General features: G+C 64.1%; 48 protein-coding genes and 1 pseudogene. 15 read left to right on the top strand and 34 right to left on the bottom strand.

Annotated elements, in window-relative coordinates:
* Nucleotides 1-181 precede the first annotated feature (181 nt).
* From Q0D44_RS16190 to Q0D44_RS16090, 21 genes are all read right to left on the bottom strand, one after another.
* A complete protein-coding gene (locus Q0D44_RS16190; RefSeq protein ID WP_294137991.1) occupies nt 182-877 on the bottom strand; it encodes an HAD family hydrolase in 696 nt (231 codons plus the stop codon).
* Nucleotides 878-915: 38 nt separating this feature from the next.
* Complete coding sequence (locus Q0D44_RS16185) at nt 916-2,013, bottom strand: nucleoside hydrolase (RefSeq protein WP_294137990.1); 1,098 nt, start codon at nt 2,011-2,013, stop codon at nt 916-918.
* A complete protein-coding gene (locus Q0D44_RS16180) occupies nt 2,010-3,014 on the bottom strand; it encodes an adenosine deaminase (RefSeq protein ID WP_294137989.1) in 1,005 nt (334 codons plus the stop codon). The genes Q0D44_RS16185 and Q0D44_RS16180 overlap by 4 nt, the downstream gene beginning before the upstream one ends.
* Entirely contained in the window at nt 3,011-4,306 is a 1,296-nt protein-coding gene (gene guaD, locus Q0D44_RS16175) for a guanine deaminase (protein ID WP_294137988.1), read from the bottom strand. The genes Q0D44_RS16180 and guaD overlap by 4 nt, the downstream gene beginning before the upstream one ends.
* Nucleotides 4,303-5,223 carry a xanthine dehydrogenase accessory protein XdhC gene (xdhC, locus tag Q0D44_RS16170; RefSeq protein ID WP_294137987.1) on the bottom strand — a complete coding sequence of 307 codons (921 nt, stop codon included), beginning with the start codon at nt 5,221-5,223 and terminating at the stop codon, nt 4,303-4,305. Before xdhC ends, guaD begins: the two co-directional genes overlap by 4 nt.
* The gene (gene xdhB, locus Q0D44_RS16165) at nt 5,220-7,529 is read right to left on the bottom strand and encodes a xanthine dehydrogenase molybdopterin binding subunit (RefSeq protein WP_294137986.1); all 2,310 of its coding nucleotides are present in this window, start codon (nt 7,527-7,529) and stop codon (nt 5,220-5,222) included. The genes xdhC and xdhB overlap by 4 nt, the downstream gene beginning before the upstream one ends.
* Nucleotides 7,522-8,949: a xanthine dehydrogenase small subunit gene (gene xdhA, locus Q0D44_RS16160; protein WP_294137985.1), complete on the bottom strand. Its 1,428-nt coding sequence runs from the start codon at nt 8,947-8,949 to the stop codon at nt 7,522-7,524. The genes xdhB and xdhA overlap by 8 nt, the downstream gene beginning before the upstream one ends.
* Before the next feature lies 1 nt (nt 8,950).
* Nucleotides 8,951-9,283 carry a hydroxyisourate hydrolase gene (gene uraH / locus Q0D44_RS16155; RefSeq protein WP_294137984.1) on the bottom strand — a complete coding sequence of 111 codons (333 nt, stop codon included), beginning with the start codon at nt 9,281-9,283 and terminating at the stop codon, nt 8,951-8,953.
* Entirely contained in the window at nt 9,280-10,698 is a 1,419-nt protein-coding gene (locus Q0D44_RS16150; protein ID WP_294137983.1) for an NAD(P)/FAD-dependent oxidoreductase, read from the bottom strand. Before Q0D44_RS16150 ends, uraH begins: the two co-directional genes overlap by 4 nt.
* A gap of 145 nt (nt 10,699-10,843) precedes the next feature.
* Nucleotides 10,844-11,284 (bottom strand): 2-oxo-4-hydroxy-4-carboxy-5-ureidoimidazoline decarboxylase, encoded by a 441-nt coding sequence (gene uraD, locus Q0D44_RS16145; protein WP_294137982.1) that lies wholly within the window; start codon nt 11,282-11,284, stop codon nt 10,844-10,846.
* Nucleotides 11,281-11,661: an oxalurate catabolism protein HpxZ gene (gene hpxZ, locus Q0D44_RS16140; protein WP_294137981.1), complete on the bottom strand. Its 381-nt coding sequence runs from the start codon at nt 11,659-11,661 to the stop codon at nt 11,281-11,283. The genes uraD and hpxZ overlap by 4 nt, the downstream gene beginning before the upstream one ends.
* Complete coding sequence (gene puuE / locus Q0D44_RS16135) at nt 11,658-12,533, bottom strand: allantoinase PuuE (protein WP_294137980.1); 876 nt, start codon at nt 12,531-12,533, stop codon at nt 11,658-11,660. Before puuE ends, hpxZ begins: the two co-directional genes overlap by 4 nt.
* 127 nt (nt 12,534-12,660) lie before the next feature.
* Nucleotides 12,661-13,899, bottom strand: coding sequence for an alanine--glyoxylate aminotransferase family protein (locus Q0D44_RS16130; protein WP_294137979.1), 1,239 nt, complete (start codon nt 13,897-13,899; stop codon nt 12,661-12,663).
* Complete coding sequence (locus Q0D44_RS16125) at nt 13,886-15,121, bottom strand: allantoate amidohydrolase (protein ID WP_294137978.1); 1,236 nt, start codon at nt 15,119-15,121, stop codon at nt 13,886-13,888. Before Q0D44_RS16125 ends, Q0D44_RS16130 begins: the two co-directional genes overlap by 14 nt.
* Nucleotides 15,115-16,698 carry a gamma-glutamyltransferase family protein gene (locus Q0D44_RS16120; protein WP_294137994.1) on the bottom strand — a complete coding sequence of 528 codons (1,584 nt, stop codon included), beginning with the start codon at nt 16,696-16,698 and terminating at the stop codon, nt 15,115-15,117. Before Q0D44_RS16120 ends, Q0D44_RS16125 begins: the two co-directional genes overlap by 7 nt.
* 4 nt (nt 16,699-16,702) lie before the next feature.
* The gene (locus tag Q0D44_RS16115) at nt 16,703-17,620 is read right to left on the bottom strand and encodes a 5'-methylthioadenosine/S-adenosylhomocysteine nucleosidase (RefSeq protein WP_294137977.1); all 918 of its coding nucleotides are present in this window, start codon (nt 17,618-17,620) and stop codon (nt 16,703-16,705) included.
* Nucleotides 17,617-18,978 (bottom strand): NCS2 family permease, encoded by a 1,362-nt coding sequence (locus Q0D44_RS16110; RefSeq protein ID WP_294137976.1) that lies wholly within the window; start codon nt 18,976-18,978, stop codon nt 17,617-17,619. Before Q0D44_RS16110 ends, Q0D44_RS16115 begins: the two co-directional genes overlap by 4 nt.
* Entirely contained in the window at nt 18,975-20,306 is a 1,332-nt protein-coding gene (locus tag Q0D44_RS16105; protein ID WP_294137975.1) for an AtzE family amidohydrolase, read from the bottom strand. The genes Q0D44_RS16110 and Q0D44_RS16105 overlap by 4 nt, the downstream gene beginning before the upstream one ends.
* A complete protein-coding gene (locus tag Q0D44_RS16100) occupies nt 20,303-21,439 on the bottom strand; it encodes a bile acid:sodium symporter family protein (RefSeq protein WP_294137974.1) in 1,137 nt (378 codons plus the stop codon). Before Q0D44_RS16100 ends, Q0D44_RS16105 begins: the two co-directional genes overlap by 4 nt.
* 88 nt (nt 21,440-21,527) lie before the next feature.
* Nucleotides 21,528-22,853, bottom strand: coding sequence for a sigma-54 dependent transcriptional regulator (locus Q0D44_RS16095; protein ID WP_294137973.1), 1,326 nt, complete (start codon nt 22,851-22,853; stop codon nt 21,528-21,530).
* Nucleotides 22,850-24,619, bottom strand: coding sequence for an ATP-binding protein (locus Q0D44_RS16090; protein WP_294137972.1), 1,770 nt, complete (start codon nt 24,617-24,619; stop codon nt 22,850-22,852). The genes Q0D44_RS16095 and Q0D44_RS16090 overlap by 4 nt, the downstream gene beginning before the upstream one ends.
* A 212-nt stretch (nt 24,620-24,831) precedes the next feature.
* On the opposite strand from Q0D44_RS16090, the gene Q0D44_RS16085 reads away from it, so the two are divergent.
* Together Q0D44_RS16085 and Q0D44_RS16080 are read left to right on the top strand one after the other, a co-directional pair.
* On the top strand, nt 24,832-26,178 hold the full coding sequence (locus tag Q0D44_RS16085; RefSeq protein ID WP_294137971.1) for a dicarboxylate/amino acid:cation symporter: 1,347 nt from the start codon (nt 24,832-24,834) through the stop codon (nt 26,176-26,178).
* A 64-nt stretch (nt 26,179-26,242) separates the two neighbouring features.
* A complete protein-coding gene (locus tag Q0D44_RS16080; RefSeq protein ID WP_294137970.1) occupies nt 26,243-27,685 on the top strand; it encodes an alginate export family protein in 1,443 nt (480 codons plus the stop codon).
* Between the two features lie 8 nt (nt 27,686-27,693).
* Here Q0D44_RS16080 and Q0D44_RS16075 read toward each other — a convergent pair whose 3' ends face one another.
* Nucleotides 27,694-31,011: a glycosyl hydrolase gene (locus tag Q0D44_RS16075; protein ID WP_294137969.1), complete on the bottom strand. Its 3,318-nt coding sequence runs from the start codon at nt 31,009-31,011 to the stop codon at nt 27,694-27,696.
* 296 nt (nt 31,012-31,307) lie between these two features.
* Between Q0D44_RS16075 and Q0D44_RS16070 the strand changes: the two genes are divergently transcribed.
* The 5 genes from Q0D44_RS16070 to Q0D44_RS16050 all read left to right on the top strand — a co-directional run bounded on the left by Q0D44_RS16070 (nt 31,308) and on the right by Q0D44_RS16050 (nt 39,046).
* Complete coding sequence (locus Q0D44_RS16070) at nt 31,308-33,746, top strand: TonB-dependent receptor (protein ID WP_294137968.1); 2,439 nt, start codon at nt 31,308-31,310, stop codon at nt 33,744-33,746.
* 131 nt (nt 33,747-33,877) lie between these two features.
* Complete coding sequence (locus Q0D44_RS16065) at nt 33,878-36,547, top strand: glycoside hydrolase family 2 TIM barrel-domain containing protein (RefSeq protein ID WP_294137993.1); 2,670 nt, start codon at nt 33,878-33,880, stop codon at nt 36,545-36,547.
* Nucleotides 36,548-36,560: 13 nt separating this feature from the next.
* The gene (locus Q0D44_RS16060; protein ID WP_294137967.1) at nt 36,561-38,099 is read left to right on the top strand and encodes a glycosyl hydrolase; all 1,539 of its coding nucleotides are present in this window, start codon (nt 36,561-36,563) and stop codon (nt 38,097-38,099) included.
* Nucleotides 38,100-38,232: 133 nt separating this feature from the next.
* Nucleotides 38,233-38,550 (top strand): hypothetical protein, encoded by a 318-nt coding sequence (locus Q0D44_RS16055; protein ID WP_294137966.1) that lies wholly within the window; start codon nt 38,233-38,235, stop codon nt 38,548-38,550.
* A 205-nt stretch (nt 38,551-38,755) separates the two neighbouring features.
* The gene (locus tag Q0D44_RS16050; RefSeq protein ID WP_294137965.1) at nt 38,756-39,046 is read left to right on the top strand and encodes a hypothetical protein; all 291 of its coding nucleotides are present in this window, start codon (nt 38,756-38,758) and stop codon (nt 39,044-39,046) included.
* 15 nt (nt 39,047-39,061) lie between these two features.
* Here Q0D44_RS16050 and Q0D44_RS16045 read toward each other — a convergent pair whose 3' ends face one another.
* The gene (locus Q0D44_RS16045; protein ID WP_294137992.1) at nt 39,062-39,379 is read right to left on the bottom strand and encodes a 2Fe-2S iron-sulfur cluster-binding protein; all 318 of its coding nucleotides are present in this window, start codon (nt 39,377-39,379) and stop codon (nt 39,062-39,064) included.
* 247 nt (nt 39,380-39,626) lie between these two features.
* Here Q0D44_RS16045 and Q0D44_RS16040 point away from each other — a divergent pair, with 247 nt between their 5' ends.
* The 3 genes from Q0D44_RS16040 (at nt 39,627) to Q0D44_RS16030 (ending at nt 42,877) form a co-directional block, all read left to right on the top strand.
* Nucleotides 39,627-40,163, top strand: coding sequence for a TetR/AcrR family transcriptional regulator (locus tag Q0D44_RS16040; RefSeq protein ID WP_294137964.1), 537 nt, complete (start codon nt 39,627-39,629; stop codon nt 40,161-40,163).
* A 362-nt stretch (nt 40,164-40,525) separates the two neighbouring features.
* Nucleotides 40,526-42,088 (top strand): cytochrome P450, encoded by a 1,563-nt coding sequence (locus Q0D44_RS16035; RefSeq protein ID WP_294137963.1) that lies wholly within the window; start codon nt 40,526-40,528, stop codon nt 42,086-42,088.
* A 36-nt stretch (nt 42,089-42,124) separates the two neighbouring features.
* Nucleotides 42,125-42,877: an SDR family NAD(P)-dependent oxidoreductase gene (locus tag Q0D44_RS16030; RefSeq protein ID WP_294137962.1), complete on the top strand. Its 753-nt coding sequence runs from the start codon at nt 42,125-42,127 to the stop codon at nt 42,875-42,877.
* Between the two features lie 47 nt (nt 42,878-42,924).
* Here Q0D44_RS16030 and Q0D44_RS16025 read toward each other — a convergent pair whose 3' ends face one another.
* From Q0D44_RS16025 to Q0D44_RS15990, 8 genes are all read right to left on the bottom strand, one after another.
* A complete protein-coding gene (locus tag Q0D44_RS16025) occupies nt 42,925-43,707 on the bottom strand; it encodes an SDR family oxidoreductase (RefSeq protein WP_294137961.1) in 783 nt (260 codons plus the stop codon).
* 204 nt (nt 43,708-43,911) lie between these two features.
* Nucleotides 43,912-45,405, bottom strand: coding sequence for a phospholipid carrier-dependent glycosyltransferase (locus Q0D44_RS16020; protein WP_294137960.1), 1,494 nt, complete (start codon nt 45,403-45,405; stop codon nt 43,912-43,914).
* A gap of 15 nt (nt 45,406-45,420) precedes the next feature.
* The gene (locus Q0D44_RS16015) at nt 45,421-46,593 is read right to left on the bottom strand and encodes a TonB-dependent receptor (protein WP_294137959.1); all 1,173 of its coding nucleotides are present in this window, start codon (nt 46,591-46,593) and stop codon (nt 45,421-45,423) included.
* Nucleotides 46,593-47,690 carry an endonuclease/exonuclease/phosphatase family protein gene (locus Q0D44_RS16010; RefSeq protein WP_294137958.1) on the bottom strand — a complete coding sequence of 366 codons (1,098 nt, stop codon included), beginning with the start codon at nt 47,688-47,690 and terminating at the stop codon, nt 46,593-46,595. Before Q0D44_RS16010 ends, Q0D44_RS16015 begins: the two co-directional genes overlap by 1 nt.
* Nucleotides 47,691-47,811: 121 nt before the next feature.
* Nucleotides 47,812-48,987, bottom strand: a complete 1,176-nt coding sequence (locus tag Q0D44_RS16005; protein WP_294137957.1) for a glycosyltransferase — start codon at nt 48,985-48,987, stop codon at nt 47,812-47,814.
* A 3-nt stretch (nt 48,988-48,990) separates the two neighbouring features.
* Nucleotides 48,991-49,536: a DUF2141 domain-containing protein gene (locus Q0D44_RS16000; RefSeq protein WP_294137956.1), complete on the bottom strand. Its 546-nt coding sequence runs from the start codon at nt 49,534-49,536 to the stop codon at nt 48,991-48,993.
* Nucleotides 49,533-50,471, bottom strand: a complete 939-nt coding sequence (locus Q0D44_RS15995; protein WP_294137955.1) for a hypothetical protein — start codon at nt 50,469-50,471, stop codon at nt 49,533-49,535. The genes Q0D44_RS16000 and Q0D44_RS15995 overlap by 4 nt, the downstream gene beginning before the upstream one ends.
* On the bottom strand, nt 50,468-51,724 hold the full coding sequence (locus Q0D44_RS15990) for a glycosyltransferase (protein ID WP_294137954.1): 1,257 nt from the start codon (nt 51,722-51,724) through the stop codon (nt 50,468-50,470). The genes Q0D44_RS15995 and Q0D44_RS15990 overlap by 4 nt, the downstream gene beginning before the upstream one ends.
* Before the next feature lie 131 nt (nt 51,725-51,855).
* Here Q0D44_RS15990 and Q0D44_RS15985 point away from each other — a divergent pair, with 131 nt between their 5' ends.
* The gene (locus tag Q0D44_RS15985; protein WP_294137953.1) at nt 51,856-52,650 is read left to right on the top strand and encodes a hypothetical protein; all 795 of its coding nucleotides are present in this window, start codon (nt 51,856-51,858) and stop codon (nt 52,648-52,650) included.
* 59 nt (nt 52,651-52,709) lie between these two features.
* On the opposite strand, the gene Q0D44_RS15980 is transcribed toward Q0D44_RS15985, so the two are convergent.
* Both Q0D44_RS15980 and Q0D44_RS15975 read right to left on the bottom strand, forming a co-directional pair.
* Entirely contained in the window at nt 52,710-53,093 is a 384-nt protein-coding gene (locus Q0D44_RS15980; protein WP_294137952.1) for a metalloregulator ArsR/SmtB family transcription factor, read from the bottom strand.
* Nucleotides 53,090-53,713, bottom strand: coding sequence for a peroxiredoxin (locus Q0D44_RS15975; protein ID WP_294137951.1), 624 nt, complete (start codon nt 53,711-53,713; stop codon nt 53,090-53,092). The genes Q0D44_RS15980 and Q0D44_RS15975 overlap by 4 nt, the downstream gene beginning before the upstream one ends.
* A 101-nt stretch (nt 53,714-53,814) precedes the next feature.
* Here Q0D44_RS15975 and Q0D44_RS15970 point away from each other — a divergent pair, with 101 nt between their 5' ends.
* The 4 genes from Q0D44_RS15970 to Q0D44_RS15955 are packed head-to-tail and all read left to right on the top strand — an operon-like array spanning nt 53,815 to nt 56,385.
* Nucleotides 53,815-54,732, top strand: coding sequence for an MBL fold metallo-hydrolase (locus Q0D44_RS15970; protein ID WP_294137950.1), 918 nt, complete (start codon nt 53,815-53,817; stop codon nt 54,730-54,732).
* Complete coding sequence (locus tag Q0D44_RS15965; RefSeq protein ID WP_294137949.1) at nt 54,729-55,166, top strand: YeeE/YedE thiosulfate transporter family protein; 438 nt, start codon at nt 54,729-54,731, stop codon at nt 55,164-55,166. Before Q0D44_RS15970 ends, Q0D44_RS15965 begins: the two co-directional genes overlap by 4 nt.
* Nucleotides 55,166-55,573 carry a DUF6691 family protein gene (locus Q0D44_RS15960; protein WP_294137948.1) on the top strand — a complete coding sequence of 136 codons (408 nt, stop codon included), beginning with the start codon at nt 55,166-55,168 and terminating at the stop codon, nt 55,571-55,573. Before Q0D44_RS15965 ends, Q0D44_RS15960 begins: the two co-directional genes overlap by 1 nt.
* Nucleotides 55,570-56,385 (top strand): sulfite exporter TauE/SafE family protein, encoded by an 816-nt coding sequence (locus tag Q0D44_RS15955; RefSeq protein ID WP_294137947.1) that lies wholly within the window; start codon nt 55,570-55,572, stop codon nt 56,383-56,385. Before Q0D44_RS15960 ends, Q0D44_RS15955 begins: the two co-directional genes overlap by 4 nt.
* Before the next feature lie 189 nt (nt 56,386-56,574).
* Here the strand turns inward: Q0D44_RS15955 and Q0D44_RS15950 are convergent.
* Nucleotides 56,575-56,658 (bottom strand): annotated as a pseudogene (locus Q0D44_RS15950) (integrase catalytic subunit); the annotation flags it as partial.

Below are 56,658 nucleotides of genomic sequence, written 5' to 3'. Positions count from 1 at the left end.
CTCGACTTCGGCTCTAACCCAGAAACCCACGGTCCCATCCGTCAGACCGTCTGGGGTGGCCACCCCAGACGGTCAACCCGAATGCAACTGCTCTCAGGTCAACCGCAAGATGCAAGAAACCCGTGAGCGACGTTTCTCGACTTCGCTCGAAACGAACGGATCGAGGTAAAGTCATCGCGTTCTAACTGATCGCGTCGATGAGGTCCGGCAACTCGGCCAAGCGATCGATCTGGCGGAAGCGGACATGGTCAGCCGGGGTGTCCGCGATTTCATGGACCCAGGCGCCTTCCTGCGGGATATAGGCGGCCCAGGCCCCGGCCTCCAGCGCGGGGCGGATGTCCGATCGCATTGAGTCGCCGGCCATGATCGCTTCGTGCGGCGCGACGCCATATTGGCCGAATACGCGGCGGAAGGTGTTTTCTGTCTTGTCGCTGACGATTTCGATTCCGCTGAACAGGTCGCCGAGGCCGGAGGCGGCAAGTTTCGATTCCTGGTGCAGCAGGTCGCCCTTGGTCACCAGCACAAGCCTGCCCCTATGGGCCAGCGCATCGAGCGTTTCGGCGACATCGTCGAACAGGTCGACCGGATGCGCCAGCAGCGCACGTCCGGCGGCCAAAATCTCCTCGATCATCGTTTTGGAGATTTGATCCCCGGCCAGTTCCGCCGCGGTCTCGATCATCGAGAGGGTGAACCCCTTAGCCCCATAGCCGTAGAGTTTGAGGTTGCGTCCTTCGCAGGCGTTGAGCGTGTCGCGGGCGATGTGGGCGTCGGCAAAGGGCTGGAGCATGGCCACCAGCGCCTCTTCGGTCGCATTGAAATGCCGCATATTGTGCCAAAGCGTGTCGTCGGCATCGAGGCAGATGAGCTTGATCGTCATGCGCTTATCCTAGCGTTTGGCGGTCGGGCTGGCGATTGTCATTTTTTCACACTGTGCGCCATCAGGCGAACCATCAGCGTCTCCAGCCGGGCGGCGTCGATCATGCGGATGACGGTGGCGGGCTGTTCGCCAAGGCCGGGGCGATAGGGCGCGAACCAGGAGAGCATGTCGCCATAGCCGGGGCCGAACTGGCTGTTATAATCGACATAAAGCGTCTGCTGGTCGGTCACGAGCGTCGGGTCGAGCCAGACGCCCGCCGCAATCTCGTCCCACAGCGGGAAGCCGGGTTCCATCGCGGCAATGAAGCGGGCGAGGTCGGGGCTGGCGGATTTTGCCATGCGGTCGAGCAGCGACCGGCGGCGCTGGGTGCCCGTGGAGGGATCGACCGGCACCACGGTAATCGCCTTCCACGGGCTGCGCGCGACGATGCTGGCGGCTTCGGGATCGAAGCGAATGTTGAATTCGCGCCGGGGCGTGTTAACGAATTCGCGCGCAAAATCGGCAGCAGCGCGATTGTCGAGCGCTTGCCGGGGATTGAGCGAGCCGCCCATATAGACAAGCTCCTTCGCCAGGCTGGCGAAGGCCGGGTCGAGCCGCTGCGCGAGAGCGAGGTTGGTGAGCGGCCCGGCGGCGATGATCGTCACTTCGCCAGGATATTGGCGAACCATGCGGATCAGGAAATTGGCGGCAATCTCGTCGCGCGCCCTGGTCGTTGGATTGCCTTCGGGCAGGTTGACCGAATCATCGGGCCCGAAATAGGGCGGCGTAGTTTGCTGGGTGGGCTCGACCCATTGCTTCATCCAAGCGCCCTTCCATGTCAGCTTGCCATAGAGGGCTTCCCAGCGGTCGGTCAGGCTTTCCGAATTGAGCAGCGGATAGGTCGCACCCTGCACGACCGGCACGTCGGTGCGGTGGGCGATTTCCAGCCCGCGCAGCGCCATGGCGGTGGCGCGATTGGCCCATGTGTTGCCCGACACGGTGGTGATGCCCAGCACATCGACGTCGGGCGCCTCCAGCAGCATGAGGTGCATCAGCGCAAAGCCCTCATCGTCGATAATGACCTTGCGTTTGGGCGTGTCGGCAAGGGCGAGGCCGATGGTCAGGAGCAGCGCGACGAAAGTGGCAAGCAGCCTCATAGACAGGCGTCCAGTCGTTCAAGATGGGCGGCGATGGCGTCGGGCGGCAGGAAGGAGCCGGTGAAGCTGTTGCGGGCAAGCTGGACGAGTTGCGCTCTGGTGAGGCCGCGCGCCGCCGCCGCCGCGCTATAATTGTCGGCGATATAGCCGCCGAAATAGGCGGGATCGTCCGAATTGATCGTGGCGCGCAAGCCAAGGTCCAGCATCCGGTCGATCGGATGATCGGCCAGATCATGGATGACGCAAAGTTTGAGGTTGGAGAGCGGGCAGACGGTGAGCGTCATCTCCTCACGCACCAGCCGATCGACCAGCGCATCATCCTCCAGCGCGCGGTTGCCATGGTCGATTCGGTCGACATGGAGCAGGTCGAGCGCCTGATAGACATAGGCGGGCGGGCCTTCCTCCCCGGCATGGGCGGTCAGACGCAGACCCTTGGCGGCGGCGGCGGCGAACACGCGGGCGAATTTTTCGGGCGGATGGCCGTTTTCGGAGGAATCGAGGCCAACCGCGGCGATCCGGTCGAGCCAGGGGTCTGCGGCGGCCAGTGTCGCAAACGCCGCCTCTTCGCTCAGATGGCGGAGGAAAGAGAGGATGAGCGCGCTGCTGATGCCATGGCGCACCTGCGCGTCTCCACAAGCGGAGAGCAGCCCCTCGATGACCGTGGCAAAGGGGATGCCGCGATCGGTATGGGTCTGCGGGTCGAACATGAGTTCGGCATGGACGACGCCATCCGCCGCCGCGCGATCAAAATAGGCGGCGGCTAGATCATGGAAATCTTGGCTCGTCCGCAGCACGTCCGCCCCGGCATAATAAATGTCGAGAAAATCCTGTAAGTTACCGAAAGCATAGGCGGCGCGGACATTTTCCACACTGGCATAGGGGATGGCGACGCCGTTGCGCTTGGCAAGCGCGAACATCAGTTCCGGCTCCAGACTGCCCTCTATATGCAGATGAAGTTCGGCCTTGGGCAGGGCGCGGATGAAGCTGTCGAGATCGGTCATGATGCTATGCCTTGTCGGTCCCAGGCGCATTGGCCCATGATGTGGGTCCGCGCGATGACGCGGTCATCGCCCAGGATTTGCAGCGCGAAGAGGCGGTCTGCAAGCGTGGCATTGGCCGTGCGGCGCGCCAGCAGCGGGGTGGCCGCACAGTCGAGCAGGACGAAATCAGCCTCCTGCCCCGGCTCCAGACCGCCGACCCGGTCGTCAATGTGGAGCAGCGCCGCGCTGCCCACTGTTGCGAGATAAAGCGCGCGAAAGGGATCGAGCGGATAATGGCGCGACAGGGCAGCCTGATAGGCCAGACCCGCCGTATGGAGCAGCGAGAAGGAGGTGCCTGCGCCGACATCGGTGCCCAGACCGATCCGCACGCCATGGGCATCCGCCTGCCCGAAGTCGAAGAAGCCCGACCCCAGAAACAGGTTGGAACTGGGGCAGACGGCAATCCCCGCGCCGCTCTGCGCCAGACGGGTGCAGGCGCGGTCGGACAGATGAACGCCATGGGCGAAAACCGACCGGTCGCCGACCAGACCGAAGCGGTCATAGACGTCGAGATAGTCCTGCGCAGTTGTAAAGCGATCGGCCACGGCGGCACATTCGCGCAGATTTTCGGCCAGATGGGTGTGCAGCAATATGTCGGGATGGTCGGCCAGCAAACTGCCCGCGACCTGCAACTGTGCATCCGACGATGTCAGCGCAAAGCGTGGCGTCACTGCATAGCCCAGCCGCCCGCGCCCGCGCCAACGGCGGATCAGGGCTTCGCTCTCGTCGCGCCCGCTATCGACCGTGTCCGCCAGTCCGTCGGGGCCAAGGTCCATCAATATCTTGCCTGACAGGATGCGCATGTTGCGGCCCAGCGCTGCATCGAACAGCGCGTCGACCGAATGGGCATGGACGGTGGGAAAGACGAGCGCGCTGGTCGTGCCGTTGCGGAGCAATTCATCCAGAAACAGGTTCGCCGTCCGGTCGGCATGGGCGCGGTCGGCAAAGGCCTTTTCAGCCGGGAAAATATGGCGATCCAGCCAGTCGAGCAATTGTTCGCCGTGCGAGGCGATATGGTCCATCTGCGCATAATGGATATGGGCGTCGATGAAGCCGGGGACGATGAGGCCGGATAGTTGCTCGACTGACAGATCGGGATAATGGCCCGCCAGCGCGGTATAGTCACCGCGCGCGACCACGATGCCGTCCTCCACCACCAGCAACCCGTCGGGTTCGTGGCGAATGGCGTCGGGATGATGATGCGGATCGCGCGATACGGACAGGAGTTCGCCGCGAAAGCCACGGATGGTCATGCGTTCCTCAATTGCAGCAATTGGGCCAGCACGGCGATGGCGATGACATCGGGTTCCTTACCCGTGACACCCGGCACGCCGATCGGCGAGGTCAGGCGACCGCGCGCGTGCGTGTCGATGCCGTCGCGCGTCAGCCGCGCATGGAAACGCGCGCCCTTGGTGGCGGAGCCAATCAGGCCGATATAAGCGCAAGGGGAGCGGTTGAGCGCCGCGTGAGTCAGGCGATAGTCGAGGCCATGGTCATGGGTCAGGATGAGAATGGCAGCGTCATCGGGCGCGTCGGCGACGCATTGCTCGATCGCGGCTTCCGGCACGACCGCAACGCCCTCGATCGTCTCGAACACCGGGCGGGTATCGAACCAGGACAGGCGAAAGGGCAGATTGACGGCGTGACGGGCGATCGCCTGCCCGACATGGCCAGCGCCAAACAGATAGAGCGGCCTGCGGTGCTGGCCGATAATTTCCGCCAGACTGTCACCGGCACGGGGACGATCGCCGCGCGCCGACAGGCTGGATGGCAGGGCATGGTCGCTCACATGCCGGTCCACCCGGTCTGGTAGGAAGGTTGAGACAAGGATGCGCTCATCCGCCGCATCCGCCAGCCAGTCCATGGCTGTGGGATCGCAATGTTCAATCAGCAGCCGCACTCGTCCGCCGCAACATTGGCCCAGCAATGGTCCCAGCGGATAATCCTGCACCCGCCAATGGCCGGGCGGCAGCGCGAGGATGGCGCGGGCCTGCTCGACCGCGCGATACTCAAGCTGACCGCCGCCAATCGTGCCGTGCAACGCCTCGCCGGTGACGAGCATCCGCGTCCCCGCCCCGCGCGGCGCTGAGCCTTCGCTCGCCAAGATGCTGATCAAGGCGCTTGGTGTCTTGCCTGCGACGCGCCGCAGCCAGCCCAGCCACTCGCTCATCGCGCGCGGTGCTCGCTCACCGCGCGCAATATGCGTTCGGGGGTGGCGGGGGCGTCGAGGCGGGGCAGCGCCCGGACGTCCGGCGCAACCGCAGCGACGGCGCGGGTCAGGGCGGAAAAGACCGAGATGGCGAGCATGAAGGGCGGTTCACCCACCGCCTTGGACCGGTTGATGGTCGGTTCGACATTCTCGCCATCCCACAGGCTGATCGTCATATGGGCCGGACGATCCGACGCGGTCGGGATTTTATAGGTCGCGGGCGAATGGGTGAGCAAGCGGCCCTGATCGTCGAAGATCAGTTCCTCGGTCGTCAGCCAGCCCTGCCCCTGGATGAAGCCGCCCTCGATCTGGCCGATGTCGATCTGGCGATTGAGCGAACGACCGACATCGTGGAGGATGTCGACGGCCAGCACCTTATGCTCGCCGGTCAGCGTGTCGATCGCCACTTCCGTTATCGCCGCGCCATAGGCGAAATAATAGAAAGGGCGGCCCTGATGCGCGTCCCGGTCATAAGCGATGCCCGGCGTCGCATAATAGCCGGTGGCGGCGAGCGAGATGCGACCGATATGCGCCTTACGGCACAGCTGGGCGAAGCTCAGGCGCTCGCTCCCGGCGATGACGCCTTCAGGCGTGAAATGCACATCACTATCGGTGCAACCGAAGGTGCGGGCGAGAAAGCCCGTCAGCCGGCCGCGGATCGTCATCGCGGCATTATAGGCGGCCATGCCGTTGAGGTCCGCGCCGGATGAGGCGGCAGTAGCCGACGTATTGGGCACTTTGTCGGTGCGCGTCGCGGTGATCCGCACCCGGTCGATCGGCACGGCGAACACGTCGGCGACGACCTGCGCCACCTTGATATACAGCCCCTGCCCCATTTCCGTGCCGCCATGGTTGATCTGGATCGACCCGTCGGCATAGACCAGCACCAGCGCGCCAGCCTGGTTCAAATGGGTGGTGGTGAAGCTGATCCCGAACTTGACCGGGGTGAGCGCGATGCCACGCTTGATGATCGGACTGGTGGCGTTAAAGGCCGCGATCGCGGCGCTGCGCGCGTCGTAGCGGGCGTCGGCGCGCAGCCGGGCGATGAGCTGGGGCGCGATATTGTCGGCGATCGTCATGCCATAGGGGGCGACATCGCGATCGGGACCGTAGAGATTGACGCATCGAACTGCCAGCGGATCATGCCCCAGATGCGCGGCGACATCGTCCATCACCCGCTCGATCGCCAGCATCCCCTGCGGCCCGCCAAAGCCCCGAAAGGCGGTGTCGGACACGGTGTTGGTTTTCAGCCGTTCCGAGACGATTTCGACGTGCGGCAACCAGTAGCAATTATCGGCATGGAACATCGCCCGGTCGTTGATCGCCGGGGACAGATCGACCGTCGCACCGCAGCGCGAAGCCAGGCGCAGGCGCAGCGCGAGGACATGGCCCGCGGCATCGAAACCCACATCATAGCCCACCCGGAAGGCGTGGCGCTTGCCGGTCATGACCATGTCGTCATCCCGGTCGCAGCGGAACTTTGCCGGGCGGCCGGTCTTGTCAGCGACCAGCGCGGCGGCAGTGGCGAACAGGGCGGCCTGTGTCTCCTTGCCACCAAAGGCGCCGCCCATGCGCCGCACCTCCACCGTCACGTCGGCGGAGTTGCGGTGGAGCATATGGGCGACCAGATGCTGGACTTCGCTCGGATGCTGGGTGGAGCAGAGCAGATGGATCTGGCCATCTTCGCCCGGCGTAGCGACGGCGACCTGCCCCTCCAGATAGAAATGATCCTGCCCGCCCATGTCGAAACTGCCGGTCAGGCTATGGGGGGCGTTCGCCAGCGCGGCGTCGGCATCGCCGCGCGCCATGCGCTGGGTCGGTTCGATCAGCGAATGGGCCGCCTGCGCCGCCTCGATCGTCAGACAGGCGGGCAGTGGTTCATAGTCGATCTTGGCGAGGCGCGCGGCCTTGCGCGCGGTGCGCTGACTGGTGGCGGCGACCAGAAAGATCGCCTGCCCCACGCAAATCACTTCGCCATCGGCCAGCAACCGGTCGTCGCCAGCCACCGGACTGACATCGTTCGCGCCGGGGATATCGGCGGCGGTAAAGACATGGATCACCCCTTCCGCCGCGCGGACGGCGGACAGGTCCATGGACAGGATGCGGGCGTGGGCATGGGCGCTCTGGCCGAAAGCCAGATGGAGCATGTCGGCCGGTTCCGGCCCGTCATCGGCATAGCGGGCCGCGCCGGTGACATGGAGCGGCGCGCTGTCATGCGGGTGGGAGGGCTTGGGCAGCACGCGCCAGGCGGGATCGCGATCAGCCATGGACGGCGTCCAGACTGAGGACCGACACCGCCTGCCCCTGTTCCCGGTGCCACAAGCGCAGCAGCAGATTGGCGGCGGCGTCGATCCGGTAGGCGGCGGACCCACGCACGTCGGAGAGCGGGGCATAGTCAGCGCGCAGGGCGTCGGCGGCCTGCTCCATCGTCGCCAGCGTGAAAGGCTGGCCGATCACTCCGGCTTCGCACAGCGGCGCGCGGCGCGGCGTGGCCGCCATGCCGCCAAAGGCGATGCGCGCGGCGGTGATGGTCCCATCCCGCACGGTCAGGTTGAACGCTCCGCACACCGCTGAAATGTCACTGTCGAAGCGGCGGGACAATTTGGCGATATGGATGATAGCATCGGGACCGGGGCGCGGAATCCACAGGCTTTCGACAAATTCCCAGGGGCGGCGGTCCTGCTTGCCATAGTCGAGGAAATAGTCCTCCAGGGGCATCGTCCGCTGCCCGTCGCGGCTGCGCAGGGTGAGTTCCGCGCCCAGAGCGATGAAGGCAGGCGGGCCATCGCCGATCGGCGATCCATTGGCGATATTGCCACCGACAGTCCCGGCATTGCGGACCTGCAACCCGCCGATCCGGCGGGTCAGTTCGCCCAGATCGGGATGAAGGCGGGCAAAGGCAGCATGGGCGTCGGCATAGCGCACGCCAGCGCCCAGCCGGACGCCAGCGGGGCTTTCCTCTATCGTCTGCAATTCGGCGATATCGCCCAGAAAGATCAGTGTGTCGATACTGCGCAGCCCTTTCGTCACCCACAGGCCGACATCGGTGGCACCCGCGACCATGCGTGCGTCGGGATGGTCGGCGAGCAGGTCGGCCAGCGCGGCACCACTGCGCGGCGCGAACCAGCGGCGCTCGCCATACTGGCCGGACGCAGCGGGCCTGTCGCGCAGAGCCTTGAGCGCCGCAACAGTCGCTATGTCGTCACGCTCCAAAGAGCCGATCGCATCGCCTGCCGCCAAGATCGGGCCATAGCCGGTGCAACGGCACAGATTGCCCGCCAGCACATCGGCGACCGGCAGGTCATGGCCGCTGGCCCGGACGCAGCGGCCATAGAGCGACATGACGAAGCCGGGCGTGCAGAAGCCGCATTGCGAACTGCCATTGGCGGCCATGCAGGCCTGAAGCGGGTTGAGCGCGCCGTCAGGGGCCAGGCTTTCGACGGTCAGCAATGCGCGGCCATCCAGCATCGGCAGGAACAGGATACAAGCGTTGACCGCGCGCCAGACAATCGCGTCTCGGTCGAGATCGCCGACCAGCACGGTGCAGGCGCCGCAATCGCCCTCGGCGCAGCCTTCCTTGGTGCCGGTGCGGCGCATGGTGTAGCGCAGATGGTCAAGCAGGGTTGCGGTGGGATCAACGTCGGCGATCTCGACCAGTTCGCCGTCCAGCAGGAAATGCACGCTCATCTCAGCTGCCCCGATAGGTCGAATAGCCATAGGGCGATACGAGCAGGGGGACGTGATAATGGCCCGCATCGGCAATGCCGAAGTCGAGGGTGATGCTGTCGAGAAAGGGCGGATCGGGCAGATCGACGCCCCGCCGGGCGAAATAGGGGGCGACCGCAAATGCCAGCCGGTAGCAGCCCGGCGTGAGCGCAGGCAGGCCGGGGCATCGACCGTCCGCGTCGGTGACGCCAGCGAACAGGACGGTCCCGTCGCCATCCATCAAACGCAGCGAGACCCCAGCGGCGGGGCAGCCATGGCTGGTGTCGAGGACATGGGTGGACAGGCTGGCCATCATGCGGCCTCCTCTTCTTGCTTTGGCCATTGCCCGACAAATTCCGCCTCGTCATAAGCCAGCAGGTCCGCGACCAGTGCGGCGCGATCATCGAGGAAAAGCTGGTCAGTGACGCCGCGCAGCAGCCGGGGCAGCGCGGTTTGCAGGCCGGACAGGGCCGAGGCGGAGAGTCCCAGGCTGATGAGCGCGGAATAGTTGAAGGCGAACAGGCCGTGCAGCGCCGCCGCGCCAGCGTCGGTACGCGGCAGTAACTCAAAGCCATCGCCGAGATAAGGATGCGCGTCGATCAGCGCGTTGGCGCTGCCGGACGGCGGGGTGAAGCGATCGGCCCAGCGGGCGATATGCTGTGCGACCGCGCCCAGTTCCCCGCGCAGGCCGGGATCGCTGACAAGGCCGGTGGACAGGATCACGAAATCGAAATCATGCGTCCCCTGCGGCGTGGTCACGCGAACCTGATCGTCGACCAGTTCGACCGATAGCCATGGCGCGCCCAGATGAAGGTCAAAACCCGGCCAGGCGGCAGCGCGATCGAATGTGTCGTTGGTGGGCGGCTGGTTATGGCCCAGGAAGCCCGCCATCACCGCATATTTGTCCGCGTCCGACAGCGCGGGATAGCGACCGGTAAAGCCGACCTGTTCCATGAAACGTATCGGGTTGATGCGCGGCAATACCGGGCGGCGAATGAACACATGCGCCGCTGCGACGCCCAGGCTGAGCGCCGCATTGGCATTGTCGAAGGCCGACGCCCCGCCGCCCAATATGCCGATCCGCTTGCCCATAAGCGCGGCAAAGTCGATCGGCTCGCTGGTATGGGCGTAGCGGTTGCGAGGCAGGGCGTCGCGGATCATGGCGGGCGTGTGCCATTCGCCGCCGCCCTGTATGCCGGTCGCCAGCACCACCTTGCGCGCCAGCAGCGGCGGCTGGCCGTCGAGATGCAGGCAGTGCAGGCCGTCGCCCAGCGGCTCGACAAGGGTCAGTTTCGTGTTGTTCCGCACCGGCAGGTTCAAAACGCGGCGATACCAGCGCAGATAGGCCATCCAGTCACCGCGCGCGATCTTGCCGACCGCCTCCCAGCCTGCCGCGCCATGCTGCGCTTCCCACCAGGAGCGGTAGGTGAGCGCCGGGATGCCGAAATCGATGGGGTTGAGGTCCTTCGGCGTGCGCAGCGTGATCATCCGCGCATAGGTGTCCCACGGCCCTTCCAGCCCGGCGGGGTTCTCGTCAATGATCAGGAGGTTGGACACCCGCTCGCGCAACAGGCCGAAGGCGGCGGCCAGGCCGCTCTGCCCGCCGCCGACGATGACGACGTCATGGACATGGCCGTCTGGATGCGCGCGCGGACGGGTCCAATCGGTGCCGCCATGGCCGATCAGGACGAGTTGCCGGGCCAGTTCGGATTCCAGCGCGGGGAGGCTCATATCCATTCCTCCCCGATACGGGGAGGGGGACCGCCCGCAGGGTGGTGGAGGGGGATCGCCCCACACGCTACGCCAGGAGGATAACCCCCTCCGTCACCGCTTCGCGGCGCCACCTCCCCGTGCGGGGAAGGAATGCGAACGGCGCTCATGCCATATCCTCCAGCCGCAACCGGACGATCTCGCCAATCTGGGCAAGCGCGGTTGCGATCTCTTCCTCGCGCCCATGGCTCAGCCGCTGTTCCATGGCGGCCAATATACCCGCCTTGTCGGTCAGCCGCACGCAGATGATGAAGGGGAAATCGAAGCGCTCCCGATAGGCCGCGTTGAGCGCGTGGAAGCGTTCATATTCCTGTGGGGTCAGACGATCCAGACCGGCGGACGCCTGTTCGGCGGCGGAGGCATCGGTCAGCGTCCTGTCGATCGCCGCCTTGCCCGCCAGTTCGGGATGCGCGCGGATCAGCGCCAATTGCTCCTCCGGCGTCGCGTCATGGACGACGGCCATCAGGTCGGCATGGCGGTCGCCCGACGATGGCCGTGCGTCGGCACGCGCCTCGACCCAGGGACTATGTTCGAACAGCGCAGTCAATGCGTGTTGCCCTCCAGACTGACATGGGCCGAGACGACTTTCCAGCCATCCGCGAACTTGACCCAGCTCTGGGTCTGGCGGCCGCGCCGGTCGCTATTCTCGCGAAAAAATTCAGCATCGGCGGTGGCGAAGCTGTCGCCATAGACGGTGATCGCGACGTTCCCCAGCTTGCGCTGCGGTGAGCCGCCGCGGCCTTTGCGAAATTCGCGGATTTCCTCGATTCCGTACAACACTTCGCCGACGCCATAGCGGTTGGTGGTGGGCGCATCGTGGAACAGCGCGTCCATTGCAGGCACATCGTCCGCCATCAGCGCGCGCTCATATTCCATGAAGGCGGCGGTGATTTCGGCAAGCAGGATCGGATCGTCGATGGTCATGCGGGGTGGACCTCCATCCAGTGGCGGGCAATGTCGATGCGGCGGGCGACCCAGGCGTCTCGACAAGCGATGACATGGTCGAGGAAACGGGCGAGCGCGGCGGCGCGGGCTGGTCGCCCGGCGATGCGGCCATGCAGGCCGACCGACATCATCCGGCCACCCTCCGCGCGGAGCTGATCGAACGTGTCACGCAGATAGCGGAAGAATTGCTCGCCTTCGGTAAAGCCGTTGAGCGCGACGATCTTCATATCATTGGCGTCGAGTGTGTAGGGGACGATCAGCTGCCCCTCTGCATAATAGGGCAGGTCGTCTGCATAGCTGTCAGCATCATAAATGAAGCCACCTTCTTCGCGCACCAACCGGGCGGTGTTGGGCGATGTGCGGCCCTGATACCAGCCTAGCGGGCGGGTGCCGGTCAGCTTTTCATGCAGCGCGATGGCCTGCGCGATATGGGCGCGTTCCACCTCTTCAGGGACATATTGATAGTCGATCCATTTCAGGCCGTGGCTGGCAATTTCCCAGTCCGCCGCCAGCATCGCCTCCACCGCGGCGGGGTTCATCGCCATGGCATTGGCGACGCCGAATATAGTGACGGGCAGGTTGCGTTCGGTGAACAGGCGATGCAGGCGCCAGAAACCGGCGCGACTGCCATATTCATAGAGGCTTTCCATCGCCATGGCGCGCGCCGGGTGGCTGGCGGCACCGACCATTTCGGAGAGGAAGGCTTCGGACCCCTCGTCGCCGTTGAGGACGCTATTTTCCGCGCCTTCCTCATAATTGACGACGAATTGCACAGCGATACGCGCGCCGCCGGGCCAGCGCGGATCGGGTGGATGTTGGCCATAGCCGATGAGGTCGCGGGGGAGCGTCATGCAGGCCCACCCTTCCCCGTTCGGCCTGAGCGAAGTCGAAGCCCTCGCCTGAGCGTAGCGAAGGCACCTCGCTTCGCTCGGTGGTGCCCTTCGACAAGCTCAGGGCGAACGGGGGTGGGTGGTAGCGTCATGCGTCCCACGCCTTCAGCGCCGCCGGGATCGCCGCGCCGGGCGGCAGGGCGAAGCCTTCGCGCAGCAGGCAGGCTTCCAGAGCGCCAAGCGTTATCAAGACCTTATGCTTCATAGCATTATAGCCCATCGCGCCGATGCGCCAAATGCGGCCCTGCAACGGCCCGAAAGCGGTGCCGATCTCAATCTCGAAATGATCGCGCATGGCGGCGCGGACGCGGTCATTATCGACGCCGTCGGGGATGAACACGCCGGTCACATTGGTCATGCGATGGGCGTCGTCGCCAAAGAGGGTGAGACCCATGGCGCGCAGCCCCGCGCTCATCGCCCGGCCAGCGGCGGCGTGGCGGGCATAGCGCGCCTCCAGCCCCTCCCCCAGCATCACCCGCGCACATTCCCGCGCGGCGTAGAGCATGGAGGTCGCTTCGGTGTGGTGGTTCAAACGTTTGTCCGACCAATAGTCCATGATCATGGCGAGGTCGAAATAGTTGGAGCCGATCCGCGGCCCCGCGCCGTCGATACTGTCGGCGCTGCGGATGCCCGCTTCGGTATGGCGGCGGGCGAAGATGTGGTCGGCGGCCCTATCGGAGATGGTGATCGGCGCGGAGCCGGAGGGGCCGCCCAGGCATTTTTGCAGACCACCGGTGACGACGTCGATGCCCCAGCGATCGACAGCGATTTCCATGCCGCCGATGGTCGCGGTCGCATCGACATAGCTGAGCGCGCCTGCCGCGCGGCACAGATCGCCTAGGCCGTCGAGCGGCTGGGCCATGGTCGTGGACGTATCGCCATGGACGCAAGCGACGATTTTGGGACCAGTGCGTATGATGGCAGCGGCAATCGCATCCATCGGCACCACTTCGCCCCAGGGCGCGTCAACGGTTTCGATCACCGCGCCGATACGGGTGAGGATTTCGCCCAGCAGCAGCCCGAAACGCCCGAAATTGATCACCAGCACCGTGTCGCCCGGCGCGACCAGCGAGACCAAAGCCGCCTCTATCCCGGCGCGCGCGGTCCCGTCGATCAGCATCGTTTGCTGGTTTTGCGTGCCGAAAATCGGGCGATAGAGCGCCATGACCTGGTTCATATAGCCGGTCATTTCGGGGTCGAACTGCCCCAGCAGATCCGCCGACATGGCGCGCAGCACGCGGGGATGGGCGTTGACCGGTCCCGGTCCCATCAACAAACGCTGTGGCGGGTCGATTTCGCCAAAAAGCAGGGGGTCAAGCGGGGTCAAAGGTTGCTCCCAATCGGTCGATAAAGCCAAGCATGACCTGCAATGCCACATCGGCATCGGCGGGGTCGACATGTTCGGCGGGATTATGGCTGATGCCCTGCCTGCAACGGATGAAGAGCATGGCGGTGGGGCAGAGCGCGGCCATCACCATCGCGTCATGCCCCGCACCTGATACGAGGCGACGGACGGGATGGCCGGCGTCGGCGATGGCGGCGTCCATCAGGTCCATCAGCGCCGCGTCGCACGGGCTGGCGGGGAGGTCGTGGACGCGCTGGATCGCGAAGTCCAGGTTGCGGCGATCGGCGATAGCGGCCAGCGCGTCCAGTATCGCTTCCGCTGCCCGGTCGCGGCGCGCTGCGTCACCTGCGCGGATGTCGATGGTGAAACGGACTTCGCCCGCAATGACATTGGGCGCGCCCGGCAGCGCCTCGATCCGTCCGACCGTCGCGACCAGATCGGAAGCATCGGCGCGGGCTATCGTTTCGATCGCCAGGATCATCTCGGCCGCGCCTGCCAGCGCGTCGCGGCGCAGCGGCATCGAACTGGTGCCTGCATGACCGGCCATGCCCTTGACGACGACCTGATAGCGCAGTTGGGCCGCGATGCCGGTGACGGTGCCGACGGCCAGCCCCTCTGCCTCCAGCACTGGTCCTTGTTCGATATGCGCTTCGAGATAGGCAAGCGTCGTGCCGGGCGCACGGGCGGCGGACAGATAGTCAGACAGGGTGACGCCCGCCTGCGCCAGCGGCACGCCATCGGCGTCGGCAATGTGGAGTGCTGCGGGGTCCAGCGTCCCGGCAACCGCGCGGCTGGTCAGCATGGCGGCGGGAAAGCGCGATCCTTCCTCGTCCCCGAAGGCAATGATTTCGATCGGGAAAGGCAGGCGACGACCCGTCCCGTTCAGCGCCCCCACAGCCTCCACGCCCAGCATGATGCCCAGCGGCCCGTCATAGCGCCCGCCATCGCGCACGCTGTCGAGATGGCTGCCGATCAGCAAAGCGGGGGCGCCGGGCAAGTCGCCTTCATAGCGACCGATCAGGTTGGCGGCGGCATCGCGGCGCACGGTCATGCCTGCCTGCGCCATCCATTCGGAGAGTGCATCCTGCGCGGCGGTGTAGGCCGGGGTCAGATAGCCGCGATAGAGGCCGCCCTCCATATCGCTATAGGGCGCGACACCCAGCGCGTCGCAGCGCGCGACCGCTCTTGCGCCGCCGCTCACCATGTCGCCACCTGCCCGTCGCTGCGCGGATCGGTTGCGCCGTCCAGGCGACCGTCGGCGTGGCGGACGATGGCACCGGCATGACCCATCATCGCGGTCAGTGGCCCGACCCGCTCGACATAATGGCCCGCCGCTGCAAGCTCTGCATAGAGCGCATCGTCAAACCCGTCCTCCAGCTTCAATGTCGTGCTGTCCTCGCCCCAGGTTCGCCCCAACAGCCATCGCGGCGCGCTGATTGCCTGCTGGAGATCGACGCCGAACCGGGCATAGCGGGTGAAGAGCGCGGCCTGGGTTTGTGGCTGGCCTTCGCCCCCCATCGTGCCATAGGCCATGAGCCGCCCGTCATCGAAGCGGGCGAGCGCGGGGTTGAGCGTGTGGAAGGGTTTGCGACCCGGTTTGAGCGCGTTCCAGCCGTCCGCTGCCAGCCGGAAGCTGCTGCCCCTATTCTGCCAGGTGATGCCGGTCCGTGGCAGGACAAGCCCCGATCCGAATTCATGATAAGTGGACTGGATGGCGCTCACCACCCTGCCCTCCCGGTCAGCGGCAGCGAACCAGCAGGTGTCGCCCTGCGCCGACGGGCGGGGCCAGGGCATGGCGCGGGAGGGGTCGATGGACGCGGCGATGGCATCCAGCGCGGCAGGATCGCCCAGCAATCCCTGATAATCGAAATCATGGAAGGCGGGATCGCCGACATGGGTGTCGCGCAGCAGGAAAGCCTGCTTGGTCGCCTCGACGAGACCATGGACATGGTCGAAACCGTCCACCTGGGTCGCGCGCAGCCGGTCGAACAAAGCGAGGATCATGAGGGACGCCAAGCCCTGCGTCGGCGGCGCGCTGTTATAGAGATCGATGCCGGTGATGCGGGTCGTGAGCGGCACGGGGCGGGTGGCCCGATGCGCGGCGAGATCATCGCGGCTGACCGGGCTGCCCAGTTCCGCCAGATCCTGCGCGACCAGATCGGCCAGCGCGCCGGTATAGAAATCGGCGGCGCCATTATCAGCAATCATCCGCAGCGTCGCGGCGAGCGCGGGCTGGCGCAGCACATCACCTTCTCGCAAGGAGCGGCCTTCCGGCTCGAAGATCGCGGCATAGGCGCCGGGCTGGACGCGCAGTTCGCCGCCCTTGGCCACCGAGATAGCCGCGCCGCCGCTGGTCACGGCCACGCCAGTTTCGGCATGGTGGATGGCGTCGCACAACAGGCGGGACAAAGGCAGATTGCCGCCGCCGCTTTCCAATATCGCCGTCCAGCCCGACAGGGTGCCTGCCACCGTGTTGGCGGCAAGTGGTCCCCGTGTCGGCACCGCGTCCAGCCCGGCATAGAGGGCAAGGTCTGCTTTAGCTGCCGCGCCGCCGCAGCCATGCACGCTATGGATCGCGCCATCCGGCTCTGCGACCAGCCAGAAACTGTCACCGCCAATGCCGGTCATATGCGGATAGACGACGGCCAGCGTGGCGGCGACGGCGACGGCAGCCTCGACCGCGTTGCCGCCGTCCTTCAACACGTCGCAACCCGCCTGCGCCGCCAGAAAATGGGGCGCGGTGACCATGCCGTTCGTGCCGCTGATGGTGGAAAGCGCCATCATCCTAGTCCGGCAGCGCGGCGACGAAGGCGCGCACGACATCAGCGCTGTTGACCGAGGCCAGCGCCATGAACGTGGTCATCTGGTTCGCGCCCGCGTCGCCTCCGGCGAGGTCAGACAGGCTGCGGAACACGATGGCAGGCACCTGATTGGCATAGGCGACCTGCACCACTGCGGCGCTTTCCATGTCGAGGACGCGCGCGCGCCATGCCTTGGCCAGATAGTCGCGAAATTCGGCATTGTCGGCATAGACACCGGCGCTGACGCCAGTGCCGCCCACCACGAATTTTGGCTCATGGGTCAGGCAGTTTGTCGCGGTCGCCTGTCCCTCCACACAGCGGCGCAGGGTCAGGCCAGGCGCGATTTTCCGGGCGAGCGCCAGCAGCGCAGGATCGACCGCCTGCCGATACTGGCGGCGCGGCGTTTCCGTCGCATTACCCAACCTCACCCCGCGCGGGAACATCATGCCGAATGGCGGCGGCGCGTCGGCATCGACGGGTTCGGGGACGACCCAGCCCTGCGGCGTCTGACGCGCGAAGGACACTTCCAGATATTGCGCCCAATCCTCCGCCACGATGACGTCGCCGATCGACAAAGCGGGATCGACGCCGCCCGCAATGCCGGAAAAGACGATGCGCTTTACCGTGAAGCGATCCAGAACCAATTGGGTATTCATCGCCGCGTTGACCATGCTGACGCCGCTCTGCATCAGCAACACGGGCTTGCCCGCCATGGTGCCGGTCAGGAAGGTGAGGCCGTTGACCTTATAGGTCCGGGGCTTGACGACCGTATGGGCCAGCGCATCCCATTCGGGCGCGAAGGCGGTCATGACCACCGTGCGCGGCGTCCGGTCGAGCGGCTTCGCCTGCGCCGGAACCGGCAGCAGCAGCGCGCACAGGGCTATGCAGAGCGCGCGCATCATGCCGCGCTCATCCAGATGAAGCGGACGACGAACAGGGCGGCCAGCAGGAACAGGAACCAGTCGGCTTTGGTCGCGGTACCGCGCAGCAGCTTCAATATGGCGTGGGCGGTGATGCCGAAGGCCAGCCCGTTTGCGATCGAGAAAGTGAGCGGAATCATCGCCACGGTGAGGAAGGCGGGGATCGCCGAGAGCGGGTCCTCCCACTCTATTTCGGTCAGCGGCAGCAGCATCAGCCCGCCCACGATGATGAGCGCGGGCGCGGTGGCGGCCAGCGGGACGATTTGCGCATAGGGGGCAACGAACATGGTCGCCAGGAACAATATGCCGGTGACAACCGCCGTCAGCCCGGTGCGCCCGCCCGCCTGCACGCCCGCCGCGCTTTCGACATAGGAGGTGACGGTGCTGGTGCCCGCCACCGACCCGACGATCGTGGCGGCCGCGTCAGTGATGAGGATGCGGTTGAGACCGGGGATGCGCCCCGCCTTGTCCATCAGCCCCGCCCGCTTGGTGACCGCGACCAGCGTGCCGATATTGTCGAACAGGTCGACGAAGAGAAAGACGAAGAGGATTTCGAGAAGGCCGAGGCCATGGCTGCCGGTCAGGCCGAACACGCCCGACAGGTCGAGTTTGAAGGCGGTGCCGGTCAGCGCGTCGAGGCTGTAGGGTTCCGGGTTGATCACCACCTGGCCGCACAGCCATCCCACCAAAGTGGTCGCGACGATGCCGATCAGCATCGCGCCGCGCACATTCCACACGCTCAGCACGCCGATGACCAGCAGGCCGAACAAGGCGAGCGCTGCGCCGGGTGCCTTCAAGTCGCCCAGTGCCACGAAGGTCGCCGGATTGGCGACGACGATGCCTGCGTTCTTCAGGCCGATAAAGCCGATGAACAGGCCGATGCCGCCCGCCACCGCCGCGAACAGATGCATCGGAATGGCTGCAACGATCATCTGGCGCACGCCGGTCAGCGTCAGGATCAGGAAGGCGATGCCGGAAATGAACACGCATCCCAGCGCGACCGGCCAGGGGACGCCCATCTGCTGGACCACGGTGAAGCTGAAATAGGCGTTGAGGCCCATGCCCGGTGCCAGCGCCAGCGGGGTATTGGCGACCAGCCCCATCAGGATCGAGCCAAAGGCCGCGGCAAAACAGGTCGCCGCCGCGACCGCCGCGATCGGCATCCCCGCCTGTCCCAGGATCGCGGGATTGACCAGCACGATATAGGCCATGGTCAGGAAGGTGGTGAAGCCGGCCAGCACCTCCGTCTGCGCCGACGTGGCCCGTTCCGACAGGCTGAAATAGCGTTCGAGCCGCCCCGTCCCGTTCCCCGGCCCCGGCTTTACCGCCACATCCGTCATAGTGCGTCCCCCTGTTTGACGGGCGATGTTACGCCGGTCAGCCCCTTATATTCCAGTGTTGCGGCGAAGCGGAATAATGTCGCTTCGCCCCCCGGCCTGCCAATCAGTTGCAGCCCCAGCGGCAAGCGGCCCGGTCGGCGCAGCGGCACGCTGAGCGAGGGCAGGCCGGTAAAGCTGATCGGCTGGCTATGAATGCCCAGATCCGCGCGGGCGGGCGACAGCGCACCGTCGATCATAATGCGCGGATCGGCGATCAGCGGCGCGACACAGGGCGTTGCGGGGGCCAGCAACAGGTCGTAATCGTCCATGATGGCGACGATGCGTTGCTTATAGTCCGCGCGAAACGCCTGCGCCGCGTCGTAGAGCGCGTCGGGGAGCAGTGCGCCTGCAATCAGCCGGTCGCGGGTCGCCGGATCGAACGACATCGCGTCGCGGCCCAGAGCCTCGCGATGCAACCTGCCCCCTTCTGCGGCGGTGATCAGGAAGGCGGCAGAGCGCGCCCGCGCGATATCGGGCAGTTCGATCAGTGGCGCGTCGGGCGCGATCGCATCCATCGCGGCGATCTGGTCGGGGTCGACATTGTCGCGGAAGCGCCCGCCCAATCGAGCGATGCGGATCGGATCGCTGGCGGCGGTGTGACTTCCCGCCAGCGCATCCCAGATACATTGCATGTCCGCCACCGACAGGGTGAAGGGGCCAATATCGTCGAAACTGTCGGCAAAGGGAAACACTCCGCCCATGGGCAGCGCGCCATGGCTGGGCTTGATACCGTAAATGCCGGTCAGGCTGGCAGGAACGCGGATCGATCCGTTAGTGTCGGACCCTAGCGAGAAAGGCAGCAACCCCGCCGCAACCACAGCCGCAGATCCGCCGGACGATCCGCCTGCCAGCCGATCAAGATCATGGGGATTGCGCGTCGTGCCGTGCCGGGCGTTGATGGTGGCGAAGCCATAAGCGAATTCGTCCATATTGAGCGTCGCGACCAGCACCGCGCCTGCGACGTGCAGGCGGCTGATGGCGTCCGCATCGGCCTGCGCGGGCGGCGCATCGGCATAGAGGCTGGACCCTGCGGTGGTCGGCAACGCGCGCACATCGAACAGATCCTTGACGCCATAAGGCACGCCCGCCAGCGGCCCCGGATCACGCCCCGCAGCGATAGTGGCATCGACGGCTGCGGCCTCCGACCGGGCGCGGTCGGCCAGGATGCGCGTTACCGCGACCAGTCGCCCGCCGTCTGCCGCCAATCCGGCAAGGCATTGCTCCAGCACGGCCATGGCGCTGGTCTGCCCCGACCGGACAGCGGCGGCGATCTCGACGGCCTGTTTCACGATTTTTCCGTTGCAAACAGCGTGTCGGCATGGCGATCCAGCAGTGCCAGATTGGCGGTGACGCCCGCCATGCAGGGTTCGACTATGGTCAGACCCAGCCGCTGCGCTGCGCCTTCAATCTCCGCCACGGTGCGTGGCAGTGGCGGGCGCTGGGGCGTTGCGCCTCGTCGCGCGAAGCGGCTCGCCAGCGCGGCGCACAGGAACAGCTGGATCTGGTGGAAGATCATCAGCGGCAGGATGATGACGCCGACCTGCGCCGCCGGGAACAAAGCGCCCGCCATCGGCACGCCCGACACCAAGCTCTTCTTCGACCCGCAGAACAGCAGAACGATCATGTCCGCACGCGGCAGGCCGACGAGGCGCGCAAGGCCCAGATTCGCGCCCATCACGATGATCAGCATCACCAGGCTGAGCAGCAGCAGGAGCAACAGGTCGGCAATCCCCACCTGCGACCAGATGCCTCCCACCACCGCCGCGCTGAACGCTGTATAGACGACCAGCAGGATCGACCCGCGATCGACCGGCATCAATATCGTCTTGTGGCGGTCGATGAACGCGCCGATCCATGGCCGCAGCAGATGCCCGGCAAGGAAGGGAACGAGCAGTTGCAGCGCGATCGCCTGCACCGAGTGCCAGGGAAAGCCGCTACCCCCGCCATCCACCGCCATGAACAACCCGACCAGAAGCGGCGTCAGGATGATGCCGACGATGTTGGACAGGGATGCGCTGCACACCGCCGCCGCGACATTGCCCCCAGCAATCGCAGTAAAGGCGATCGAGGACTGGACCGTCGATGGCAGCAGGCTGAGATAGAGCAGGCCGGTCAGCAGCAGTCCATCGCCATGGCCGCGCAACAGGGCGACGAGGCTGAGGCCGATGACGGGAAAAAGAATATAGGTCGAGGCCAGCACGTAGAGGTGCAGCCGCCAGTTGCCCGCCCCCGCAAGCACCGCGTCGCGCGACAATTTTGCCCCGTGCAGGAAAAAAAGCAACGCAATCGCGAAGTCCGTCACCGCCTCGACCCAAGGGATCGCCGCGCCGCGCACCGGAACGAACGACGCGGCTGCCACCGTCGCAATCAGGCAGAGCAGAAACGGGTCGGGCAGAAAGGAAGGCTTGGAAACGCGGACCATGGCCCCCTTTAGGCCGATCCTGCCCTACCGATCCAATAGAATGACTTGCACGGATCGTTGCAAAAAAGCGCTTACCCCTGTGAACAGCTCATCGCCGGTATCGGTCAATCTCTATCCCGTGGCGGTTGAGTTTGTCGTAGAAGGTTTTGCGCGGCAGATGCAGTTCGGCCATGGCCGACCGCGCGTCGCCCCCGACCCGCTCCAACACCTGCCGGATCACGCCCGCCTCGAAACGTTCGACCTGCTGGGTAAGGGAGAGCGCACCCCCCTCCCCCGCGCCATCCGCCTGCATTCCCAACACGGTCCGCTTGGCGAAATTGGTGAGTTCGCGCACATTGCCCGGCCAGTCATGGTCCGCCAGATAGGCCTGAATGTCCGGGCCGATGCGGGGAACGTCACGCTTCATCTGGTCGGCCGCCTGATGCAACAGATAACCGAACAGTAATGGAATGTCGGCGCGTCGTTCACGCAACGGCGGAATGCGCAGCCGCACCATGTCGAGCCGATAGAGAAGGTCCGCACGAAACCGGCCTGCGGTGACGCTGGCCTCGATCCCCGGCTTGGTCGCCGCGATCACGCGCAGGTCCACCGCCTGCGGCTGCTCCGCCCCGACCGGCAATATTTCCCGTTCCTCCAGCACGCGCAGCAGCGCGCCCTGCAACCAGGTCGTACTACTCTCTATCTCGTCCAGAAAGAGCGACCCCTTGTTGGCGCGGGCTATCCTGCCCGGCTGGGTCGTGCGGTTATGGGCGGCGCGCCCGCTTTCCTGTCCGAACAGATCGACCTCCGCAATCGCATCGGGCAGCGCGGCGCAGTTGATCGCAACAAAGGGTCGACCGCGCCTGCGGCTCCAGCGGTGGAGAAGGGTTGCGACCAGTTCCTTGCCGGTGCCGGTCTCCCCTTCGATCAATATGTCGACATCGGCGTCGGCGACCTGGCGCATATTTTCGCGCAAGCGGACCATGGCCGGGGTTTCGCCGATCAGCGGTTCGCCGCCCGCGCTTTCGTCGGCAGCCGCGCGCAAGCGGCGATTGTCCAGCACCAGCCGCCGCATCTCCAGCGCCCGCCGGGCTGATGCGACCAGATGATCGGTGGCAAAGGGCTTGGCGATGAAATCGAACGCCCCGGTCTTGAGCGCTGCGACCGCCATCGGCACATCGCCATGCCCGGTCATCAGGATCACCGGAATTTCATGATCGATCGCCGCGACCCGCTTGAACAACTCCATCCCATCCATGCGCGGCATCCGAATGTCCGATATGATCGCGCCGCCAAATCCGGCGTCGATCCGCGCCAGCGCCGACGCGCCATCGGCAAAAGCCTCGACCGCCATGTCGGCCAGTTGGAAGGACTGGACCAAGGCACTCCGTAGCGCATCGTCATCATCGACCAGCAGGATGGGCAGCTCACTCATAGGGCATCCAATGTCATGCGGAACAAGGTGTGGTCGTCGCTGGCCACATGGTCGAGCGTGCCGCCAAACTCCACCATGATGTCGCGGGCGATGTGGAGACCGAGGCCGAGGCCGCCCGTCTTGGTGGTGGCAAAGGGCATGAACAGCTGGTCGGCGATGGCGGGATCAATTCCCGTGCCGCTGTCGCGCACGTCCAGGATGACGCGCCCGTCCGATTGCATCAGATCGACCCGGACCCAGGAATCAGGCCGATCGCGCACCGCCTCCAGCGCGTTGGTCAGCAGGTTGACCAACACCTGTTCCAGCCGGACGCGCCCTGCCCGGACATTCAGGTCAGGACCGGGCGTCGGCAGCGACAGCGACACCCCGGCGCTGCGAAACTGGTCGCCGACCAGCAGGCGCACGCCATCCATCGCCTGTGCCAGCGACACTGGGCCGATATCGCCGACGCCGCGCCGGGCATAACGACGCAATTGCGCGGTGATGCTGCCGATCCGGTCGGTCATCGCCACGATTTCACGCAAATTGGTGGCGGCCTGCTGCGGCTGCGCGCGGTCCAGAAAGGCGGACGCATTTTCGGCAAAGGTGCGGATCGTGGCGACCGGCTGGTTGATTTCATGGGCGACGCCGGCCGAAATCGTGCCCAGCGTGCCAAGCCGATTGGCATGGGCCAGTTCCTCGCGCGCCTGACGATAGCGCTGGTCGGCGGTCGCGCGGGCATCCATTTCCCGCGCCAGATCGGCGGTGCGCAACGCCACCTCCCGCTCCAATATGGCCCGCGCTTCATGCGCCCGGCGGCGGCGCACTATCGCCCAGGCAAACCCGGCGAGCAGCAAAGACAGCAACATGATGAACAGAAATACCGCGATATTGGCGCGTTGCCGGGTCGCCTGCAACGCATTGTCCAGCAGCTCGACATGATAAAGCCGCCAGCCTGCCACCGGCACGGGCAGGCTAGCCGTCATCGCCTGCGACCCGTCGCGCATCCGGGTCAGGCCATCGGGACCGATCGCGATACCCAGCGGTGTCAGGGGCGCGCCGCCAAATTGCAGCGCCTGCTTGATCTTCGCCTTGCGTGCCGGATCGATCGCCCGCAAAGCGCGAAAACGCAGCGTGGGGTCGCTACTGAGCAGCAGGACGCCATTGGCGTCGGCCACGAAACTGAGCGCCCGCTGGTCCCGCCAGGTCCGCTCGATCGCGTCAAACTCCACCTTGACCACGATCACGCCGATCGGGCCGTCGCCGCTCTCGATCCGGCGGGACAGATAGAGGCCGGGACGATGGCTGACCGTGCCGAGCGCGAAATATTCGCCGCCGCCCTTGGTCCAGCCGAGGCGATAATAGGGACGGAAGCTGTAATCCTGTCCCACGAAGCTGTCGGGCAGGCGCGCGTTCGACGCCGCGATCGTCCGGCCCGACCGATCCAGCGCAAAGATCGCACCCGCGCCGGTCTTGGCCTTCAGCACGGCCAGCTTGTCATTGAGCGCCATGTCCACCCGGCCAGACCGAAGCGCCGCGCGCAGATCGGGATATTCGCTCAGCACAACAGGCAGCAGGCGGAATTTCTGCAACTCCGATTCCAGCAGGCGCAGCACGGCGCGGGTCTGCTGCGTGGTCTCGTTGCGCTCCGTCGTGATCGTCTGGGCGCGCAGCGTGCGATGATAGCGATCGGCAAACAGGGCCGACGCAGCGACGATCAAGGCGATCGCCAGCAGTAGCGGCGCGAGGCGTCGGGTCCAATCGGGCAGGAAAGCAAGGCAGGTCATATTGTGTGGATTATCACACAATCCTTGCCATGGCGATGTGGAAATCCGCATAGATGCGGGCAGTGCAAGGGGATGATCCTGCACGATTATCATTTTATATCAGAATGTTGATATAAAATGCAGCCGATATTTGGCAGCATCCCAATTCCACCGCACCATAACCTTGCCGCAAAGACTGAGCCAGCGGCGGCTATGGAGATGGAGCAACCGTCATGATCAAACAGAGTTTTCCGCCAGCCTCCCCGCCCCCTGTGCGCAAAGGTCTCGCGTCCCAACTCTATGTCCAGGTCATTGTCGCGATCATCCTGGGCGCGTTGCTCGGTCACTTCTGGCCTGCTTATGGCGAAGCGATGAAGCCGCTGGGCGATGGCTTCATCAAGCTGGTCAAGATGATCATCGCTCCGGTCATCTTCCTCACCATCGTCACCGGCATTGCTGGCATGAAGGAATTGGGGTCGGTCGGCCGGGTGGCCGGCAAGGCCTTCGCCTATTTCCTGACCTTCTCCACCCTGGCGCTGGTGGTCGGACTGATCGTCGCCAATGTCGTCCAGCCGGGCGCGGGCATGAATATCGATCCCGCCACGCTGGATGGCGGCGCGGTTGCCGATTATGCCGCCAAGGCGCATGAATCGACGCTGACCGGCTTCCTGCTGGGCGTCATCCCTACCACGCTGGTCAGCGCCTTTACCGACGGTAACATCCTCCAGATCCTGCTGATCGCGATCCTGTTCGGCATCGCGATCAGCATGGTCGGCGAACCGGCTGCCCCAGTGATCCGCTTCATGGAGCGCCTCAGCCTGATCGTCTTCAAACTGGTGTCGATCCTGATGCGCGCGGCCCCCGTCGGTGCCTTCGGAGCGATCGCCTTCACCATCGGCAAATATGGCGTGGGCAGCCTAGCAAATCTGGGCGCGCTGGTTGCGACTTTCTACCTCACATCCTTGCTGTTCGTGGTCGTCGTGCTGGGGAGCGTCGCGCGGCTGACCGGCTTTTCCATCTTCAAGCTGTTGCGTTACCTCAAGGCCGAATTGCTGCTGGTGCTGGGGACATCATCGTCCGAGGCCGCGCTGCCCAACCTCATTGAAAAAATGGAGCGGGCGGGCTGCGAAAAGTCCATCGTCGGGCTGGTCGTCCCCACCGGCTACAGCTTCAATCTGGACGGCACCAACATCTACATGACGCTGGCGGCCTTGTTCATTGCGCAGGCGACCGGGGTCGAACTGACGCTGGGGCAGGAATTGCTGCTACTGGGCGTCGCGATGCTCTCGTCGAAGGGCGCGGCGGGCGTGACCGGCGCGGGCTTCATCACGCTGGCCGCCACATTGTCGATCGTGCCGACGGTGCCGCTGGCGGGCATGGCGCTGATCCTGGGCGTAGACCGGTTCATGAGCGAATGCCGCAGCCTGACCAACTTCATCGGCAATGCCGTGGCCACCATCGTCGTCGCACGCTGGGAAGGCGGGCTGGACCGTGAGAAGCTCAACGCCGCGCTCGACGGGCGGTTGCCCGCACCGGAGGTTGTCGAAGCGTCCCCGCAGGCCGTGCTGACCGCCGCCTGACGTTTTTCAGGGAGGCCTGAGCCGCTTGACGGCCGCCTTCCGCTGACAGATTGGTTCCAAAATCATGTCCATGACCCGCCTGCTATGCGGCGCGTTGACGCTCGCCTGGGCGATGCCCGTAGCCGCCCAGACCGCCGCGCCCGAAACCTATCCCGCCGCCGCTCAGGGCGATAGTGCGACGACGAAGGGCTATAACCTCTCCCGCTGGGCAGAGGATTGGAGCGCCTATCGCGACCCGGCCAAGCGCGACGACATTCTCGATCGCCTGAAATATCTGCCGCTCGATGAGGATGGCGACATCTATCTGACGCTGAGCGGTGAAGCGCGACTGCGCATGAACCTGACCAGCAATCCGCAACTGATCGAAGGCCCGGAACAGCGGCAGGACATTGTGCGCCTGGTGGGCGGCGCGGATCTGCATATCGGCGATCATCTGCGCTTCTATGGCGAAATCGCCCATGGCCAGTTATCGGGCAAGAATGTCGGCACCCCGTCCGGGTCATTGCGCAACAGCTTCGTGCGCCAGCAATATTTTGCCGAGGCCAAGGGACGCATCGGCGATGTCGATCTGGGCATACGTTATGGACGGCAGGAGTTTACCGACGGTCCCAATCTGCTCATCTCCCAGCGCGACAATAACACCATCCGCTTCGTCCTGAATGGCACCCGCGCCTGGGCGCGGACCCCTACGATGCGCGCGACCCTGTTCGATTTCGAAACGACCGATCTGGGCAATGGCGGTCTGGGCGACGATGTGCCCGACAAGAACCGGCGGTTCAGCGGCGTGTCGGCGGGCTTCGTGCTGCCGACCCATTGGCTGGGCGGATCGAGCCTCTACTTCGACCCTTTCTTCTGGCGGCGGCGCAATCGCGTAGGGACTTGGGGCGGCGTCGTATCGCCTGCGGTGCGCTATTATGCGGGCGCGCGACTTTGGGGCGACGTTGGCCCGGTCGCGCTCGATTGGACGCTGGTCCACCAATATGGCCAGTTCAACGACCGTCCGATCCGCGCCTGGCAAGCCTTTGCCGCGCAAACGGTCCGTCTGGGCACGGACAAGAGCGCGCCGCGTATCGGCGTCCATGTCGATTATGGCAGCGGCGGGGGCGGTTATGATAATGGCACGCTGCGCAACGCTTATGCGCCGTTCGGCAATAATATCTATTTCAGCTACGGCCTGTTCCTGACCGCCACCAATCTAATCGCGGTCGCGCCCAATATCTCGTTTCAGCCGATCAAGGGCGTGCGGGCCAGCCTGGAATATCAGTTCAGTTGGCGCGACGATGCGCGGGATGCTGTCTATCGCGCCAATTATTCGCCCTATGTCGGCACGGAACGGGTGCCGGGCAAAGCGGTGGCGCGGCTCGCGCGGGCGCAGATCGTCTATTCCATCTCGCCACGACTGACCCTGACGACGCGGGCTGAATATTTACAGGCGCAAGAGGTGTTAAAGGCCGCTGGCTATCGCAACTCCGCTTTTCTGGCGACCTGGCTGAGCTTCCGGTTTTGATGCGCCTCCTACCGGTCATCCACCCCGATCAGGCGGACCGGTCCCAGCAATCCCGACGGCAATAATGGCGAGTCCGGCTTGTAGGGGGATGACGGCGCGAAGGCGACGGGCTTTGCGCCCGGGTGCTTGTCGCCGATCAGGCGGTTGGGCCAGAGATTGACGACACGGACTTCCAGCCGGTTGTTGCCGGGCTTGAGCGCCTTGCCGATGTCGATGCGATAAGGGGAATGCCATAAAGGCGCAAATGGGACGCCGTTAACGATGACGGTCGCAATGTCATGCACCCCGCCCAGATCGAGCGTGACCCGTCGCCCAGCCAGCAACCAGGAGGACGCCATATCAAAATCACGGCGGTAGCTGGCGCTGCCGGAATAATATTTGATGCCGGGGTCGGCTGAGTCCGGCCAGGAGATCAGCCGGTCGAAATAGGCCTGATCGGGCGCACCGCGACCCTGTTCGAAAGACAATTGCCAATTGTCATTCATGGTCGCCAATATTGTTTCGACCGGTTCGGCGGCTGTCCATGCAGGTTGCGCGGTTGGGCGCTGAAACACCAGGAAGCCGGACTCATGGCCGTTCAGTTTGATCTGCACGCTGGTGCGGCCTGATGCCCGGCGGAAACTGGCCGGTGCGCTCGTTCCGGTGTCGGCGTTCCAAAGCTCCGGCGCGCGACCGTCCGCGCGGACGCTGGCCCAGAGGCTTACCGGCTTGTCGCTCTGATTGCTCAGGAAATAGAGGTCGGTGTCGCCAGCTTTGCGGTGGAGCCAGAGCATGTCTTTGGCCGCTTCGGCATCCTCGAACATGACATCGGGGGTGATAGACTGCTGCGCGGTTGCCTCGGCGATGCTGGCATATACGCGCCTTGCCGATCGCGGGCGGTCACGCGGTCCCCATAGGCGATTGGCGATTTTTTCGATCGCGCTGTCGGGGCTTAGCACACCCAGGCCGCCGATCGGGCGGCGCGCCACGACGGTCGCGCCTTGCGCCACCAATTGCTCGATCTTCCTAAGCGTGGGCAAAGTGAAGCGCTGGATGCGGTCGGGAATGTAGAGGAGGCGATAGTCCATGCCGCTGGGCGTGACGATCCGGCCATCGCGGACAGAAAGCAGGTTCACCAGCGCTTCGGCATTGACATAGTCGAAGTCGAACCCTGCCGGAATGTCGCTTTCCAGCCGATCGAGATAGTGTTCGGTCAGGCTGCGTTCCTCGCCATAGAAATAGGCGATATCCGCGATCGGGCGGCCCTGCTGGAGCATATAGGATGTGCGGGCCAGGTAAGTGACCCATGGTCCGGCCTGCTCCGCCCATGTGTCGTTGCGGTTGAAGAACTGGCCGAAGATGAAGAGCGACAGGCCCGGCTTTGCGTCCACCAGCGGTTGGTGATGCGATTCATGCAGCAGCAGGCGATTGATGCCGCTGGCGAATATCCGGTCGGCGACCGGGCGCAGCATCGCTGGCGAGAAAGCCCAGGGGTCCTGAATGGCCGCCACAGTCAGCGCCTCTGCGGCGGCGAATTTCTTGCCATAGAGATGGGCGACCGACGCGCTCTCCTTGAGGTCGGCGGCGAGCGGCGGCTGGCCTGGCGCGGTGGCGAAGGGGCGATACCAATATTCGGCGGTCGGGATATCGGCCCGCGCCTTGAGCGCTATGCCATCGACGATGGCGCGGGGGAAATCGCCCTGCGCTTCGGAATAATAGGTCATGCCGCGCGCATGAAGCGTCCGCGCCAGCACCGCATGATGATTGTCCGCGACCATATCCTTGAGCGTTCGCCGGAAATCGAACAGGAAGGCTTCCGACAGCGCGCTGCTGCCGACCACCCGGCCCGTCAGGACGGGCAGGAAGGGGACGGGATCATAGCCGCGGCGCGCCTGAAATTCGGCCAGGATTTTGGGGGTCCAGTTCTGAACGCCAGCCTCCCAACTGTCGGTCAGCATCGACCCGATACCCGCCGCGCCGATCCGTCCGCCGCTGGCCCGGTCGTAAAGCCCCAGATAATGGTCGAGATAACGCGCCACCGCTGCGGGATCGAGCTTGTCGACCTCCAGCCCGGTCGCGTCAGGTTCGGCGGGCGCATTGGCCGCGCCGGTGAGGGACCACCCCATTCGCAGGACGGTCCAGTTACCCGGCGGAGGCGTCCAGTCGAGCGATCCGTCGGGCCACAACCGATCTGTCAGGTTGACGATCCTATTGCGGGGGATGGCGTCCTTGGCCGCGACCGGCGCGGGTGAGGCCGCCTCTGGCGATATGGTCGACTGGAAACCGGCCTTGGCTTCGATGCCGTTGATCCGCGCACCGCTGTGCAGCGCCAGTCGGGTGACCGACACGACATCCAGCCTGGGCTTGGGCAGGACCCGGTCCAGCGAGGCGCGCGATGGCAATGTGACCGGCAAGAGGCGCAGCCTGAGCTGACGGGCGACGACTGGTGAGAAAGCGACAGTTTCCTGCGGCGCTGGATGGATGAACGGATCATTGGACGCTTCGATCAGGGCGCGGGCGGTGGGGCGCCATTGGCCATCCCCCTGATCGACCTCAATCATCACCTGGGCATTATTCTTCATGCCGATCGAGATGGCACCCAGTTGCACCGGACGAGCATAGGATGCGACCAAAGTGACACCCTTTTCCGCGTCGAGCGGCAGGTCAAGCCCCGCTGGCGAGGTGGGTAACGGAACGGCGCCCAATGCCGAAATCCGCGTCCAGACCGGCGGCGGCACATTGCGTTCCGACGCTGGTGTCGGGAAGGCGATGACCGCCGTGTCGCCATAGCTGCGCGGCCCGGCAGCGCCCTTGCCGACATCCTGAAACGGCCCGGTGGCCGACGGCGGCAGGGCCAGCTGGCCGGTAAAAGGCTGGCCGCCAGTTACCAGCGTCTCGCTCCAGACATATTTCTTCATGCCATCGGCGGGTGCGACCCATGGTCCGCCAGTCTCGCTCCAGCCGGGCGAGGCGGCGATGCCGAATTCAAAGCCTGCGTCATGCGCCTGACCCAGCGACTGGCGGAATATGGCTTGCCACTCGGCGGACATGAAGGGCTTTGGCGGCTTGACGACGGCGGGCGTCGGGAGCTTGCCGCCCGAAAAGGCATGGACCCCGCCAATGCCGATACGCTGCATCCATTCCAGGTCCAGTCTGGCCCCTTCGGCGGATATGTTGCCACCCATCCAGTGCCACCAAAGGCGCGGCCTGGCGTCCTGCGGCGGGGTTTCAAAACCGGTGCGCAAGGTGTCGTCCGAAGGCGTGGCGACGACGCTCTGGGCGCTCAGCCCCAAGAGTGAAGCACTCGCCATGGCCAGCGCGCCAATCCATCCGGTTCGATGCTTCATCCAGCCTCTCCTTGGCTTGTTCCATAGCGCCGCCGTCATTCCCGACAGTGAGTTGGACATATTCTACGTTATGCGCGATTTATGCGATCATGTATCGCATAGGCGGTTATTTCGGCTTTGGTCAAGCCGGTCACGCCCGCAGGGACCGGGCCGCTTGACAAGCGCAACGGCGACGACTTATGCGATATATAGTCGCATAGATTGAGGGCGGGACAAGAGCCTGTTTGAGTCGGTCGATGCAGGAAATCACAGGAAACGAGCGGCAATAGCTCGTCGAAATCGGAGGGGATTGTTCCATGAAAGCCATGCAAGTCCTGCGTCGCGGCGTCAGTTTGAGTGCGATGCTGATCAGTGCGCCACTATGGGCGCAAACCGTCCCAACGGACGACAGCAGCAGCGCGTCCCAGACATCCATGGCGGACATCATTGTTCAGGCCCGTCGTCGCGATGAAGGGCTGCAAGACGTTCCTGCCGTCGTCAACGCCGTGACCTCGGCACAGATCGACAAGCTCAATCTGCGCAGCTTCAGCGATGTGCAATCGCTCGTCCCCGGCCTGGAACTGTCCTCCAACGCCAATGGCATCGGCGCGAACGCGAAGCTGCGCGGGGTCAATTTCGACCTGAATGCCAGCGGCAATAATCCGACGGTCGAATTTTACTTCAACGACGCGCCGATTACGGCGGGCGTCATTTTGCAGCAAATGTATGACATCGGCCAGATCGAGGTCCAGCGTGGTCCGCAGGGGACGCTGCGCGGACGCGCCGCGCCGTCCGGGTCGATCACGGTTACCTCCAAAAAGCCGGACCTGTTCCAATATGGCGGTTTTGTCGATCTGACCGCGAACTGCATCGGCACGATGAATGCGAAAGGGGCCGTCAATGTCCCGGTGATCGAGGGCATATTCGGCCTGCGCGCCGCAGGCGTGTGGGACGAGAATGAGGGCGACCGGGTGCGCGCCGCCAACAATCCCGATCCGCGTTCAACCACGACCAGCGGGCGTCTGTCGGCGCTGGCGACGCCGCTCGACTGGCTGCGGTTTGAAGGCACATATCAATATATCAAGCGCAACGCGATCAGCTATGATCAGGCGATTTCGTTCAGCGAGGCCAATCCGGCCGCCACGCCCAGCCCGGTCCTGATCACCGCCGAGGACCGCCTGTCATTGCAGCAACGGCCCCGTCCGGTCCGCCAGCGGTTCAATATCTACAACTGGCAGGCCGAAGCCGCACAAATGGGGCAACGCCTGGTCTATCAAGGCCAGCATTATACCCAAAACCTGTTTTCGCGCGATAATGCCGACGACGCGATCTTCTTTCCCGGCCGGATCGTCGACCAGGTCGCCAACACCCGCGCCAAATCGACATCTCATGAAGTCCGTTTGCAGAATGAAGAACGGCTGTTCGGCTTCCTCGATTATGTCATTGGTGCCTTTGATTACAAGAATAGCTCGCAGACCAATCTGACGACGCCGACGGTGGTGCGCCTGCCGCTGGCATTTGGTGGCGGCGTTGCCCAGATCGTCAACACTCCGATCGTCCGACCGACCAAGGAACATGAACAGTCCTTTTTCGGCAATCTGACCGCCCATATCGGCAAGAATACCGAGGTTTCAGGCGGGTTACGGCGGATCGACTACAGCTTTGTCGGCGGTTTCAGTGTCAACGGCCGGGTCGTCGATGCGCAGGACCGGGACGAAGGCAAGCTGATCTATGCTGCATCGGTCAAGCATAATTTCACGCCCGACTTCATGGTCTATGCCAGCACCGGCAGTTCCTGGCGGCCGGGCCTGACGGCGATCGGCAATTTCAATCTGGCATCGTCGGCGCTGGAACGATCCTTCGTGACCGTGCCGCCTGAAAGCTCCAAATCCTACGAACTGGGTTTCAAGAGCAATTTGTTTGGCGGCCGCGCGCAATTCAACCTGACCGCCTATCATCAGAAATTCCAGAATTTCCCCTACAGGTCCCCGACCGGCATTTTCTATGTCAACACCGTGGCGGTGACCAACGCTTCGGGCGCGGTGACAGGGTTGAGCCAGCAAGTAGGCCAGTTCAACTTCGTGTCCCCCGTGCCGGTCGAGGTCAATGGCATCGAGGCCGATCTTCAGGCCGCGATCGGCAGCCGCCTGAATGTAGGCCTCGCGGCCAGCTATTCGCTGGGCAAGATCAAGAATGGCGTGGTTGCGTGCAACGACATTAATGGCGACGGCATTCCCGATGTCACGACCGGCACGCCCAGCCTGGCCGCGTTGCAGGCCGCGGTCGGTGCCAACAATCTGTCCACCTGCCGATCCAACGACCGGTCGGCCTTCCTGCCGCCGTTCAGCGCGTCGATCCAGTCGGAATATCGCATCCCGGTTTCGAGCGCGACGGATGGCTATGTGCGCGGGCTGTTTTCCTATAATGGCAAGTCACAGGGCGATCCGACCAACCCGTTCGACAATGTCAGCTCCTATGGCCTGCTGAACCTCTATGCCGGGGTTCGTGGCCATGACGGGATGTGGGAAATGTCCTTCTTTGCCAAGAATGTCTTGAATACGACGCGGGTGATTTCGCGGACCAACCCGTTGTTCACCTCCTACCAGCAGCTTGGCTTTGCTGGGCAGTTTGCCAATGGCGCACCGGTTCTGACCGGACCGACGGGTGCTTCGGCCACCAGCAGCTATACCGGCGGGTCGTTGACGGCGCCGCAGGAGTTTGGCGTCAATCTGCGCTTTGCCTTCGGGTCACGATAAGCGGCCTTGACGCACCCGGACAGCATCGCAGTAGCGATAGTGGTGCAGGCAGCCGTTTGTCCGACAAGACAGCAAACCGGTTTGCCTGCATCACATTATAGGCAAGGACTGCAACAGGATTGAGGGTGTCGATGAAGCTGTATCTGACCGTGGCGAGCCTGCTGGCTCTGGCTGCACCGATGGCTGCGCAAGCCGGTTTGCCACCAGCGGATATGGCGCAAACGGAAACCGCCGGTCGCCAGTCGATGACCCTTGGGTCGGGCTGGCGATTCCGGTTTGGCGAGACAGGCGATGCGCCCGCTGCGCCCGGCTTCGACGATAGCGGTTGGGACAGCGTGTCGGTGCCCCACAGCTGGAACCGGCTGGGCAGCTATGGCACGGAGCGCGCGCCCGGCACCGACAACCGGCAGGGCATTGGCTGGTATCGGCTGACGATGCGCGCGCCGTCGGCGGGAACCGGGCCGCAACGCTATTATCTGGATTTCGGCGCAGTCAGCAAGATTGCCGACATCTGGGTGAATGGCGTGCATGTCGGCACGCATAAGGGGGCGTTCGCCCGCTTTCGGCTGGATGTGACGCAGGAATGGAAGCCGGGTGCCGACAATCTGATCGCCGTCCGTGCCGATAACAGCAAGCCGGTGGCGGGGGCCAGCACGGCGGAGACTTTGCCGCTGGCCGGAGATTTTTTCGTCCATGGCGGCATGTATCGCGCGGTGTCGCTGCTGACCCTGCCCGATGTCAGTTTCGATCCGCTCGATTTTGGCGGCCCCGGCCTTTATGCCCGCACCAGCACGATCACTGCGGACAAGGCGACGGTTCATGTGCTGGCGCGATTGCGTAGTGCGACCGCTGCCAATCGACGATTGACGCTGGTGACGACGATCGCGGATGCCGACAGCAAAGCGGTCGCCCGTTCGGAAAGGCCGGTCAGGATCGCCAAGGGTGCGAGTGAGCAAGCCATCGACATGGTGGTGCCATCGCCCCATGTGTGGAACGGAACCGCCGATCCCTATCTCTATTCCGTGCGCGCCGAACTGGTCGACAAGGGACGGCCTATCGACAGCGTGGTCCAGCCGCTGGGCATTCGCGATTTCCGTGTCAACCCGGACAAGGGCTTTTTCCTGAACGGCAAGCATGTAGCGCTGCATGGCGTGTCCCGGCACCAGGACCGGCCCGATGTGGGCTGGGCCTTGACCAGGGCGGACCATGCGCAGGACATGGCGATAGCCGTCGACATGGGCGCGAACACGATCCGCGAGGCCCATTATCAACAGGCCGACGAATGGAGCGACGAAGCCGATCGCGCGGGCATGGTCGTGTGGGCGGAGCTGCCCTATGTCACATCGCCCAGCGTCACCGGGGGGCAGGGATCGCCCGAACTATGGGCCAATGCCGAACAGCAATTGCGCGAGCTGATCCGCCAGAAATATAATCATCCTTCGGTCATGATGTGGTCGATCGGCAATGAAGTGGATTCCGCCAAGGGCTTTGGCGTCGGCCAGGAGCCGATGAAGCCGCTGGCGCTGCTGCAACATTTGAATGTGATCGCCAAGGCCGAGGATCCGTTCCGCCCGACAATATTCGCCGACTGTTGCGAGGGTCTGAGCCCGGTCAAGACGGCGGGCGAAAAGCTGGCGGGGACGGCGGACCTGATCGGCTATAATCGCTATTATGGCTGGTATTATCCCCAGCCGCGCGAGGCGCGCGAGCAATTGGGCGGGCAGCTGGACATATTGCACGCCAAGCACCCAAAGCTGCCAATATCGCTGTCCGAATATGGGGCGGGCGGTGCGACCAGCCAGCATTCGGACAATGTCGCGGACGGCTATCTCAACTTCACCGGCTCCCCGCACCCGGAGGAGTATCAAAGCTGGTATCATGAGGAAAATTGGGCCGCGATCAGGCAGCGCCCGTTCGTCTTTGCCAGCTGGGTCTGGAACATGTTCGATTTTGCCAGCGACCTTCGCAAGGAAGGCGATTCCATCGACATCAACAATAAGGGGCTGGTGACGGCGGACCGGAAGGAGCGCAAGGATGCCTTCTATTTCTTCAAGGCGCAATGGTCGTCCAAACCGACGCTGCACCTGACCCAGAAGCGCTATACCGAGCGTGCCTATCGCGATGTTACGGTCAAGGCGTATAGCAATGCCGCGAAAGCCGAGCTGACGTTGAACGGCAGCCCGGTCGGCACCGCGTTCTGCACCGACGGCATCTGTCTGTGGCCGCATGTCATCCTGCGCCCCGGCGACAACAGGATCGTCGCGTCCGCCGAATTTAACGGCGCGCAGATCAGTGACGAGGCGGACTGGAACGGGCCAGACCCGGCAAGGGGCATTTTCGTCAACTCAGGCGATCTGGGCAGCAGCGTCATTGCCGGGCAGCGTTATGGCTCCGACGATTTCGTGACCGGGGGAATCCCCGTCGTGCTGAACATGGGCGGCTTTGGCGGCCGGCGGATGATGGCGCCGCGCACGGTGGAGGCGGCTGTTCCCGCGCTCTACGATTATTGGCGGGAAGGCGATGCTTTTTCCTACGCCATACCGGTGGCCAATGGGCGCTGGACCGTCACGCTCGACACGTTCGAGCCGCGCAACGCGCTGACCGAGCCGGTCAGGATGCGGGTGAATGCCAATGGCAAGGTGGCGCTGGCCCCGTTCGATGTCAGCAAGGAAGCCGGTGGCGCGCTGCGCGGGCTGCGCAAGCAGTTCCATGTCCGTGTGACCGACGGCGTGCTGAAACTGGATTTCGCGGGCGAAGGCGGCCGTGCGGTCGTCGCGGCGATTGCGGTCACGCCCAGATAAGAGGAATGACGGGATGAACGAGGATGGCATGAGCCGCCGCACGCTGCTGGGCGCGGGGTCACTGGCGGCGATCGGCGCGGCTTATGCCGGAACCGCGAGGGCGAATGAGGAGATCGTGCCTGTCACGATCGACACGCGCACATCCACTGGCCCTTTGCCGCACATCTGGACGGAATGTGTCGGATCGGACCGGGCGGCCATCACCCTGCGGGAGCCATGGCGCAACGATCTCAAACGCTGGACCGATGAGGTCGGGACGCAGCGGGTGCGCTTCCATGGCATCTTCGCGGATGAAATGTCGGTGATGACGCCGACCATCCTCAACCGGATGCGGCCGACGCCCAATTTCCAGCGGGTCGACCAGGTCTATGACGGGCTGCTGGCGCGCAAGGTGAAGCCCTTTGTCGAATTATCCTTCATGCCCAAGGGGCTGGCGTCGGGGACGACGAGTTTCTTCTTTTACGGCGGGGTCATCACCCCGCCCAAGTCGAACGAGGCCTGGGCGCAGTTCATCACCGCCTTCGTCGTGCATCTGGTCGAGCGCTATGGCATCGCCGAGGTGCGGCAATGGCCGTTCGAGGTGTGGAACGAGCCGAATCTGAGCGTGTTCTGGACCGGCACGAAGCAGCAATATTTCGAATTTTACCGGGCGACTGCGCTGGCGATCAAAGCCGTGGACGCGCAGATCCAGGTGGGTGGTCCATCGACCGCATCGGTCGAGTGGATCGCCGATTTCGCCGCCTATTGCGCGGAGACCAACACCCCGGTCGATTTCTTCACCACCCATGTCTATGCCGGGGACTCGCAGGACAAGCTGTTTGGCAAGGGGACAGCGCGGACGTCGCAGAATGACGTGATCCCCCGCGCCATCAAGCAGGCGCGCGAGCAGATCGACGCCAGCACATTTGCGGGCAAGCCGCTGTGGATCACCGAATGGTCGTCGGACAGCCCGGCGATGATCGCCCATGTCGTCAAGGAATCGCTGCCCTATTGCCAGGCCATGTCGCCATGGGTGATGAGCTGCGAATATGAAGAATTGGGCATTGCCGACTATATATTGAAGGAAGGCGATAGCGGTTGGGGGATGATCTCCGCCGGGATCGCCAAGCCTTCCTTCAATACCCACAAGCTGCTGAGCGCATTGGGGACGCAGCGGCTGGAGAGCAGCGGTCCGGCGCTGGCGTCGCGCCGGGACAATGGGACGATCGCCGCGTTGGTGTGGAACCTGGCCGAGGCAACGCAGCCGTCGGGCATACCGGGATTGAGCCATACCCGAACAGTGCGGGGCGAGGCCAAGACGCTGATCATCGACATGATCGGCGCGCGGGCGGGGCAGAACGTCGCTGTCCGCTATGTCGATCAGGAACGCGGATCGCCGATGCCCGCCTGGCGCGAAATGGGATCGCCGCAATATCCCAAGCCCGATCAGCTGGCGCTGCTGCGCAAACGGGCGGACATCGCGCCGCCTGAAACGCTGCGGCTGAGCAAGGACCGCAAGCTCCAGTTGCGCCTACCGCCCGAAGGGGTCGCGCTGCTGGAACTTAAAGGCTGACACTGAGCCGGACACATGTGGACATGGTTATTAGTTCAACTTTTGAATTAAATATCTTGATCGTAATGGCGGCGATGATTAGGCTGGCGCGCAGAAGGCAACAGCCTCACCCTGAAACACTGAAAGGCCTGTTATGAAACGCATTTTCATCGCTTCCGCGCTGCTGATGGCAGCGTCGGTTTCCGCGACGGGGAGTTACGCCCAGACGGCCGCGCCAGCGGCGGCGGCAGCCTATAATGTCGAAGCGACCGACATCGGCACCTTGCTCGACGATCCTGCGGCCAAGGCGGTCGTCGACAAGCATCTGCCCGGCTTTACCGCCAATGAGAATATCGGCATGGCGCGCGGCATGACGCTCAAGTCGGTCCAGCAATATGCGCCGGACACGGTGACGGACAAGGCGCTGGCCGCGATCCAGACCGATCTGGCCAAGCTGCCCGCGACCAAGTGATCCTGGCCGTCCGGCCCTTGCGATTGGGGGGTCTGTGCGCCAGACCATGGCCATGACGCAGGGTCGGACAAGCGCAGAACTGGACTGGAACGAGATCGGGATGATCTATGAAGGCATGGCCTTCGCATCCCGACCGTTTCGATCCCTGACGGATCATATCAACAGGCGTCATGACCTGGGGCCGCGGGGCACATGGATATTGTTGATGATATCCAATGGCTGCCTGCACCCGCTGGATATCGCGACGATGTTGAACATCGGACGCAGCCTGGTGACGGCCGAGCTTGGTCGTCTGGAAAAGGCGCAACTGCTGGTTGCGCGCAAGAGCGCGACGGACCAGCGGCGGACCGAACTGACGCTGAGCGCGGCTGGCGCTGCGATCTGCGATGAGGTGCGCGCGGCGATGGCCGCCATGCTGCATGAGCGCTGGGCGCAGTATGAACCCGACCAGATCCGCTTGTGCGCCCAGATGCTCCGCGATTTCAGGATAGGCTGATCGGTCCGAAAATCATCAATCTTCTGCCGCGATTGCGACCCGCAGCCCATTCATGGCCTCCGTAAAGGACAGTTGGCAGGCCAGGCGCGACCCGGCGGTGCGATGCGGCGAGGTATCGAGCAGGTCGTTTTCGTCTGCGCTAATAGGCGGCAGACTGTCTGCAAAAGCCGGGTCGACATGGATATGGCAGGTCGCGCAGGCGCAGCATCCCCCGCATAGTGCGACCATATCATCAAAACCGGCGTCGCGGATGATCTCCATCAGCGTCCGGTCCGTCGTTGCTTCCACCGCGGTCTGTTGACCGGCGCGATCGGTTACCAGGATTTCAGGCATGATTTGCTCTTCTATTATGGTTCTGGTGGCGGCTGACGCTGCTGCCGATCGTGCCACACGCATTTTTTCGTTGACGGACGGCGCAAGCTGCTTCTTCAAAATGGGAGGCAGGAGTGGTGTGGTGAAACAGGAAAAGACGGAACATGGATCGTCAGCGCAGCCAGTGGTGAAGCCTGCCCATATAAGCGACACTGATTCGCATAGATTGCCAGAGGTGCGCGCGTCAAGAGGCACTGACCCCAGACAGGTGCGCAGCGCCGCGGCGTTGCGACAGGCACTGCTCGATCTGCTGACGGAAAAGGCATTCGACCAGATCACCGTGCGCGAGATATGCGCCAGGGCCGGGGTCCATAACGCCACTTTTTTCCGCCATCATGCCGACAAGGAAGCCTTGCTGAACCATGTAGCGCAGGATGAGATAGACCGGCTGGTCGCCATATCCTTTGCCCATGGCTACAGCCACAAGGGATTTCTGGCGCTGTGCGACTATGTCGCCGCCCGCAGGATATTGTGGCGCGCGCTGCTGACCGGAGGGGCTGGCGGCGCGATGCGGGAAGAATTGATGCAGCTGTCGATGGCGCTGGCGGCCGAATATAGCGATTATCCGACTTGGCTGCCGCAAGAATTGTCGGTGATTTGCAGCACCACCTTGATCGTCGAAACCCTGTCCTGGTGGCTCAAGCAGGACGAGGGCGAATATTCGTCCGAGGCGGTTGCCGACATCATGCACGAACTGGTGGAGTCGGCGGTGATCGCGCCGCGACGTCCGCGCGCGGGCGACTAATCGCTCAACGCTTCAGCTTAAGGTCCATTATCGAGGGTCCGATAAGGCCCGCGCGCCTTTGATGAAAAGCATCAAAGGCGCGCGGCAGTCATGCACGTACTCTTGGGGAGGACCGCGCAATCGAAATGCTTGTGCTGAGCGTCACGGCGCGGGCCGGATCACCTAAGCGACAATGTATCGCATAGATTGTCACACCTGCGCCGTCAAGATGCCAAGCGCGGTCCTGACGACAGCTTTCAATCCCTACTCCATCGCCCCCGCGACGCCTCGTATCGTGCCTTGACGCATGGGAGCGCGACAGTTTATGCGACTATAAATCGCATAGATTGATCGCATCGACGGTCGAAACTGGGAGTGGGCACATGACGCCATTGGAAGAACGCGACTATTTCACGGATTATGAAATCCTGAAGGACCCCTATTCCTTTTTCGAGGCAGTGCGCGCCCGTGGCCCCATCTACCAGCCGCCCGGCAAGGATTATCTGATCGTCACCGGCTTTGACGAAACGCTCGAAGTGCTGAGGAATAATGCCGATTTCTCAGCGATCATCGGCTTGCAGGGTGCGGCTGCCCCCCTGCCCTTCACCCCTGAAGGGTCCGACATTGCGGCGCAGGTGGAGGCGCATCGCGACGAGTTTCTGGGCGGCGACCTGCTGGTCAATTATGACGATGATCTCCACACAAGGATGCGATCGCTGCTCAACAAGCTGTTCACGCCATCGCGGCTGAAAGCCAATGAGGCGTTCATCCAGTCCTATTCCGACGAAATTGCCCGCACGATCACGGCCAAGGGCGGGTGCGAGCTGATCCAGGAGGTCGCGACGCCGTTCGTGACGCTGGTGATCGCCGACCTTCTGGGCGTGCCCGCCGCCGATCGCCAGATGTTCATGGACGTGATCGAGGCCGCGCCGCCGCCCGGAAGCCTGGAGTCGGGCGAAAATGATTTCAGTTCGCCCAACCATCCGCTGGTCGTGATGGGCGGCTATTTCGCCAATTATATCCAGGATCGCCGCCAGAACCCCCAGGAGGACATCCTGACCGAGTTCGCCCATTCGACCTTCCCGGACGGCAGCGAACCCGACATGCTGGAGCTGGTCAAGATGGCGACATTCCTGTTCGGTGCCGGGCAGGATACCAGCGCCAAGCTGCTGGGCAATTCCATGCGCTACATCACCGATCAGCCGGGCCTGCAGGACAGCCTGCGCGCCGATCCGTCACTGATCCCGCAATTTCTGGAAGAAGTGCTGCGGCTGGAAGGATCGACCAAGCAGACCGCGCGTCTGGCGCGCCGGGACACGAAGATCGGTGACCGGGCAGTGCCGGCGGGAACCAAGATATTGGTCGCGCTCGCAGCGGCCAATCGCGATCCGCAACGGTGGGAGAATCCGACCGATCTTGTTCTCGATCGGCCAAAGATCAAGGAACATCTGGCGTTCGGTCGGGGCAAGCATGTCTGCGCCGGTGCGCCGCTGGCGCGGGTGGAAGTGCGGATCATCCTGGAAAAGATGCTGGCGTACACGTCCGACATCGACCTGGATGCGGAAAAGCACGGTCCACGCGGGCAGCGCACGCTCGATTTCGAGCCAAGCTTCATCATTCGTGGCTTGTCGGAGTTGCACGTCAAGCTGACGCCAGCGCAGGGGGTCGACCTGACGGTCGACAAGGCCGCGTCGGTCACGGCTCAGCCCGCGGCCCTGCCGCAGGGCGAACGCAGCGGTTTTTCGACCGCCAAGACCAAGATTGGCGACCTGCTGGCCAACCCCTCCAGCCTGGCCATCCTCGACCGCCATTTCCCCGGCATGAGCCAGGACAAGCGGCTGGCGATGGCCAAGGGGATGACGTTGCGGTCCGTCCAGAAATTTGCCCCCGGACAGTTTAGCGATGACGCGCTGGACGCAGTGGATGCCGACCTTGCGCTCATCTGACGCCGGGTCGCATTTTTCAGGCACATGGAGAGAGATATGACCAACAACAAAGTCGTGGTCGTGACTGGCGGCGCATCGGGCATCGGCCTTGGCATTTGCCAGTTGTTCGCGCGTAAGGGGCATCCGGTCGCGATGCTTGACCTGCAACGCGCCGCGCTGTTGCGCGAGTCGGCCGCTTTGCGGGAGGAAGGGGCAACCATATTGGCCCGGACCGTGGACGTTTCCGATCGCGCCAGCATCGATGCCGCCTATGCTGCGATCCGCGCGGAACTTGGCCCGATCGCGATCGTCATCGCCAATGCTGGCATTTCCGAAGGAATCGCCTTTGACGATATTTCGGTCGATATCTGGCAGCGGATGATCGACATCAACCTGACAGGCGTGTTCCACACCGTGCAGGCCGCCCTGCCCGACATGCGGGCGGCCAAATGGGGCCGGATCATCACCATATCCTCGCAGGCGGCGCAGTCCGGCGCGATGGATCGCGCCCATTATGCCGCAGCCAAGAGCGGCGTCATCGGCCTGACGCGGTCGTTGGCGCGGGAACTGGCGGCGCATGGCATTACCGTCAACACGATACCTCCTTCGGTCGTGGCGACGCCGATGGCCGAACAGGGCATTGCCGCTGGCACCTTCCCGCCGCTGGAAGTCATCGCGCAGCATATCCCGATCCCGCGCGCCGGAACGCCGAAGGATATTGCCGCAGCCTGCGAATATCTGGCGTCCGATGGCGCCAGCTATGTGACGGGACAGGTTCTGGCGGTGAATGGGGGCATGTTCATCGGCTGAGGCAGATCGCGATGCAGGCGGTCGTCACACCGCCTGCATCTTCACATCTAGGCCGCGATGCCGCCGTCCAGCAACAGCGTGCTACCGGTCATGAACAGGGCCATGTCCGACGCGCAGAAAAGGATGGCGCGGGCAATATCGTCGGCCACGCCAACCCGGCCCAGCCGACTGCCGCCGATGCCGGGGATGGGAATCTGGCTGAGCGCGTCTTCGTCCAGTTCAGCCAGGAACATCGTCTTTTCCGTCACCGAGAAACCCGGCGCAACACCCAGCACGCGGATAGCGTGCGGCGCGAGTTCGATCGACATTTGCCGGGTCAGGCCGACGACGCCATGTTTGGAGGCGCAATAGGCCGCCTGCCCCGCCGAAATGCCCATGACACCGGCAAGCGACGCGACGTTGACGATCACGCCGGGCCGTTCAGCGCCGATCATGGATCGCGCCGCTTCCCGCGCGCCGATGAAAGCGCCCTTCAGATTGATCGCGATCACCTGGTCGAAGTCGGCATCCTCCAGGTCGAGCAGAGGCACGAAGGAGGGGATGCCGGCATTATTGACCCAGATGTCGATCTGGCCAAATTCGCGGACGGCCAGGTCCACTGTCGCCTTGATCGCGGATGGGTCGCCCGCGTCCATCTGGACCGCGATGATGCGGGACTCAAATTGTGCGTCCAGTTCCTGCGCGCAGGCAGTGGCCGCTTCGCCGTCAATATCGGCGATCAGCACCGACGCCCCGGCTTCAGCCAAGCGGCGTGCGGTCGCTTTGCCCAATCCCCAGGCCGCGCCGGTCACGACCGCGCTCCTGCCGCGCAGGGAATATAGGTCGGACAAGGAACGTCCGCTCACGTCGGGGATGCCCATTCACTCTTCCTCTTCCATTACAGTTATGCGATTCATAGTCGCATAGATGGAAAGGAAGTTTTCGGCAAGATGGCGAGGCCGCGACAGGCGCAGCCTATCGCCTCAGCGTGCGCGCATCGCCAGTGCGGAACGCAGCGAGACGTTATCTGGATAGCGAGTGAGCGAGTGACTATCTCATTCCGGCCGGAGATATAGCGTCCCCTCCCCCGACGGCAGCGTTGCGGCGCGATAGTCATGCGCGCGTGCCCAAGCGATCAGGGATGAATCGAGACCCTTCGGACTGGCGGGGGACGGCGCGCTTTCCTGCCCGGTTACGATCGCGGCGGGGGGTTGACGGGTCAGGCCGTTCGCGATGCTTGCGCCGTTCAGCATATGGAAGGCAGTCTGCTGCGCCGGGGTGAGCAGGTTGCGGGTGCGGAACAGGAAGGGTCCGGCGGCAAAGCGCGGATCGAGCGGAAGGCCGCTGTCCACCACCCGTTCCGGGGCCAGGCTGACGATCGGGCCTGTGATGCCTGCGGCGCGCACGCTTTGCCCGATCGCATGGGCACTATGGGTTACCGACAGGATGGGACTGTGGGCGCGCGCGATGTTCGGGGCGATACGGATGGCTGTTTCGGCCGTGCCTGCCACCATGCACAGCATCAGGGCCGCGATCGCGGCGGGGCGCGGCCAGCGGGGATCGTCCAGCATCAGGCCGAAGCGGAGAAACAGCGCGGGCAGCAGCGGCACCAGATATTGCACATAAATGGGCCGGGGTAGCCACGCCGCGATCAACCCGGCTAGGATCACGCTGTCGAGCAGAGCTGTCGTCATGGAGAATTTCGCGGATCGACGCAGGACGGCCACGCCAATTGCGACAAGCGCCAGCAGCGCCGATCCCTGCGCCAGAAACCGCAGCAGCCGTAGTGCGCTGAGCGGAGTTTCCACCATATAGGTGCGCTGGTTCAGCATCTGCCATTCCAGCGGCGCCTTCAGGCTATAGTCGATGATGCCGAACCAGGCCGCATCCGGTGCGATCGCCCACAGGATCAGGGTCGGCAATCCACCCGCGATCCCGCCCGCCGCCAGTGCGAGGACGCTCATCGGGCCGAGCCGTCGAATATTGACCAGCGCGAACAGGCCGATGGCGGCGGCGGGCAGGCCATAGCTGATCTTCGCCGAAGCCGCCGCGCCCAGTAGAAGCCCGGCCAGCATGAAGAATAGCGGACGGCGAGCGTTTCCAAGCGCGTCGATGAGCAGCGCGAGACCGGCCATGTGCAGGAATAGAGGCAGGGCATCGTTCCGCGCGACCGTGGCCGCAAACAGGAAAGCATGGCTGGTGACGAGCGCCATGGCCGCAATCCCGGCGCTGCGCCGCGACCCTCCCACCCGACATACGGTCTGGTATAACAGCGCCGCCGCCCCCGCTGCACACAGGGTATTGACGGCGCGCAGCGCGAGGAACAGCCAGCCCTCGCACAGCCGGGCCAGCGGCGCGAAGAGCAGGGGTTGCAATGGAGTCTGGAGATAGGCGAAATCGCGATAGGGCAGGCCCGATCGCATCAATGCTACCGCGGCTACATATTGCCCTTCATCATGGTCGATCGGCCGGAGGGCCGCAATGCCCAGCAATATGGCCAGCAACAGCAGGAAAATATACAGGGGAGGTATGCGGACAGCCTTGGTCATCACAGGGCTGGTTGCTTACCAGCCCATGTCGGCGCTGAACATGACGGCGCGGGTCTGATCGACGGCATGGAGGCTACCCATGGCCGTCGGGCCGGACAGGCCGATGCTGACAAGGCGGCTGGGATTGATGAAGCGTGCGGCAAGGCGCAATCGCTGGCGACCTTGTTGCACGGGCGTATATTCGATGCTGCCTTCGGCGCGCAGGGGCGATTGCTGGGTGCCAAGAGCAGCCAGGGCCGCGCGGCCGGTGCGCGATCCCTGTGCCGCGACACGCCACGCCCCGCTGGTCCATGCGGCGGCAAGGGCCATTTCCCGTTCCTGCACGGATCGCCCGGTCATGGTGTCCACCGCTGCCTGCTGATAGCGAACGGACCAGTCGAGATGCGGCGTCAGCTGGTGCCGGGCCATCATCTTCACGCCCAACAGGCGGGCAGACCCGATATTGGTGGGCAGATAGGCGCGGTCGGCAAAGGACAGGCCGTTGCGGATGTCGGCGCGATAGAGGCTGGTCGTCACCATCATGTCCCCGCCCGACCATTGGCCGCCAATCGACGCGATCCGGCTTTTTTCGGGGCGCAGGGAGCGGCGCAAAGCCTCGAAATCGGGGCGCGAAAGACCAAGCGGGCCGGTAAAGCCGGTATCGCCATAGGCGCGCATGGCTTCTTCATAGTTCATCGACAGCGTGATTGCAGACGTGGGTCGGTAGTGGACGACGGCGTGGGGCAGGAACCAGTCGCGCGCGCGCAGCCGATCGTCACCACTACCGATCGTCACATTGGCATTGCGGTTGCTGACTTTCAGTCCGGCAAAGCCCAGTGTCATCGCGACCTGATCGGAAAGGGAGAAATGATCCTCGACCGACAACATCCTCGTGCGGCTGCGCGGGCGGTGGTCGTAACCCGATGTCTCCAAGGGGAGTGCAATGTCCGCCTGCGCCCCGATGAACCGGCGGCTCTGGCGCTGGAGGCGCAGGGCCACGACATGGTCTGGCTCATCACCGGGCAGCGGACGGATCGCGCCGATCCAGCCATAATCCGGGCTGGTCCTGCGCGCCTCCAGCAGGGGTGATCGCCGGATCGCAGGCTTCAGCGTGAAGCTGATGCTTTGATCGACGAATATGTCCTGTGCCGATGCCGTGCCGCCTTGCAGCGCCAGCGAGGCCAGGCCGAGCAGATGCAGGCCGCGCATCAGCGATACTCGCCTTTTTGGGCAGGGCTGGCATCGGCCAGCGCCAGTTGCGAGCGCTGGCGGTCATAGGCGATGACATAGCCGAAATGATCGGAGAGCGGCTGACCATCAGGTTCCGACCCGAACGGCACATGCGCGCCCTTTACGACGAGCGCGGTGCCACGCCCGGCGCGCGCGAAGATCCAGTCCTTGCGGCGCTGGGTCGCGTGGATCAGGTCATCGCGCGCCTGCGGAACGGGGATCGCAGCCTGTTGCAGGGCAAGCTGCGCGCCGCCCTGCTCAGCTGCCACGAATGACAGGCCATGGCGGGAAAAGCTGTCGAAGAAGATGCGCGTGCGATCGCTGTTGCCGCCAATGTTCATGTCGCCGCCGATCATCAATGTGCGGTCGCGCGGGACGGCGCTGGCGATGAAGCGGGCGGTCAGATCGACCTGCCGCGCATAGGCCGCCAGCGATCGCGCCACGGAGACGCCCGACGCCTTGCGCGCGTTGAGGTGGATATTGACGATGGCGACGGGCTTCTCTTCGCCAGGCACCTGTATGTCGGCGATCACCACGCCTTTGTTGGCGAGGCAATCGAACCCGGCGCAGGCGAAATCAGGGAAGGCCAGGCGCTGGACGCGCACGATCGGATAATCGGACAGGATGATGAGGCCGCTGTCGGTCTGTTTCCCCATCGCCTCGCCACGATCCCACCGGGCGTCGGCAAGAAAGGCCTGATCCGCCGTCGCAGGCGCGATGGGCGAGCGCATCAGCCGATCCGGTCCGAACGTCATGTGCCGATAGCCCGACGTGCGCGCAATCTCTGCCGCCTGCGGCGTGAAGGCTTCCTGCAACACCAGGATATGGGGCTGCTGCCCCCGTTGCCGCAGGGCGCGCAGACGCCCGCCGATCCGCGCCAGCGCCGCATCCCGATCAAAAGCGAGCGGCCAGGGCAAACCCTTGATATTATAGGTCATCATGGAGAGCGTCGTATTGCCGCCGTCCGGCAATAGCTGCGCCATATCGAGACGATATGGCAGGCTGCTGCTGGTCGATCCGGTTGCGACGAAACTGACCAGCCCTGCAAACAGCATGGCTCGCATAGTCTTGTACATGATGATGCCCCCCAATGGCTGGCGTGCTCATAGCCCGCCAATGAGTCGTGCGCGTTTCTTCCGCACTGCAATATGATGAAAGTTCGAAGGCGGACCGCGTCACTGATCCGACCAGTAATTGTCATGCAGCGAGCGGAAGGCTCCGTCTGGTGCCTTCATAGAGGGTGAAGAGATCGGCGAAATGCGCGTCCATCGTGCGCGTATCGGCGGCCGCGGCGCGGGCGTTGGCAAGATGATCCGCTGGTCCCTGCGTCAGGAACAGGCGAATGGCGGCGGCCAGGCTGGATGCGTCCGCCGCGCGGTAATGATGGCCGGCGCCCGGCACCAGATGATCCGCCGCCGCCCCGCCGTCGGGCAGGAACATCGGAATGCCGCTGGCCCGCGCCTCTGCCGCGATCATGCAGAAGGTTTCGGATTCGCTGCCATGGACCAGCGCGTCGGCGCTGGCGAGCAGGCTGGCAAAGGCATGGCGGTCGGTGACCGGCGCCATCAGCCGGACATGCGGGTTGTCGGCAGCTGCGCGTTGCACGCTGGCGCGCGCGCGGCCATCGCCTGCAATGACGAGGCCGACCGGACGATCGAAGCCGCAGGCGGTTACGGCCTCGATGATCATCGGCCACCGTTTTTCCGGGGCGTGACGGCCCGCGCCGAACAGCAACAGCGCGTCATCATCCAGGTCGCACCATTGCAGCAGCCGTCGCCGCAGATCCGGGTCGCGGTGCCGGGGCGAGAATATGCCGGGCTGAACCCCCATGCGGTTTGTGACGACATGCCGCAAACCGCCATTGGCGAGCCGCGTCGCCAGTTCGTCACTGGCGCACACGATATGATCGAAGCGCGCGTCCAGACGGCGCAAGTGTCGCCAGAACCAGTCGAACCCGCGATCGATCTGTTCGCGACTGGCAAGGCTGCGGAACCAGCGATAGGCGTAATTGCCCAGCGGATCGGCGTGCATGATCAGGCTGCGTGGCACATCGCTGCGCCAGTTGGCGACCATCGATGCGCTGCCCCAGGGCGTCGATGCCTCCACCAGATCGGGACGCAGGGCGTCCAGCCGGGCGTGCAAAGCTGCTTCGTCATGGAAATAATGATAGCGCCCGTCGAGCGGGAAGCGGCGCCCCGGCACATATTCGATGCGCCCGTGATCGCCAAAATATTCGACATGCGCCTGCGCGGCGGGGGCAAGGATGATGACTTCATGCCCGCGCGCCGGGCCGGCCAGCATCTTGTGCCGGACATAGGTTTTGACGCCCCCGCCCTGCGGCGCGTAAAAGGCGCATATATCGACGATCCGCATAGCCTAAAGCGCCTTGACCGGGCCGAAGGACAATAATCCCCGGCGATAATTCATGATGATACGTTGGCGCGTAGGGCCGGTGCCGACGACCAGCGTGGCCGACGCGGCCTTGGGCTTGCCCATGCCCAGTTTCGGGTTGCCGCCAAAACCGACGCCATCGACCGAAAGCCCGAATTTCCGGTTGCCGTCGCGATCATGCAGCACGCTGACTGCATAACGGCCCGGCCCCGGCACACGAACGCATATTTGCGCGGTATAGCCGCTTTGCGTGGAGCCTTGCCCGACGGGCACCTCGACCCGGCGGAAAATCTTGCCCTGAGAAATCAGGATATTGTCGTCCTGAAGAAAGTCCTGATCGTTGGCGGGATAGACTTCCGCCTTCAGGCGGCCTTCGCGATCCTTGAGGCCCACAATGTCGAGCAGCAAGGACGGGCCGTTTTCGCCGGGGCGGCAGCGCGCCTCCGCCTTACCCAGATCAGGGGTCGAGGGGATGGTCGGCACTGCCGCAGCGGCCATGATGCTGATCGCCCAAAGGGTCAGGTTAGTCATGCCTGCCTCCGCTGTTTGACAAGGCCGCTCAGACCCAGGATCAGCCCGACCAGCAGATGCGCGGCGAGCAGCAGGCTGGCGATCACCGCCAAAACCTCAGCAATTTCCAGCTCACGCCCGACCAGGAATACCGCGACGCCCGCGAACAACACATCCTTGTTCGGCACCATCGGCAGGCGGGACAGGACCAGCCGCAGCGTTGACAGCATGAACCACCAGCTCAATGCGACATCGGGCAGCAGCAGGTGCCACAATGTCGCATAGAGCAGCACATTGGCGATGATCCGCGCCAGATGCACGCCCGCCACCATCCGCCGTTCCGGCCAGGGCAGGCTGAAAACCTTGCGACTGAACAGGATGGGACCAAAGGAGGTCACGACAAGGATGGTGAGCGATATCCCCAGCGCCCGCCCGTCCATCGCCAGGCGCAGCGATGACAGGAGCGGCAGCGTGAAGAGCAGCATCGCCAGCGTGACGATATTGCCCATCACGCCCGACAATATCGCTGAATCCTTGACCGCGCCAAAGGGCGATCCGGTCATCGTCACATGCCGCCGCGCCCAGGCGTAGAAATAGACGTCGCCGACATAGCCGAGCAGCAGCTCGTTGCTGATCCGCTTGCGGAACAGGGCCGACAGACCACCGGCGGGGATCGACCATAGCCGGTTGAAGATGACCCAGTCGCATAGCGGCGTCAGGCTGTATGTCACGGCGAACACCAGCCAGAAAAGCGGGGTGCGCGGCAGCATGGCGATAAGCTTGTGAAAATCGAACGAGCCGATCTGAACGAATACGACAGCCAATATCGCAAAGGAGATGAGCGGGCCGAACCATGCCGTCCAGTTGCGGCCGGACCGCACGAGCGGGGTCGGATCCAGCATCGCGCCTGTGCCCGGCGCATGGATCAGCGGGGAAAGGGCATCGGCATGGCTCATGATAGCTGCGCCTCCAGAGGGGATTGCGAACGGGGCCTGGCAAGGGTGGCGCGCCGTCGGTGCGGGGGCGTTGCCAGCATGTGATGGAAGAGCGCGCGATAGGCGGGGACGGCGCGTTCGATGGTGAACGCCGCAGCCTTTTCGCGGGCGCGCGGGCGGTCCTGCCTGTCCCGGTGCGCGGTGCGGATGGCATCGGCGAACGCGGCTTCATCGCCGCCATCGATCAGCGTGCCGAGCGCGCCATCGTCCAAAAGCGGCGACATGCTCGCGCAACAGCGGGTGGCGATGATCGGAAGCCCGCACGCCAGTGCTTCGACCACGACGCCAGGCTGCCCTTCATAGCGGGATGAGAGCAGCAGCACATCATGGTGCGGCAATTGGCGACGAACATCGGTGCTGAACCCGGCGAAATTCACTTTCGCCGCGATGCCGAGGCGGTCGGCCAGACGTTCGAGAGGGACACGCGCACGGCCTTCCCCGAAGATGGTCAGCCTGTCGTCCGACCCGCTGCCCTTGGCGAAGGCGCGCAGCATCAGCGGATAATCTTTCTGCCGCTCCAGCCGACCGACGGCCACGAAGTGCCTGCCCTGTCGCGGCACTGACGATGCAGGCGGTGCCGCAACGGCATCCAGATCGGTCAGCGCCAGCACCGGATTGGGCACGACATGCACGCGCGCATGATCGACGCGCATCCGTGCCGCCACTTCCCGCGCCATGGGATCGGACAGGGCAGCGAAATGGTCGATCGCCCTGCCCTGTATGCGCAGCCAGAGGCGATAGAAGGGTCGCATGATCGCCGGCATGTCGGATCGCATCAGATCATTGCTGACCTTGGCAAGGATGAGCGGGCAACGCCGACCAAGCCGCAATTTCAGCAGCACGGCGACGATCGCATAGACATTGCCGGCGCAAAACAGAATGTTGGGACGGTGCGCATCAATGGCGCGCAAGGTGGCGATCAGGAGGCGCAGGCTCGCCAGACGGCGACCGATCAGCGGCCAGGATGGCAGATATTGGGTGGCGCTGCCGGGCGGCAGGTCATGCTGCATCGGCCCTGCCGGATCGCCGAGCATCAGGCGCACGTCCATCCCGGCCCGCCGCCAGCCGGTGATCAGCCGCAGCGCAATGCGTTCGACTCCGCCCGGTCCGGGGGCATGAAGAAAGACCAGGACGTGCGGCGGCGAAACGGCTTCACAATCGCTATCGACGATAGCTTTATCGGTCGGCGATAGCGGCTGACGGAAGCACTGCATGACCCGCCCATGTCGGACATTCATAACAGGCTGATGCACTATTCGTGACGGAATGATGAAGTCTGGACGAACGGCATGTCATGATTGCACCCATCATGAACCCGTCACAAATATCGGGATATAGGTCGGTCATGTTTGCGCCCCTCATCCTGCCAGTGCTGCTTGCCGTTCAGGGCGTCGCAGCATCGCCGCCCCCTGCGACCAGCGGGGCGGTTACCCTGCGCATAGCCGCCGAGGAAGCGCGGCAGGGCGTCGCGTCCGATGGCGTCCATATCTATGCCATCGATAATGACCGGATCGGCAAGTACCGGATCAGCGACGGCGTGCGCATCGCGCAGTGGAAGGGCGACCGGAGACTGTTTCCGCATATGAACAGCTGCACGATCGTGGGCAGTGAACTGATATGCGCGGCGTCCAACTATCCCGCCGTGCCGCAGACCAGCGCCATCGAAATCTTCGATACCAAAAGCCTGCGCCATGTCCGCAGCATCAGCCTGGGCATGGGGCCGGGATCGCTGACCGCGCTTGATCGGCATGACGGGACATGGTGGGCAATGTTCGCCAATTATGACGGGAAGGGCAAAGAGGCCGACCGCGACCATCGCTACACGACGCTGGTGGAGCTTGACGATGATTTCCGGCAACTGCGTGGCTGGCTGTTTCCCGCCGAGGTGCTGGCGCGCTTTGCCCCTTTCAGCTGTTCGGGCATGAGCTGGGGCGCGGACGGGCAACTTTATGTCACGGGCCACGACAGGCCGGAGCTATATGTCATGCGCCTGCCAAGCGCCGGATCGACGCTGGAGCTGTTGGCCACCATTCCCATTGCCACAGAAGGTCAGGCGATCGACTGGGACCCCAAGACCCCCCATCGCCTTTGGTCGATCATGCGAGGCCAGTCGATCATCGCGGCGAGCGAAATCCGCTGAAATGGTCGCAAGCAGGAATAAGCGCCTTGCCCGATTTTGTTGCGCCTCCAGCGCCCTTGTCACAGAATGCGGGCAAAGCCTGCCACGCCGTCGGCTGCTGGCATAGGCGGAACCATGTTCCCAGTAGCGGGCAATATCGGGCTGCCAACAGTGCCGAACATCGCCTCTATATTGCGCACGCATAGTGCCACATTCTCATCTGCCAGCCTGTACCAGACCTGTTTGGCCTCCTTGCGCGTCTGGACCAGATCGGCGCGGCGCAATTCGGCCAGCTGCTGGCTCAGCGCGGGCTGGCCGATGGCGGTGATGTCGGCGATTTCGCCAACATTGCGTTCGCCTCGCAACAGGCAGGACAGAATCATCAGGCGCTGAGACTGGGCGAAAATCTTGATCTTTTCGGCCGCAGCCGCCGCCGCGTCGCGATCCTCGTAAAGAGCGCTCATGGCTGGGCCTCCAGCCGACAGAACCAGTCGGGTGCAGCGTCGGCATTTTCAGCAGCAGGCAGCAATGTGGGTTGACCCGGCGCCCAGCCTTCGGGCGTCAGGCTGGTCCCGCCATCGACCTGTTGCAATGCGTGTAACAGGCGGAGCATCTCGTCCACCGATCGACCGACATTGTGGGGATAGGCCGTGATTGCGCGGATCACGCCCTGCGGATCGATGAAGAAGGTCGATCGCATCGTCATGCTGTCCGCCGCATCTTCGTCGATCATGCCATAGGCGCGGCCCACCGCCATGCTGGGGTCTTCGATGATCGGGAAGCCGATCTGGACGTCGAACAGGTCCCGCAACGCCCGAACCCAAGCGATATGGGCATATAGGCTGTCCACCGACAGGCCGACCAACCGGCAGTCGAGCGCCGCAAAATCCGCCTGCCGCCGCGCAAGGGCCGCAAATTCAGTGCTGCATACCGGGGTAAAGTCAGCCGGATGCGAAAAGAAGATCACCCACTGGCCGCGCAGCGCCGACAGCTGAAAATCACCCATGGTCGAACGCGCGCGAAAATCGGGCGCAAGGGAGCCGATGCGGAGCGGATTCGGGCGGGCGGTCGTGACGTCGTTCATGGCACTTTCCTGCAATCGTCAGAGGAATGTGGCAAGCCCTTGACTGTTGCACATTATATATATACATATATCATGTAAATATGAAATCAAAGGAGAGTCGCGTGGCGGACCCTGCACTTGCCAATGCCTGTGTCCAGGTAGGTGTCGCCCAAAACGGCGTACCGGTGGTCAAGGCGTTCTTCGACGCGCCGACGTTCACCGTGACCTATGTGGTCCATGACGGCGAAACCCGCCGCGCCGCCGTGATCGACAGCGTCCTGACCTATGATCCCGCGGCCGGACGAACCGGGCATCAGGCGGCCGATCCGGTCATCGCCTATGTGGAAGAGCAGGGGCTGACCGTCGACTGGCATCTGGAAACCCACGCCCATGCCGATCATCTCTCGGCTGCGCCCTACCTCCAGCAGAAGCTGGGCGGAAAGATCGCGATCGGCGTGCATATCTGCGAAGTGCAGGAAACATTCGGTTCGCTGTTCAATGCAGGTGCTGATTTTCAGCGCGACGGGTCGGACTTCGATCATCTCTGGGCTGATGGCGACCAGTTCATGATCGGTAATCTGGCTGTTACGGTACTGCATGTGCCGGGTCACACCCCCGCCTGCGTCGCCTATGTCATCGGTGACGCAGTGTTCGTGGGGGACACCATGTTCATGCCCGATTATGGCACCGCCCGCGCCGACTTTCCCGGCGGCGACGCGCGTATCCTGTTCCGGTCTTTACGCCGTCTGCTGGAATTGCCGCCTGAAACCCGGCTGTTCCTGTGCCATGATTATTTGCCCGAAGGGCGCGATCATTATGTCTGGGAAACCACCGTCGCCGAGCAGCGCCGTGCCAATATCCATGCGCATGACGGCGTTAGCGAGGATGATTTCGTCGCCATGCGCGAGGCGCGCGACGCCACGCTGGCCATGCCGCGCCTGATCCTGCCATCGGTGCAGGTCAATATGCGCGCGGGCCATATGCCGCCACCCGACGACAATGGCGTCACCTACCTCAAAATCCCGGTGAACCAGCTATGATCCCCGGATTTCCAGAGGCGCAGCCGGTTGCGGGCCTGATCGGCGGGTTGATGATCGGGCTGGCGGCGGCGATCATGCTGCTGGGGCTGGGGCGGATCGCGGGGGTCAGCGGGCTTGCGGCACGGGCCACCGGTCTGTCGACGGGCGGTGCGCCGCGTGGTGTGGCGATAGCATTTATTGTCGGTCTGCCACTGGGCGCCTTCCTCGTGGCGCTGCTGGCGGGCTGTGTTCCCGCGACCTTTCCCGCCACCGGACTGCTGATCATCGCTGGCCTGATCGTTGGTTATGGCACGCGGCTCGGATCGGGATGTACCAGCGGCCATGGCATATGCGGACTGTCGCGCCTGTCGCCGCGCTCGATCCTGGCGACGGCACTCTTCATGGGTAGCGGCTTTGCAACCGTGGCGCTGATGCGTCTGACAGGAATGATCTGATGCGGATCATGATCGCCTTATTGTCTGGTGCGCTGTTCGGTGCCGGACTCGCCATTTCAGGCATGGCCGATCCCATGCGGGTGCGCGCTTTCCTTGATCTCTTCGGTGCCTGGGACCCGACGCTCGCTTTCGTGATGGGCGGGGCGATTGTCCCGATGGCGCTGGCCTGGATGGTCCATAAACGGATCGAGCGCCCGTTCGCCGACAAGGCTTTTGCTCTCCCCGAAACGCGCGCGATCGACGGCAAGCTGGCGCTGGGCGCGATCCTGTTCGGCGTCGGCTGGGGCATTGGTGGCCTGTGTCCCGGCCCTGCCATTGCCAGCCTGGCGCTGGCTCCGGGAGCCGTCGCACCCTTCGTGCTGGCCATGTTGGGCGGCATAGCGATCCATCGCTTCACCACGCAATGATGGACACAACCCAATATCTGCTGGGCGGCCTGTCGGGTGGACTGGTCGGTTTCGTGCTGGGGCTGGTCGGCGGGGGCGGCTCCATCCTTGCCGTGCCGCTGATGGTCTATCTGGTCGGCGTGCCCAACGCCCATGTCGCGATCGGCACAAGCGCATTGGCCGTTGCAGCCAACGCAGCGGCGGGCCTGGCCAACCACGCCCGCGCCCATCATGTCAAATGGCGGTGCGGCGGCATATACGCGGCGGCGGGCATCGTTGGCGCGCTGGCCGGATCGACATTTGGCAAGATGGTCGATGGTGACAAGTTGCTGGCGCTGTTTGCCCTGGTGATGCTGCTGGTCGGCGTATTGATGCTGAAGGGGCGCGGCAATCCAGGTGATCCGGGGGCGCAATGCGATCGGGAAAAAGCGCCAAAAGTCGTCGCCTATGGCTTGGGGTCCGGGCTGTTTTCCGGCTTTTTTGGCATTGGCGGCGGTTTCCTGATCGTGCCGGGGCTGGTGGCTTCGACGGGGATGCCGATGCTGATGGCAGTCGGCACATCCCTGGTCGCGGTCACTACTTTCGGCCTGACGACGGCGGCCAATTATGCCTTTTCCGGGCTGATCGACTGGCCGCTGGCTGCCGTGTTCGTTGTCGGTGGTATTGCGGGCAGCATCGGCGGCACCAGAATGGCCGAGGCGCTGGGGGGGAAGACCGGGCGGCTGACCAAGGTCTTTGCCGGGCTGATCCTCATCGTCGCGCTTTACATGCTCTGGCGCAGCGCGGCTGCCTTTCTGCCTGGTGTGACAAGCGGTATAGTCACCACAGGGTAACAGGCGTATCTAGCGATAGCGGCCGTTGATAGGAGACGTCGCTTCCGTCTCGCATACCCTTGGCATAGCCCTGTTCGACAAATTTGGGATGCTGGAGGATCGATGCATCTCCCGTGATCAGCGTATCTACGGTGGAGCGTCGCAGCGCGATTTTCTGATCTGCCCCCACCGAGTGGACCGATTGGTTTGTTAGTGCATTAAGCTCATCGCCGCCATATCCGGACGGAGGTGGAGCGAAGCGGAACCGGAGGCCGGATATGGCGGTGTCGCCGT

Origin of the sequence: Sphingobium sp. (assembly GCA_023266575.1) — a bacterium.
In the GTDB taxonomy this organism is placed as follows: domain Bacteria; phylum Pseudomonadota; class Alphaproteobacteria; order Sphingomonadales; family Sphingomonadaceae; genus Sphingobium.
The sequence above is the reverse complement of the archived record's forward strand: the minus strand, read 5'-3'. Positions and strand labels throughout refer to the sequence as shown.

What these genes read in the sequence shown, in the direction of transcription:
- Q0D44_RS16060 (WP_294137967.1), top strand. Translation starts at nt 36,561, where the DNA reads ATGAACGAGGATGGCATGAGCCGCCGCACGCTGCTGGGCGCGGGGTCA.
- Q0D44_RS15975 (WP_294137951.1), bottom strand. Translation starts at nt 53,713, where the DNA reads ATGAACGACGTCACGACCGCCCGCCCGAATCCGCTCCGCATCGGCTCC.
- Q0D44_RS16055 (WP_294137966.1), top strand. Translation starts at nt 38,233, where the DNA reads ATGAAACGCATTTTCATCGCTTCCGCGCTGCTGATGGCAGCGTCGGTT.
- Q0D44_RS16020 (WP_294137960.1), bottom strand. Translation starts at nt 45,405, where the DNA reads ATGACCAAGGCTGTCCGCATACCTCCCCTGTATATTTTCCTGCTGTTG.
- xdhA (WP_294137985.1), bottom strand. Translation starts at nt 8,949, where the DNA reads ATGAGCGTGCATTTCCTGCTGGACGGCGAACTGGTCGAGATCGCCGAC.
- Q0D44_RS16005 (WP_294137957.1), bottom strand. Translation starts at nt 48,987, where the DNA reads ATGCGGATCGTCGATATATGCGCCTTTTACGCGCCGCAGGGCGGGGGC.
- Q0D44_RS16120 (WP_294137994.1), bottom strand. Translation starts at nt 16,698, where the DNA reads ATGGCGCTTTCCACCATCAGCGGCACGAACGGCATGGTCACCGCGCCC.
- Q0D44_RS16090 (WP_294137972.1), bottom strand. Translation starts at nt 24,619, where the DNA reads ATGACCTGCCTTGCTTTCCTGCCCGATTGGACCCGACGCCTCGCGCCG.
- Q0D44_RS16085 (WP_294137971.1), top strand. Translation starts at nt 24,832, where the DNA reads ATGATCAAACAGAGTTTTCCGCCAGCCTCCCCGCCCCCTGTGCGCAAA.
- Q0D44_RS16065 (WP_294137993.1), top strand. Translation starts at nt 33,878, where the DNA reads ATGAAGCTGTATCTGACCGTGGCGAGCCTGCTGGCTCTGGCTGCACCG.
- puuE (WP_294137980.1), bottom strand. Translation starts at nt 12,533, where the DNA reads ATGACGCTCCCCCGCGACCTCATCGGCTATGGCCAACATCCACCCGAT.
- uraH (WP_294137984.1), bottom strand. Translation starts at nt 9,283, where the DNA reads ATGATGGCCAGCCTGTCCACCCATGTCCTCGACACCAGCCATGGCTGC.
- Q0D44_RS16110 (WP_294137976.1), bottom strand. Translation starts at nt 18,978, where the DNA reads ATGACGGATGTGGCGGTAAAGCCGGGGCCGGGGAACGGGACGGGGCGG.
- Q0D44_RS15955 (WP_294137947.1), top strand. Translation starts at nt 55,570, where the DNA reads ATGATGGACACAACCCAATATCTGCTGGGCGGCCTGTCGGGTGGACTG.
- Q0D44_RS16075 (WP_294137969.1), bottom strand. Translation starts at nt 31,011, where the DNA reads ATGAAGCATCGAACCGGATGGATTGGCGCGCTGGCCATGGCGAGTGCT.
- xdhB (WP_294137986.1), bottom strand. Translation starts at nt 7,529, where the DNA reads ATGGCTGATCGCGATCCCGCCTGGCGCGTGCTGCCCAAGCCCTCCCAC.
- Q0D44_RS16035 (WP_294137963.1), top strand. Translation starts at nt 40,526, where the DNA reads ATGACGCCATTGGAAGAACGCGACTATTTCACGGATTATGAAATCCTG.
- xdhC (WP_294137987.1), bottom strand. Translation starts at nt 5,223, where the DNA reads ATGAGCGAGTGGCTGGGCTGGCTGCGGCGCGTCGCAGGCAAGACACCA.
- Q0D44_RS15980 (WP_294137952.1), bottom strand. Translation starts at nt 53,093, where the DNA reads ATGAGCGCTCTTTACGAGGATCGCGACGCGGCGGCGGCTGCGGCCGAA.
- Q0D44_RS16080 (WP_294137970.1), top strand. Translation starts at nt 26,243, where the DNA reads ATGTCCATGACCCGCCTGCTATGCGGCGCGTTGACGCTCGCCTGGGCG.
- Q0D44_RS15960 (WP_294137948.1), top strand. Translation starts at nt 55,166, where the DNA reads ATGCGGATCATGATCGCCTTATTGTCTGGTGCGCTGTTCGGTGCCGGA.
- Q0D44_RS16150 (WP_294137983.1), bottom strand. Translation starts at nt 10,698, where the DNA reads ATGAGCCTCCCCGCGCTGGAATCCGAACTGGCCCGGCAACTCGTCCTG.
- Q0D44_RS15990 (WP_294137954.1), bottom strand. Translation starts at nt 51,724, where the DNA reads ATGCAGTGCTTCCGTCAGCCGCTATCGCCGACCGATAAAGCTATCGTC.
- Q0D44_RS16095 (WP_294137973.1), bottom strand. Translation starts at nt 22,853, where the DNA reads ATGAGTGAGCTGCCCATCCTGCTGGTCGATGATGACGATGCGCTACGG.
- Q0D44_RS16180 (WP_294137989.1), bottom strand. Translation starts at nt 3,014, where the DNA reads ATGACCGATCTCGACAGCTTCATCCGCGCCCTGCCCAAGGCCGAACTT.
- Q0D44_RS16190 (WP_294137991.1), bottom strand. Translation starts at nt 877, where the DNA reads ATGACGATCAAGCTCATCTGCCTCGATGCCGACGACACGCTTTGGCAC.
- Q0D44_RS16000 (WP_294137956.1), bottom strand. Translation starts at nt 49,536, where the DNA reads ATGACTAACCTGACCCTTTGGGCGATCAGCATCATGGCCGCTGCGGCA.
- Q0D44_RS16030 (WP_294137962.1), top strand. Translation starts at nt 42,125, where the DNA reads ATGACCAACAACAAAGTCGTGGTCGTGACTGGCGGCGCATCGGGCATC.
- Q0D44_RS15985 (WP_294137953.1), top strand. Translation starts at nt 51,856, where the DNA reads ATGTTTGCGCCCCTCATCCTGCCAGTGCTGCTTGCCGTTCAGGGCGTC.
- Q0D44_RS15965 (WP_294137949.1), top strand. Translation starts at nt 54,729, where the DNA reads ATGATCCCCGGATTTCCAGAGGCGCAGCCGGTTGCGGGCCTGATCGGC.
- Q0D44_RS16070 (WP_294137968.1), top strand. Translation starts at nt 31,308, where the DNA reads ATGAAAGCCATGCAAGTCCTGCGTCGCGGCGTCAGTTTGAGTGCGATG.
- hpxZ (WP_294137981.1), bottom strand. Translation starts at nt 11,661, where the DNA reads ATGACCATCGACGATCCGATCCTGCTTGCCGAAATCACCGCCGCCTTC.
- Q0D44_RS16100 (WP_294137974.1), bottom strand. Translation starts at nt 21,439, where the DNA reads ATGGTCCGCGTTTCCAAGCCTTCCTTTCTGCCCGACCCGTTTCTGCTC.
- Q0D44_RS16115 (WP_294137977.1), bottom strand. Translation starts at nt 17,620, where the DNA reads ATGATGCGCGCGCTCTGCATAGCCCTGTGCGCGCTGCTGCTGCCGGTT.
- Q0D44_RS15995 (WP_294137955.1), bottom strand. Translation starts at nt 50,471, where the DNA reads ATGAGCCATGCCGATGCCCTTTCCCCGCTGATCCATGCGCCGGGCACA.
- Q0D44_RS16045 (WP_294137992.1), bottom strand. Translation starts at nt 39,379, where the DNA reads ATGCCTGAAATCCTGGTAACCGATCGCGCCGGTCAACAGACCGCGGTG.
- Q0D44_RS16185 (WP_294137990.1), bottom strand. Translation starts at nt 2,013, where the DNA reads ATGAGGCTGCTTGCCACTTTCGTCGCGCTGCTCCTGACCATCGGCCTC.
- Q0D44_RS16010 (WP_294137958.1), bottom strand. Translation starts at nt 47,690, where the DNA reads ATGTACAAGACTATGCGAGCCATGCTGTTTGCAGGGCTGGTCAGTTTC.
- Q0D44_RS16015 (WP_294137959.1), bottom strand. Translation starts at nt 46,593, where the DNA reads ATGCGCGGCCTGCATCTGCTCGGCCTGGCCTCGCTGGCGCTGCAAGGC.
- guaD (WP_294137988.1), bottom strand. Translation starts at nt 4,306, where the DNA reads ATGACCATCCGTGGCTTTCGCGGCGAACTCCTGTCCGTATCGCGCGAT.
- Q0D44_RS16050 (WP_294137965.1), top strand. Translation starts at nt 38,756, where the DNA reads ATGATATCCAATGGCTGCCTGCACCCGCTGGATATCGCGACGATGTTG.
- Q0D44_RS16125 (WP_294137978.1), bottom strand. Translation starts at nt 15,121, where the DNA reads ATGGTGAGCGGCGGCGCAAGAGCGGTCGCGCGCTGCGACGCGCTGGGT.